Source organism: Pseudomonas sp., from assembly GCF_017744435.1.
GTDB lineage: Bacteria > Pseudomonadota > Gammaproteobacteria > Pseudomonadales > Pseudomonadaceae > Aquipseudomonas.
The window spans coordinates 134,653-187,490 of record NZ_JAGIBG010000012.1; the positions used below are offsets into that span (position 1 = coordinate 134,653).

A 52,838-nucleotide genomic window follows, 5' to 3' on the forward strand; every position below is an offset into this window, starting at 1 on the left:
GCCGCTGCCGCCGCCAAGCAGCACCGGGTGGAACGCTGGCGGCAGGATCATCTGCCAGCGCCCGGCGCGCTTGCGCCGGTGCCACAGCTTGAACAGCAGCCAGCCGAGCAAGGGCACGACCAGCAGCCAGAGCGGGCGCAGCCATTGTGGCCAGAGATCGATCATCGGCGTTTCCTCAGGCGCAGGCGTTTCAGGCGCTGGCGCCATTCCGGATGGGGCTGCAGGAAACGCGGTTTGCGCAGCACCTTGTGCAGCAGGTTGTCGGGCCATTGCACCGCCACCACCAGCAACACGCTGAGCAGCAGGGCCAAGGCCAGCGGCCAGGCATACAGGGCTTTGGCCGTGCGCGCCTGGGTCGGTTGCTGGGCCACCGGCTCCAGCTGGTCGAGGGTATCGCCGATGGCGTTCAGCTCGTTGCCGTCATGGGCGCGGAAGTAGGCACCGTGGGTGATGTCGGCAATTTCCTTGAGCGACGCTTCGTCGAGGTCCAGGCTCGGGTTCAGGCCGAGCAGGCCGGGCGTGCCGCTGGCCTCGGGGTTGGCGCCGATGCCGATGGTGTAGATGCGCACGCCTTCCTGGGCGGCCAGGCGGGCGGCGGTCAGCGGGTGGATCTGCCCGCCGTTGTTGGCGCCATCGGTGACCAGCACCAATACCCGGCTTTGTGCCGGGCGCTGGCGCAGGCGCTTGACCGCCAGGCCGATGGCGTCACCGATGGCGGTATTCTTGCCGGCGATGCCGATCTGCGCTTCGTCGAGGAAGGTGCGCACGGTGCGCCGGTCGAACGTCAGCGGGGCTTGCAGGTAGGCCTGGCTGCCAAACAGGATCAGGCCGACACGGTCGCCTTCGCGGTCTTGCAGGAAGTCGCCGAGCAGTGCCTTGACCAGGTCGAGGCGGCTGATGTCTTCGTCCTTCCACTGCATGTCGGGGAAGTCCATCGAGCCCGACACATCCACCGCCACCAGCAGGTCGCGGCCGCTGGCGGCCACCGGCACCGGTTCACCGAGCCACTGCGGGCGCGCCGCGGCCAGCAGCAGCAGCAGCCAGATCAGTACATACGGCGCCTGCTGGCGCAGGGTCGGCAGGTTAAGGCGTGCGCGGCGCCCGGCCAGGCCTTCCAGTTCGTCGAGGAAACCGACCTTGAGCACCGGCTCGCCGCTGTCGGCGGCGGGCAGCAGCAGGCGCGCCAGCCAGGGCAGCGGCAGCAGCACGAAAATCCACGGCCAGGCCAGTTCAAACATGTTTGCGAATCCAGGTTTCGACCGCCTGGCTGAGCCCGACGATGGCCTTGTCGTCGAGCTTGCACTCGGGCTTGTAGGCGCCTTCGACCAGCACCATCCAGCGGGTCAGGCCGGCGGCCGGGCAGCGGTTGTCGAGAAAGGCCAGCCACTGGCGGCCATTCAAGGTATGACTGTTGGCACCGGGGTAGTGGTTGCGGCACAGGCGCTTGAGCAGAGCGTTGATTTGCTGCAGCCAGGCGCCGGCCGGGGCGCCGTCATAGGGGCGTGGCAGGCGGGCGAGTTCGGCCAGGGCTTCCAGGCGCACGGGGTCGAGCGGCAGCTCGGCGCGCACCACCGGGCGTTTGCCCGGGCGCCAGCGGCGCAACCGCCATAGGCCCCAGACCAGCAGCGGCAGCAGCGCGAGCAGCAGCCACCAGCCCGGTGCTGGCGGCCACAGGCCAATTGCCGGCGGTGCGATCAGCGGTTGCAGCTGGTCCAGCGGGTTCATTGAGCACTCCCAGGTCGCTGGGCATTCAGGTACTCGCGCAGTTGTTCGATCATCTCGCTTTGGGTGCTCAGTGGCATCAGTAGCACGCGCAGCTTCTGCGCCATCAGCTCCCAGCGCTCGATGCGCGCTTCGGCCTGTTGACGGTAGGCCTGGCGCAGGTTGGCGTCCAGGGTGTCGAGCTCCAGCTGCGAGCCGCGCTGGGCGAAGCGCAGCAGGCCGGCGGCGGGCAGGGCGTGGTCGAGCGGGTCGGACACCGGCATCAGCAACAGGTCGCAATGACGCGAGAGCATGGCCAGGTGTTGCTCGGCCTGGGCGCTGAGCGAGCGTTCGTCGCAGATGACGATGGCCAGGCTGCCGGGGCGCAGCACTTCACGGGCGCGGCGCAGGGCCAGGCCGAGGCTGTCGGTTTGCGGCGCGGCTTCGGTGTGCAGGGCCTGGTTGACCTTGGCCAGGCGGTTGAGCAGCTGCAGCAGGCTCTGCTTGCTGCGCCGTGGCTTGATCTCGTGGTGCTCGTTGTCGCCGAACACCAGACCGCCGATGCGGTCGTTGTGGCCCAGTGCGGCCCAGCCGAACAGCGCGGCAGCCTCGGCTGCGAGCACCGACTTGAACATCAGCCCCGAGCCGAAGAACAGGCGCTGGCTCTGTTCGACGAGAATGAAGATCGGCCGTTCGCGTTCCTCGTGGAACAGCTTGGTGTGCGGCTCCTGGGTGCGTGCGGTGACGCGCCAGTCGATGTTGCGCACATCGTCACCGGCCTGGTACACGCGCACCTGGTCGAAGTCCACGCCACGCCCGCGCAGCTTGGAATGGTGCAGGCCGACCAGCGGGCTGCGCTGGCCGGGGCGGGAAAACAGCTGGATCTCGCGTACGCGGTGGCGCATGTCGATCAGCTCGGCGAGGCCGATGCGGATGCCGGGTTCGGCCTGCGGCGCGGTGGGCATGGGTCAGGCGACGGCCACAACGTCGAGGATGCGCTGGACCACGCGGTCCTGGTCGATCCCCGCCGCTTCGGCTTCGAACGACAGGATGATGCGGTGGCGCAGCACATCGAACAGCACCGCCTGGATGTCTTCGGGGCTGACGAAGTCGCGCCCGGCCAGCCAGGCATGGGCGCGTGCGCAGCGGTCGAGGGCGATCGAACCGCGCGGGCTGGCGCCATAGGCGATCCAGTCGGCCAGCTCGGCGTCGAATTTGGCCGGGGTGCGGGTGGCCATCACCAGCTGCACCAGGTATTCCTCCACGGCGTCGGCCATGTACAGGCCGAGGATTTCCTTGCGCGCGGCAAAGATCGCCTGCTGGCTGACCCGGCGCTCGGGCTTCACTTCGCCGCCCAGTGCTTCGCCACGGGCCTGGGCGAGGATGCGGCGCTCCACGGCGGCATCGGGGAAGCCGATCTTCACGTGCATCAGGAAGCGGTCGAGCTGGGCTTCGGGCAGCGGGTAGGTGCCTTCCTGCTCGATCGGGTTCTGCGTGGCCATGACCAGGAACAGCGGCGACAGGTCGTAGGTGCTGCGGCCCACGCTGACCTGGCGCTCGGCCATGGCTTCAAGCAGCGCCGACTGCACTTTGGCCGGGGCGCGGTTGATTTCGTCGGCCAGCACCAGGTTGTGGAAGATCGGCCCCTGCTGGAACACGAAGCTGCCGGTTTCCGGGCGATAGATCTCGGTGCCGGTGATGTCGGCCGGAAGCAGGTCGGGGGTGAACTGGATTCGATGGAACTGGGCCTCGATGCCTTCGGCCAGCTCTTTGATGGCCTTGGTCTTGGCCAGGCCCGGCGCACCTTCGACCAGCATGTGGCCGTCGGCCAGCAACACGATCAACAGCCGCTCGACCAGCTTCTCCTGGCCTAGGATCTGGGAGGAAAGAAAGGTGCGTAGCGCGATCAGCGCTTCACGGTGTTCCATCGGCGGCGGTTCCTGGGTTTGCGCCAGGTCGCGGGCGACCTGGCAGGGGGTGATACTTTAATCTATCCAGGGGTGTGCCGACCAATGCAGGCCGCGATTTTTATCGCTGCCATGGTCGCTGCAGGGCGCGCCCGCAGGCTTTTCGGGTCAGTTCTTCGCGGTGGAATGCTTGCGCCCCTGGTCGCACAGGGCGAACACCACCACCAGCACCCCGGCAATCGCCAGGATCAGCGCCACGCCATCGGTGGAGTGGGTCGCCGATCCGGCCACCAGGGCCAGGCCGCCCAGCGGTGCCAGGCCACCGGCTACCGCGGTACCAATCTCACGGCCGGTACCAAAGCCCGACGAGCGTGTCTGGGTCGGGAACTGGCGGCTGAGGAACGACCCCTGCGGGGCGAACATCATCGGCGCGAGGATGCCGGTGCCGATTGCGATGGCGATGTAGATCTGGGTGGGCTCGCCGGTGCTCAACAGCTGCAGGAACGGGTAGGCGAACAGTGCCGACAGGACCCCGCCGAGCATCAGCACGGTCTTGCTGCTCCAGCGGTCGCACAGCCAGCCGAAGAACGGCACGGCGAAGATCGCCACCAGGCTGGCGATGGTTACCGACAGCGAGGTGACATGCGCTTCCACGCCCTTGAACTGGGTCAGGTAGGCCAGCGAGAAGGTCTTGAAGATGTAGCTCAGGGCGTTGTAGCCGATGGCCACGAAGAACACCACGGCCAGGCCCTTGAGGTCGTTCTTGAACAGCAGCTTCAGCGGCGACACCTGTGGCTTGCTGCTGTCGGCCTTGTCGAGTTCCTTGAAGTCTGGCGTCTCGGGGATGCTCTTGCGCACCCACAGGCCGACCGCCACCAGGGCGATGCTGGCAATGAACGGGATGCGCCAGCCGCCGGCCAGGAGGAATTCGTTGCCATTCATGGTCAGCAGGTAAACCGTCAGCGATGACAGCAGCAGCCCCAGGTTCAGCCCCAGCGCCGGCCAGGCGCCCTGGCTGCCGCGCTTGCCTTCACTGGCATGTTCGTAGGAGGTCACCGCCGCGCCGGACAGCTCGGCCCCCGCGCCCAGGCCCTGGATGATGCGGATCACCACCAGCAGGATCGGGGCCCAGATGCCGATGCTGGCGTAGCTGGGAATCAGCCCGATCAGCGCCGTGCACACGCCCATCATGCAAAAAGTGATCACCAGCACATGCTTGCGCCCGAAACGGTCGCCCAGGTAGCCGAACAGGATGCCGCCGAAAGGGCGGGCGATGAAGCCGATGGCGAAGGTGGAGAAGGCCAGCAGCGAGGCCACCGCCGGGTTGCTGGCATCGAAGAAGATCTTCGAGAACACGATCGCTGCCATGGTCGCGTAGAGGTAGAAGTCGTACCACTCCAGCATCGAGCCGAAGATGGTCGCCGCCGCCACCTTGCGCAGGCGCTTGCGTTGCTGTTGCGGGGTCTCGTGCGCGGCCGGGGCCGCCTCATGTACCGACATGGGGGTTCCTTATTGTCTTTGTAGTTGTAGAGGTGCAGCAGGTTTCAGCGGGTCTTGAGGATCTTCTCGGCGATCATCTGGCCGATGGGAATGGCCGAGGTGGCCGCCGGCGACGGGGCATTGCAGACATGCACCATGCGCGGGGTCTCGGCGAACAGGAAGTCATGCACCAGGGTGCCGTCGCGCATCACGGCCTGGGCGCGAATGCCCGCTTCGTAAGGCAGCAGGTCCGCCACCTCCAGCGATGGGCAGTACTTGCGGCACTGTTCCAGGTAACCGCGCTTGAACAGCGAGTTCTTCATCTCGGTGGTGCCGGAACCGAGGTTGTTCCATATGGTTTTCCAGAACCCCGGGAAGCTGGCGTACTCGGCCACGTCGCGCCAGTTGACCGATAACTTGCGGTAGTTCTCGCGGCCGAAACCGAGCACGGCGTTCGGGCCGACAGTGACGCTGCCGTCGATCATGCGTGTCAGGTGCACGCCGAGGAATGGCAGCTCCGGGTCGGGGATCGGGTAGATCAGGTGGTTGACGATCTGGTTCTTGCTGGCCGGCAAGCGGTAGTACTCGCCGCGGAAGGGGATGATCTGGTGGTCGATCTTCACCCCGGCCAGGCGCGCCAGGCGGTCGGATTGCAGGCCGGCGCAGGCCACCAGCTGGCGCGCGCGCCAGGTGTGGCTGTCGGTGCCGACGGCGACATGGTCGGCGTGTTCCTGGATGGCGTGCACGCGGGTGGACAAGTGCACCTCGCCGCCGGCCTGGCGGATCACCTTGGCCATGGCGTTGCACACCTGGGTGTAGTCGACGATGCCGGTGGCATCGAGGAACAGCGCGCCCTTGCCGACGATGTTCGGTTCACGCTCAGCCAGCGCGGCGGCGTCCAGGCGCTCGACCTTCAGGCCGTTCTGCTGCGAGCGCTCGTACAGGGCCTGCATGCGTTGCACTTCCAGGTCGTTGGAGGCCACCAGCAGTTTGCCGCAGACCTCGAAGGCGATGCCGTGCTCGCTGCAGAAGTCCTTGGTCGCCTGGGCGCCGCGCTTGCACAGTTCGGCCTTGAGGCTGCCCGGTGCGTAATAGATGCCCGCATGGATCACGCCACTGTTGTGGCCAGTCTGGTGGCGACCGAGGCTGGCTTCCTTTTCCAGGATCAGCAGGGATGCGCCCGGGCGCTGCTCGAGCAGCGCCATCGCAGTGGCGAGGCCGACGATGCCGCCGCCGATGATGCAGTAGTCGTAAGTCATGCAGGGGTACCTTGGTGTTCTTGTCGGTGGATCTGCTTATCAGGTTGTCAGACTAAGTAATGCGTAAAAGGGCCCTCGTCAGGCCGCGTCGGTTTCTCCGGGGTCAGTCGAGGGCGGGGAGGTCGATCTTCAGGCGCTTGGCCGAGGCGCGCAGGTGCGCTTCGGCGCAGGCTGCGGCCGCCTGGCGGTCGCCATCGGCGATGGCCTGGTACAGCGCCTGGTGCTCGCGATTGGCATCGGCCGAGCCACCCACCGAGTGGGCCGCGGAGTTTTCCCAGGCGGTGCGCCGGGCGCTCGCCAGCTGGCCGCCGAGGAAGTCGTGGAAGGCCACGAAGTAATCGTTCTTGCTGGCTTCGGCAATCGCCCGGTGGAAGGCCACATCGGCGGCCGAGGCGGTGGCGAAGTCGCTGCGCTTGTCGAGCATTTCCTGCAGGGCCTTGGCCATGTGGGCCAGGTCCTGCTCGTCGCGGCGGCGGGCGGCGATGGCGGCGGCCTGGGTCTCGATCCACAGGCGCATTTCGAACATCTGCACCAGGTCTGGCTTGCGGCCATTGTTGCCGGGGAAGCGGAACACGGTACCGGCGGGGGTTTGCGAGATGTAGGAACCGAGCCCGCGGCGGGCGATCAGCACGCCGTCGGCCTTGAGCTGCGCCACCGCCTCGCGCACCACCGAGCGGCTGACGTTCAGCTGTTCGGCCAGTTGCTGTTCGGTGGGCAGGCGCGATTCGGCGGCCAGGCGGCCGGAATCGATCTCGGCGCGGATGGCGCTGACGACCCGGTCTACCAGGGTGTCGGGGCGCTGGAGCTCTAGCATGGAATCGGTTGCCTAGTTATCAGGTTGTCAGACAATGCCTGTGGTGGGGCAGGGTTGTCAATGCCTTCTGGGGGGAAGCGGTAAGCAGGTCCGGCCCTTTCGCGGGCACGCCCGCTCCCACAGGTACGGCGCAGGTTTCAGAATTTGCACAATCCCTGTGGGAGCGGGCGTGCCCGCGAAGAGGCCGGAACAGGAAGACTCAGAGCTCGCTGACGAAGGTGCCGGTGCCATCGAGGATGTTCTTCAGGGTCAGCGCCACTTCCTCAAGGTCGGTCCCCGCCGAAGTCAGCACGATCTCCAGCGCCTCATCCCCTTTCAGCGCATCACGATCCCCAGCCGCCACCTCGATCAGCAGGCGTTGTGCACTCAAGGTCACCTTCAGCCCATCCAGGGTCGACGGCTCGTCATCCAGGGTCAGGTCGACGGTGTCTTCGTCCGGGTAACGGGTCAGCAGAAACATCTGCCCCTTGTCGCTGTGGCAGCACAGGGTCGCCATGTTGTCTTCCTCGTCATCGCAAGGGGTGGCGAACAGCACGGCGGTTTGGATTTGCATGACTACGACTCGGGTCAAGGGAATTGAGAGGGAATTCTGACAGCCTTGCACACATCCATAAACGTAAAGTTGCCAGCCCTTGACCGAAATTGTCGCAGCCTCGCAAGCGGCAATGACCGCTCAGTCGTTAAGCTTCGGCGAGCCCTGAACGTGCCTGTCGCGTTCTACGTCTGGTTTTTACCGTCCGGCTTGCCATGGGTTGGCTATTGTTGATCCGTACATGGCGGACGTGCGCGACGCTTCAACTATTACAAAGCCCAAGCGGAGTACCACAGATGGCGTTCTTCACCGCAGCCAGCAAAGCCGACTTCCAGCATCAACTGCAAGCGGCCCTGGCGCAGCACATCAGCGAACAGTCCCTGCCACAAGTGGCGCTATTCGCCGAGCAGTTCTTCGGCATCATCTCTCTGGACGAACTCACCCAGCGCCGGCTTTCGGACCTGGCCGGCTGTACCCTGTCGGCGTGGCGCATCATCGAGCGCTTCGACCCCGAATACCCGCAAGTGCGGGTGTACAACCCCGATTACGAACGCAATGGCTGGCAATCGACCCACACCGTGGTCGAAGTGCTGCACCACGACCTGCCGTTCCTGGTCGACTCGGTACGCACCGAGCTCAACCGCCGCGGCTACAGCATCCACACCTTGCAGACCACGGTGCTGAGCGTGCGCCGGGGCGCCAAGGGCGAACTGCTCGAACTGCTGCCCAAGGGCACCCAGGGCGAGGGCGTGCGCCACGAGTCGCTGATGTACCTGGAGATCGACCGCTGCGCCAATGCCGCCGAGCTGACCGTGCTCGCCCGCGAGATCGAGCAGGTACTGGCTGAAGTGCGCGTGGCGGTGGCTGATTTCGAGCCGATGAAAGCCAAGCTGCGTGAAGTCGTCGCCGAAGTGGAGAACACCGCCTATGGCCCGGCCCAGCACGAAAAGGGCGAGGTCAAGGCCTTCCTCGAATGGCTGCTGGACAACCATTTCACCTTCCTCGGCTATGAAGAATTCACCGTCCAGGCCGACAGCGACGGTGGCCAGATGGTCTACGACGAACAGTCGTTCCTCGGCCTGCCGCGCCGCCTGCGGGTGGGCCTGACGGCGGAAGAACTGCGCATCGAAGACTACGCCGTGGCCTACCTCAACGAGCCGCTGCTGCTGTCGTTCGCCAAGGCCGCGCTACCCAGCCGCGTGCATCGCCCGGCCTACCCGGACTATGTGTCGATCCGCCAGCTGGATGCCGATGGCAAGGTCATCAAGGAGCACCGCTTCATGGGCTTGTACACCTCGTCGGTGTACGGCGAGAGCGTGCATGCCATCCCTTACATCCGGGTGAAGGTCGCCGAGGTCGAGCGCCGTTCCGGCTTCGACCCGAAAGCGCACCTGGGCAAGGAACTGGCCCAGGTGCTCGAAGTGCTGCCGCGCGACGACCTGTTCCAGACCCCGATCGACGAGCTGTTCAACACCGTGATGTCGATCGTGCAGATCCAGGAACGCAACAAGATTCGCGTGTTCCTGCGCAAGGACCCGTACGGGCGCTTCTGCTACGGCCTGGCCTACGTGCCGCGTGAGATCTATTCCACCGAAGTGCGGCAGAAGATCCAGCAGGTGCTGATGGAGCGCCTGAAGGCCAGCGACTGTGAATTCTGGACCTTCTTCTCCGAATCGGTGCTGGCCCGTGTGCAGCTGATCCTGCGGGTCGACCCGAAGAACCGCATCGACATCGACCCGCAGCAGCTGGAAAACGAAGTGATCCAGGCCTGCCGCTCGTGGCAGGACGACTACTCGGCGCTGGTCATCGAGAACTTCGGCGAAGCCCAGGGCACCAACATCCTCGGCGACTTCCCCAAGGGCTTCCCGGCCGGCTACCGCGAGCGCTTCCCGGCGCATTCGGCCGTGGTCGACCTGCAGCACGTGGTGGCGTTGTCCGAGAGCAAGCCGCTGGCGATGAGTTTCTACCAGCCCCTGACCCGCCTGGGCGAGCGCCTGCTGCACTGCAAGCTGTACCACGCCGACACCCCGCTGGCGCTGTCGGATGTGCTGCCGATCCTGGAAAACCTTGGCCTGCGCGTGCTCGGCGAGTTCCCTTACCGCCTGCGCCACGCCAGCGGGCGTGAGTTCTGGATCCACGACTTCGCCTTTACCTACAGCGAAGGCCTGAACCTGGACATCCAGCAGCTCAACGACACGCTGCAGGACGCCTTCATCCACATCGTCAAGGGCGACGCCGAGAACGATGCCTTCAACCGCCTGGTGCTCACTGCCGGCCTGCCATGGCGTGACGTGGCGCTGCTGCGTGCCTATGCCCGCTACCTCAAGCAGATCCGCCTGGGCTTCGACCTCGGCTACATCGCCAGCACCCTGAACAACCACACCGACATCGCCCGCGAACTGACCCGGTTGTTCAAGACCCGCTTCTACCTGGCGCGCAAGCTCACCAATGAAGACCTGGACGACAAGCAGCTGCGCCTGGAGCAGGCGATCCTCACGGCCCTGGACGAAGTCCAGGTGCTCAACGAGGACCGCATCCTGCGGCGCTACCTGGACCTGATCAAGGCGACCCTGCGCACCAACTTCTACCAGCCGGACGCCAACGGCCAGAACAAGTCGTACTTCAGCTTCAAGTTCAACCCCAAGCTGATTCCCGAGCTGCCCAAGCCGGTGCCGAAGTTCGAGATCTTCGTCTATTCGCCTCGGGTCGAGGGCGTGCACCTGCGCTTCGGCAACGTCGCCCGCGGCGGCCTGCGCTGGTCGGACCGCGAGGAAGACTTCCGCACCGAAGTGCTGGGCCTGGTCAAAGCCCAACAAGTGAAGAACTCGGTGATCGTGCCGGTTGGCGCCAAGGGCGGCTTCCTGCCGCGCCGGCTGCCGTTGGGCGGCACCCGCGACGAGATCGCCGCCGAGGGCGTGGCCTGCTACCGCATCTTCATCTCCGGCCTGCTCGACATCACCGACAACCTCAAGGACGGTGGTGTCGTGCCGCCGGCCAACGTGGTGCGTCACGATGACGACGACCCCTACCTGGTGGTGGCGGCCGACAAGGGTACCGCGACCTTCTCCGACATCGCCAACGGCATCGCCATCGACTACGGCTTCTGGCTCGGCGATGCGTTCGCCTCGGGTGGCTCGGCCGGTTACGACCACAAGAAGATGGGCATCACCGCCCGTGGCGCCTGGGTTGGCGTGCAGCGTCACTTCCGCGAGCGTGGCATCAACGTGCAGCAGGACCCGATCACCGTGATCGGCGTCGGCGACATGGCCGGCGACGTGTTCGGCAACGGCCTGCTGATGTCCGACAAGCTGCAACTGGTGGCGGCGTTCAACCACCTGCACATCTTCATCGACCCGAGCCCGGACCCGGCCACCAGCTTCGTCGAGCGCAAGCGCCTGTTCGACCTGCCGCGTTCGGCCTGGAGCGACTACGACACCAGCATCATGTCCGAAGGCGGCGGGATCTTCCCGCGCAGTGCCAAGAGCATCGCCATCAGCCCGCAGATGAAAGAGCGCTTTGCCATCGAGGCCGATCGCCTGACCCCGACCGAGCTGCTGCACGCACTGCTCAAGGCGCCGGTCGACCTGCTGTGGAACGGCGGTATCGGCACCTACGTCAAGGCCAGCAGCGAAAGCCACGCCGATGTCGGCGACAAGGCCAACGATGCACTGCGGGTCAACGGCAACGAGCTGCGCTGCAAGGTGGTGGGCGAGGGCGGCAACCTCGGCATGACCCAGCTCGGCCGTGTCGAGTTCGGCCTGCACGGCGGCGCCACCAACACCGACTTCATCGACAACGCCGGTGGCGTGGACTGCTCCGACCACGAGGTCAATATCAAGATCCTGCTCAATGAAGTGGTGCAGGGTGGCGACATGACCGAGAAGCAGCGTAACCAGCTGCTTGGCAGCATGACCGACGAAGTCGCCGGCCTGGTGCTGGGCAACAACTACAAGCAGACCCAGGCGCTGTCGCTGGCCGCCCGCCGCGCCCGCGAGCGGATCGCCGAGTACAAGCGCCTGATGGCTGACCTCGAAGGCCGTGGCAAGCTGGACCGGGCCATCGAGTTCCTGCCGTCCGAGGAACAGCTGGCCGAGCGCCTGGCCGCTGGCCAGGGCCTGACCCGCGCCGAGCTGTCGGTGCTGATCTCGTACAGCAAGATCGACCTCAAGGAGCAACTGCTCAAGTCGCTGGTGCCGGACGACGACTACCTGACCCGTGACATGGAAACCGCCTTCCCGCCGTCGCTGGTCAGCAAGTTCGCCGACGCCATGCGCCGTCACCGCCTGAAGCGCGAAATTGTCAGCACCCAGATCGCCAACGACCTGGTCAACAACATGGGCATCACCTTTGTCCAGCGCCTGAAGGAGTCGACCGGCATGAGCCCGGCCAACGTCGCCGGGGCCTATGTGATCGTGCGCGACATCTTCCACCTGCCGCACTGGTTCCGCCAGATCGAGGCGCTGGACTACCAGGTGTCGGCGGAAATCCAGCTGACCCTGATGGACGAGTTGATGCGCCTGGGCCGCCGCGCCACCCGCTGGTTCCTGCGCAGCCGGCGCAACGAGCAGGATGCCGGGCGTGACAGCGCGCACTTCGGGCCGAAGATCGCCCAGCTGGGGCTCAAGCTCGACGAGCTGCTGGAAGGCCCGACCCGTGAGCGCTGGATGGTGCGTTACCAGAGCTTCGTCGACGCTGGCGTACCGGAATTGCTGGCGCGCATGGTTGCCGGCACCACTCACCTGTACACCCTGTTGCCGATCATCGAGGCCTCGGACGTGACCGGTCATGACCCGGCGCAGGTGGCCAAGGCGTTCTTCGCCGTGGGCAGCGCGCTGGACCTGACCTGGTACCTGCAGGAAATCAGCAACCTGCCGGTGGAAAACAACTGGCAGGCCCTGGCTCGCGAGGCGTTCCGCGACGACATCGACCTGCAGCAGCGGGCCATCACCATCTCGGTTCTGCAGATGGCCGATGCCCCGGACGACATGGACGCCCGTGTGGCGCTGTGGGCCGAGCAGCACCGGGTGATGGTCGAGCGCTGGCGCGCCATGCTCGACGACCTGCGCAATGCCACCGGCACCGACTATGCGATGTACGCGGTGGCCAACCGCGAGCTGGTCGACCTGGCGCTGAGTGGGCAGGCGGCGGTGGTGCCGTCCTGAAGCCTTGAGCTGAAATGAAAAGCCCCGGCAGCGATGCCGGGGCTTTTTTATACGCCTGTCCCGGCCCTTTCGCGGCGGTTCGACGCCGCGAAAGGGCCGGATCAGGCTTACTTGAATCTGCGCTCCACGCCTTTCTCGACCAGGATCTTCGCCGAAATCTCTTCCACCGAGAAATGCGTGGAATTGATGTTGGGAATGTTCTCGCGGCGGAACAGGTTCTCCACCTCGCGCACCTCGAATTCGCACTGGGCAAAGCTCGAATAGCGGCTGTTGGGCTTGCGCTCGTGGCGAATGGCGGTCAGGCGGTCGGGGTCGATGGTCAGGCCGAACAGCTTGCTATGGTGCTTTTTCAGCACCGCCGGCAACTGCAGGCGCTCCATGTCGTCCTCGGTCAGTGGGTAGTTGGCGGCGCGGATACCGAACTGCATGGCCATGTACAGGCAGGTCGGGGTCTTGCCGCAGCGCGACACGCCGACCAGGATCAGGTCGGCCTTGTCGTAGTAGTGGGTGCGCGCGCCGTCATCGTTGTCCAGGGCGAAGTTCACCGCCTCGATGCGTTCCATGTAGTTGGAATTGCCACCAATCGAGTGCGATTTACCCACTGAATACGACGAATGGGCAGTCAGTTCCTGCTCAAGCGGGGATAAAAACGAAGAAAAGATGTCGATCATGAAGCCGTTCGACGTCGCCAGGATCTCACGGATGTCCTGATTGACGATGGTGTCGAAGATGATCGGGCGCATGCCGTCGCGCTCTGCGGCAGCATTGATCTGCTGCACCATGATCCGCGCTTTTTCCGGGCTGTCGATGTACGGGCGGGTGAATTTATTGAACGGAATGCTTTCGAATTGAGCGAGCAGGCTCTGGCCCAGGGTTTCGGCGGTGATGCCGGTGCCATCGGAGATGAAGAACGCGGTTCGTTTCATTTGCGATCTGGGCCTTAAGCTGATGACGTTTCTTGGATATGATAAGTTCGGTTTGCCGAATGCGGCTGTCAGCATTCTGCCATATTTTGCGAACCTATTTTCCAGGTACAGGCCACAAGCGTCCGGCCCAGTCAACGAAGGCAGGCGGGCGCCCTTGAGTTTTTCCAATACAGTTAGTGGAGAGATCACCTTGGTAGAGTACGTAGTTTCCCTCGATAAGCTCGGCGTCCACGATGTGGAGCATGTGGGGGGCAAGAACGCATCCCTGGGCGAGATGATCAGTAACCTCGCTGGTGCCGGCGTGTCGGTGCCGGGCGGCTTTGCCACTACGGCTCAGGCGTACCGTGACTTTCTCGAGCAGAGTGGCCTGAACAACCAGATCCATGCGGCCCTCGACGCCCTCGACGTGGATGACGTCAACGCCCTGGCCAAGACCGGTGCGCAGATCCGTCAGTGGGTGATGGAGGCCGAATTCCCGGCTCGCCTGGATGCGGAAATCCGCACCGCCTTCGCCGAAATGTCCAAGGGCAACGACAACATGGCCGTGGCCGTGCGTTCCTCGGCCACCGCCGAAGACCTGCCGGATGCCTCGTTCGCTGGTCAGCAGGAAACCTTCCTCAACATCCGTGGCGTCGACAACGTGATCCGCGCGGCCAAGGAAGTGTTCGCATCGCTGTTCAACGACCGCGCCATCGCCTACCGCGTGCACCAGGGCTTCGACCACAAGCTGGTGGCCCTGTCCGCTGGCGTGCAGCGCATGGTCCGTTCGGAAACCGGCACCGCCGGTGTGATGTTCACCCTCGACACCGAGTCGGGCTTCCGTGACGTGGTATTCATCACCGGCGCCTACGGCCTGGGTGAAACCGTGGTGCAGGGTGCGGTCAACCCTGACGAATTCTATGTGCACAAACAAACCCTGGAGGCTGGCCGCCCGGCCATCCTGCGCCGCAACCTGGGCAGCAAGGCGATCAAGATGGTCTATGGCGACGAAGCCAAGGCCGGCCGCTCGGTCAAGACCGTCGAGGTCGACCGCGCCGATCGCGCCCGCTTCTGCCTGAGCGACGACGAAGTCAATGAACTGGCCAAGCAGGCGATGATCATCGAGCAGCACTACCAGCGCCCGATGGACATCGAATGGGCCAAGGACGGTGACGACGGCAAGCTGTACATCGTCCAGGCCCGCCCTGAGACCGTGAAGAGCCGCGCCAGCGCCAACGTCATGGAGCGTTACCTGCTGAAAGAGAAGGGCACCGTGCTGGTCGAAGGCCGCGCCATCGGCCAGCGCATCGGCGCCGGCAAGGTCCGCGTGATCAACGACGTGTCCGAGATGGACAAGGTGCAGCCGGGCGACGTGCTGGTCTCCGACATGACCGACCCGGACTGGGAACCGGTGATGAAGCGCGCCAGCGCCATCGTCACCAACCGCGGCGGGCGTACCTGCCACGCGGCGATCATTGCCCGTGAGCTGGGCATCCCGGCCGTGGTCGGTTGCGGCAACGCCACCCAGGTGCTGAAAGACGGCCAGGGCGTGACCGTATCCTGCGCCGAAGGCGATACCGGCTTCATCTTCGAAGGCGAGCTGGGCTTCGACGTCAAGCAGAACTCGGTGGACGCCATGCCGGAGCTGCCGTTCAAGATCATGATGAACGTCGGTAACCCGGACCGCGCCTTCGACTTCGCCCAGCTGCCTAACGCAGGTGTGGGCCTGGCGCGTCTGGAATTCATCATCAACCGCATGATCGGCGTGCACCCCAAGGCGCTGTTGAACTACGCCGGCCTGCCAGCCGACCTGAAAGAAAGCGTCGACAAGCGCATCGCCGGCTACAACGACCCGGTCGGCTTCTATGTCGAGAAGCTGGTCGAGGGCATCAGCACCCTGGCGGCAGCCTTCTACCCGAAAAAGGTCATCGTGCGCCTGTCGGACTTCAAGTCCAACGAGTACGCCAACCTGATCGGCGGCAAACTGTACGAGCCGGAAGAAGAAAACCCGATGCTGGGCTTCCGCGGCGCCTCGCGCTACATCAGCGAGTCGTTCCGTGACTGCTTCGAGCTCGAGTGCCGTGCGCTGAAGCGTGTGCGCAACGACATGGGCCTGACCAACGTCGAGATCATGGTGCCGTTCGTGCGCACCCTGGGCGAAGCCAGCCAGGTCGTCGACCTGCTCGCCGAAAACGGTCTGGCCCGTGGCGACAACGGCCTGCGCGTGATCATGATGTGCGAGCTGCCGTCCAACGCGATCCTCGCCGAAGAGTTCCTCGAGTACTTCGACGGCTTCTCGATCGGTTCCAACGACCTGACTCAGCTGACCCTGGGCCTGGACCGCGACTCGGGCATCATCGCCCACCTGTTCGACGAGCGTAACCCGGCCGTGAAGAAGCTGCTGGCCAACGCCATCCAGGCGTGCAACAAGGCCGGCAAGTACATCGGCATCTGCGGCCAAGGCCCATCGGACCACCCGGACCTGGCCAAGTGGCTGATGGAGCAAGGCATCGAAAGCGTGTCGCTGAACCCGGACTCGGTCCTGGAGACCTGGTTCTTCCTGGCCGAAGGCCAGGGCGCGGCCTGATGCGGTAAATTGCGGGGGCGCGTCTGGCGTGCCCCCGCCTGGTTTTTTCCAGGGCGAGTTCCAGTGATGGATCACGCCCTTTTTTGTGCACCAAGCAACCTTATGCAAAGCAGCAGCAACCTTTTTCCCGTGGCCCTGCTCAGTGCCGAGCGCCGCGGCGACCTCAGCGAAGACGTGTACCGGATCAAGGCCGGCAACGGCCCTGACCCCAGCGTCGAGCTGGCCGTGACCCGCCTGGGGCTGGCTGATCAAGGCCGGCCCCAAGGTGTGCCGGTGATTCTGCTGCATGGCAGTTTCTCCAATCGGCGCTTCTGGTATTCACCCAAGGGCATAGGCCTTGGTGCCTATCTGGCGCGGGCCGGGTTCGATGTGTGGATCCCGGAAATGCGCGGCCACGGCCTGTCACCGCGTAATCGCAACTGGAAGCACAACAGCGTGGCCGACTACGCCCGCGACGACTTGCCGCTGATTGCGGCATTCGTCCGAGAGCAGTCTGGCCAGGCGCCGCACTGGGTCGGCCATTCCCTGGGTGGAACCACCTTGGTGGCCGCCTTGGGTGGCGGCTTTCTCAAGGCCGGGCAGGTGGCCAGCGTGGCGCTTTTCGGTACCCAGATCAGCCGTGTCTACTGGCCGCTCAAGGTGCCACCGCTGACCTGGGGGGCGAAAATGCTGCTCAAGCGCTGGGGGCAGATTTCTGGGCCGCGGTTCAAGCGCGGCCCGGAAGACGAGCCGATCGGCCTGGCGCTCGAGAGCATGCGCTGGCATGGCCTGTTCGGGCGCTTTGGCGACAAGCAGAACGACTGGTGGGCGGGGTTGGCCGACGTGGATGTGCCGTTGCTGGCGGTGGCTGGCGCGGGTGACTTCCAGGACCCGGTGTGGGCTTGCCGCAAGCTGTTCGATCAATTGGGTGGCGAGCGCAAGCAGTTCCTGCGCCTGGGCCGTGAAGAGGGCTTCGAGGCCTTTGGGCATGTCGACATGCTGGTGAGCAAGGCGGCGCAGGCTCAGGTCTGGCCGTTGGTGGAGCGCTGGTTGCGTGATCCGCTGTTGCCGGTGCATGAGTCGACGGTGGCGGCCGAGCCTGTGCCTGTTGGCTGAATCAACTTCGCCTGTGCCGGCCTCTTCGCGGGTAAACCCGCTCCCACAGGAATACCATGGGCTTGAGGAGTGTGGTGATCCAGTGGGAGCGGGTTTGCCCGCGAAGAGGCCGGTACAGGCAAAACTTGACCGCTCAGTCCCGGATGACTGCGACGGCTTCTACGGTGTAGCCTTGGCCGATACCCGCTTTCGTTGTGACTGACAGGAGCTTCCCATGCAGCATTACGTAACGCCCGACCTGTGTGACGCCTACCCGGACCTGGTACAGGTGCTGGAACCGATGTTCAGCAATTTCGGTGGCCGCGATTCCTTCGGTGGCCAGATCGTCACCATCAAGTGCTTCGAAGACAACTCGCTGGTCAAGGATCAGGTCGAGCTCGATGGCAAGGGCAAGGTCCTGGTAGTTGATGGGGGCGGCTCGCTGCGCCGTGCGCTGCTCGGTGACATGCTCGCCGAAAAGGCCGCCAAGAACGGCTGGGAAGGCCTGGTGATCTACGGCTGCGTGCGAGACGTCGACGTGCTGATCCAGACCGACGTCGGTGTGCAGGCGCTGGCCAGCCACCCGATGAAAACCGACAAGCGCGGCATTGGCGATCTCAACGTGGCCGTGACCTTTGCCGGTGTCACCTTCCGCCCGGGCGAGTACCTCTATGCCGACAACAATGGCGTGATCATTTCGCCAAGCCCGCTGAAAATGCCGGAGTGACGCGCCGTACGCGCTGATGGAGCTTTGATGTTCGAGGAAGACAACGCGCAGTGGGGGCTGGTGCATGCCCTGGTGCTCGATGGTGAAGGCGGCGCGCGTCCGATCGCCCGGACCGAGCTGGACGACCTGCAGTTGCAGCCACACGAAAGCCTGTGGCTGCACTGGGATCGTAGTCATCCGCAAACCCGCACCTGGCTGCTGCAGGACAGTGGCCTGAGCGAGTTCGCCTGCGACCTGCTGCTGGAGGAGAACACCCGGCCACGGCTGTTGCCGCAAGCCGGTGAGCAGATGCTGCTGTTCCTGCGCGGGGTCAACCTCAACCCGGGCGCCGAGCCCGAGGACATGGTTTCGGTGCGCATCCATGCCCAGGCGCAGCGGGTCATTTCGCTGCGTTTGCGGCCGTTGCGTGCCAGCGATGAAATCCTTCAGCAGCTTGAGGAGGGCAGGGGGCCGAAATCGGCTTCCGAACTGTTGCTGTTGATGGGCGAGTTACTGACCGAAAAGGTCCAGAGCCTGGTCAGCGACCTCTCGGAACTGGTCGACGACGAAGAAGAAAAGGTCGAATCCGACGAACGGTACTCTCCAGAGCATGGCAGCCTGCAGCAAATCCGTCGCCGCGCTGCGGGTTTGCGCCGGTTCCTGGCGCCACAGCGGGAGATCTATGCCCAGCTGTCGCGCAGCAAGTGGAGCTGGTTCTGTGATGCCGACGCCGATTACTGGAACGAGCTGAACAACAGCCTGATCCGCTACCTCGAAGAGCTCGAGCTGACCCGCGAGCGGGCAGCGCTGGTGCTGGAAAGCGAAGACCGTCGGCGCAGCGAGCGGATGAACCGGACCATGTACCGCTTTGGCATCATCACCTGCATCTTCCTGCCCATGAGCTTCATCACCGGGCTGCTCGGCATCAACGTCGGCGGCATTCCGGGGTCGAGCAACCCTTATGGCTTCCTGCTGGCCTGCATCGTCGTGCTGGGCCTGGCGGTAGGGCAGTGGTGGTTGTTCCGGCGGTTGCGCTGGGTATGAATATGCCGAGTCATCTTGAAACATTCGTTCCACTGCGATGTGTGACCCATCGCCCGGCCACCTCGTCTCTGAGTGACACTGCGCGAGGTGCATATGCACGATCCGTTTGAAGAATCCCTGCGTGACCTGCTCAAGGCATCGCCCTCCGGTGAGGAGCGAGACGATGCCGCGTGCCTGGGTCGCGTGCTCAAAACCGCCAACCGCCAGGTCGGTGCCGGTGATCTGTTCAGCCTGCTTGGCCGCTGGAGCCAGGCGCTGCTGATCGCCGTGAACAATGGCTCGGCGCACGTTGCGCCGGTGCGTCGACACTCTACCCGCAACGCTGCCACTGGCAGCAAAGCAGATAAGGCCGATTGAATATGGAACTCGATCTCTGGACCCAGAGCCTGGTTACTGCGATGACCGCCCTATGGACCAAGGTAGCGAACTTCATCCCCAACCTGTTCGGCGCGCTGGTCGTGGTGCTGCTCGGTTTTGTGGTGGCCAAGCTGCTCGACACGCTGCTTTCCAAACTCCTGGCCAAGTTCGGCCTCGACCGCCTGATGGCCGGCACCGGGGCAACCAAGATGCTTGGCCGGGTTGGCATCCAGGTGCCGATCTCGACCTTGATCGGCAAGGTCGTCTACTGGTTCGTATTGCTGATATTCCTCGTCTCGGCCGCTGAGTCGCTGGGCCTGGAGCGGGTTTCGGCAACCCTCGACATGCTCGCCCTGTACCTGCCCAAGGTGTTTGGCGCAGCCCTGGTACTGCTGGCCGGCGTGTTGCTGGCGCAGGTGGCCAACGGCCTGGTGCGCGGCGCGGCCGAAGGTATCGGTCTGGAATACTCCGCGGGCCTGGGGCGCATCACCCAGGGCCTGGTGATCATCATCAGCATCTCGGTGGCCATCAGCCAGCTGGAGGTCAAGACCGACCTGCTCAACCACGTGATCGTCATTGGCCTGATTACCGTTGGTCTGGCCGTTGCGCTTGCCATGGGCCTTGGCAGCCGCGAAATTGCCGGGCAGATCCTGGCCGGAATCTATGTTCGCGAACTCTACCAGGTCGGCCAGCAGGTGCGGATTGGAGAGGTTGAAGGAATGATCGAAGAGATCGGCACGGTCAAGACGACGCTGTTGACCGATGATGGCGAACTGGTGTCGCTGTCCAATCGCGTGCTCCTCGAGCAGCGAGTCAATAGCCGCTAACCGCACAAAAGCTGTTAATGTATGCCGCCGCGAAATCAGCCCAGGGGGCTGAGCGGCGACATTGACCTGACTGTCGGCCAGATCCGTTTTGAATAAAGTTCATTCGCCGCCCATGCGTTATGACCCCCGCGAACTCACCGACGAAGAGTTGGTGGCGCGTTCGCATGAGGAGCTGTATCACGTAACCCGCGCCTATGAGGAACTCATGCGGCGCTACCAGCGGACCCTGTTCAACGTCTGTGCGCGTTACCTGGGGAACGACCGCGACGCTGACGATGTCTGTCAGGAAGTGATGCTGAAGGTGCTCTACGGTCTGAAGAACTTCGAGGGCAAGTCCAAGTTCAAGACCTGGCTCTACAGCATTACCTACAACGAATGCATTACCCAGTACCGCAAGGAGCGTCGTAAACGCCGGTTGATGGATGCCTTGAGTCTGGACCCTGTAGAAGAGGCGTCCGAAGAGAAGGCTCCGAAACCGGAAGAGAAAGGCGGGCTGGACAAGTGGCTGGTGCATGTGAACCCGATCGATCGGGAAATTCTGGTGCTGCGTTTTGTCGCAGAGCTGGAGTTTCAGGAAATCGCCGATATCATGCACATGGGCTTGAGCGCAACGAAAATGCGCTACAAGCGCGCGCTAGACAAGCTTCGTGAGAAATTTGCAGGGCTGGATGAAACTTAGTCCCTTGTAAATATCTCTAACGGATCGGCGAGTTCTGCTAGACTTGCCGTCGAGTTGTCCCCCGGATGTTGGTGGGACTGCTTAACTATCACCAGATGGGGATTTAACGGATGAAATTGAAAAACACCTTGGGCTTGGCCATTGGCTCGCTCGTCGCAGCTACTTCGTTCGGCGTTATGGCTCAAGGCCAGGGCGCAGTCGAGATCGAAGGTAACGTTACCAAGCAGTACTACGACAGCGAACGTAACTTCAAGAACGACGGCACCAATCCTGGCGTTCGTCTGGGCTACTTCCTGACTGACGACGTATCCCTGGACCTGGGCTACAACGAGACTCACAACGCTCGTGGCGATGACGGCAACAAAGACATCAAAGGTTCCAAGGCCAAGCTGGACGCTACCTACCACTTCGGTACCGTCGGCGACGCTCTGCGTCCATACGTTTCCGCCGGCTTCGCTCACGAGAGCCTGGGCCAGGCCACTCGTAGCGGCCGCGACCACTCCACCTTCGCCAACGTTGGCGCTGGCGCCAAGTGGTACATCACCGACATGTTCTTCGCCCGTGCCGGCGTTGAAGCCAACTACAACATCGACGGCGGCTACACCGAGTGGGGCCCAAGCGTTGGTGTTGGTCTGAACTTCGGTGGCAGCGGTGGCAAGGTTGCTGCTGCTCCGGCTCCAGTGGCTGAAGTCTGCTCCGACTCCGACAACGACGGCGTTTGCGACAACGTCGACAAGTGCCCAGACACCCCAGCCAACGTTACCGTTGACGCTGATGGCTGCCCGGCTGTTGCCGAAGTCGTTCGCGTTGAGCTGGACGTCAAGTTCGACTTCGACAAGTCGGTCGTCAAGCCAAACAGCTACGGCGACATCAAGAACCTGGCTGACTTCATGAAGCAGTACCCACAGACCACCACCGTGGTTGAAGGTCACACTGACTCCGTCGGTCCAGACGCTTACAACCAGAAGCTGTCCGAGCGTCGTGCCAATGCTGTGAAGCAGGTTCTGACCCAGCAGTACGGTGTTGAGTCCAGCCGCGTTCAGTCGGTTGGCTACGGCGAAACCCGTCCGGTTGCCGACAACGCCACCGAAGAAGGCCGCGCTATCAACCGTCGCGTTGAAGCTCAGGTAGAAGCCCAGGCCAAGTAATTGGTTTGAAGCTTCAATGAAAAACCCGGCCTCGGCCGGGTTTTTCTTTGCCTGCAGTTTGTGGTTTCAGGGCGCGTCAGCCCTTGAGCAGGGCGAGCAGCAGTATCAGGTTGAGCAGCAGGGACAGCAGGGCCAAGGTGCGCCAGACCTTCAACGGCTCACGCTCAAGCAATGGGCGGGGGCGGTTTGGCAGCTCCTGGCGGTCACCGCGTTCGAGCAACAGCAACCATTGTTCGGCGGTTTCGAAGCGTTGCGCCGGGTCCACGGCAACGGCTTGCTGCAGGTTGTGCTGGAGCCATTCGGGCAGGTCGGGGCGATAACGGGAAGGGTTTACGGCCTGACCAAAGCGCGGGCGCTGGAAGGCCTCGATTTCCCCGTATGGATAATGCCCGGTCAACAACCGATAGAGCGTAACGCCGACGGCGTACAAGTCCTGGCGCGGGCTCGGTGGCTGGTCGTCGAAGGCTTCCGGCGCGAGGTACGAGGGTGTGCCGGGCAGTTCGTGCGTCGGCTCCTGGGACAGGCCTGGGCAGTACGCCAGGCCAAAGTCCAGCAGACGTACCTGGCCATCATCCCCCAGGTGCAGGTTTTCCGGTTTGATGTCGCGGTGCAGCAGGTTGCGCCGGTGCAGCACGCCAACGGCCTGCAGTAGCTGGCGGGCGATTTCCAGCCACTGTGCCAGTGCCAGCGGACCCTGTTCGGCAAGCTGGGTGGCGAGGGTCTTGCCGCTGTGTTCGCGCATCACGTAGTACAGGTGCTGGCGCTGGCTTGCGGCATGCAGTTCGGGGAAGTGACGGCCAGCTACGCGGCGCAGGAACCACTCTTCCAGCAGCAGGCCCTGGGCGGCGCCGGGTTCCTGTTCGCGCTCGCCGGGCAGGGTTTTCAGCAGCCAGGGTTGGCCCTGGGTATCGCGCACACGGTAAAGCAGCGACTGGCGACTGTGTGCCAGGCGCGTCTCGACCAGCCAGCCATCGAGCGCCTGGCCCTCGCGCAGCGGGCCAGGCAATGGCCATTGCTGCAGTTGCGCCAGGGTGTCGCCGAGGTTGGCCGTGCCCAGCTGCTCGATCCGCACCAGCAAGGCGCTGGCGTTGTCCTGGCTGCCGTTGTGATGGGCGCTGGCAACCAGGGTGTCGGCGGCCGACTGCAGGTCGGGCTGCTCGCGCAATACGGCCTGGATGTGCTGGTCGCCGAGGCTGGCCCAGACGCCGTCGCTGAGCAGCAGGTAGCATTCGCCGGCCTGCAGTTCGCCTTCCAGATAGTCGACCAGCAAGTGCTGGTCCAGGCCCAGTGCGCGCTTGAGTACATGCTGCATGCCGGGCTGGTCCCAGACGTGGTCTTCGCTCAGGCATTGCAGGCGGCCAGCGTGCCAGCGGTAGGCCCGGCAATCACCCACGTGCGCCAGGGTGAAGCGGCGCCCGCGCAGCACCAGGGCGCTCAGTGTGGTCAGCAGCGGCTGGCTGCCCTGGGCGCGCAACCAACGGTTCTGCGCCAGTAGCAGGCGGTCCAGGGCCTGGGCCACGCCCCAGGTGGCAGGCGTGGCGTAATAGTCCATGGCCAGCGCCTGCAGACTGGCGCGGGCTGCCAGGCCACCGTCGGCGCACTGGCTGACGCCATCGGCGAGGGCGAACAGGTAGCCCTTGCTGGCGGCCAGTTCCGGTGCCGGCGTGACCAGGCGCAGGGCGTCCTGGTTCTCCGTGCGTGGCCCGGTGGCGCTGGCCTGGGCGAAGCTGAGCTGCAGGCTCATCGTCGTGCCTCAGACCCGCGCAGCGGTAACCGCTGCCGAGCCCCAGGTGGTGCGCCAGCGTTGCTTGACCCCGTGCAGGCCGAACCAGGCGAGCAGGCCAAGGCTGGCGAACAGCCACAGGCCCAGCTGATAGTCGCCGGTGTGCTGCTTGATGGCACCGAGCCCTGCCGCCAGCAGGAAGCCGCCGATGCCACCGGCCATGCCGATCAGTCCGGTCATCACGCCGATCTCCTGGCGGAAGCGTTGAGGTACCAACTGGAACACCGCGCCATTGCCAGCGCCGAGGCCAAGCATCGCGCTGACGAACAGCGCCAGGGCGGCTGCGGCACTTGGCAGGTTGAAGCCCACTGCCGCGATGCAGATGGCAGCCACGCTGTACATGCCGAGCAGCGTGCGGATGCCGCCGAAGCGGTCGGCCAGGGCGCCACCCAACGGGCGCATCAAGCTGCCGGCGAACACGCAGGCGGCGGTGTAGTAGCCGGCGGTAACCGGGCTCAGGGCATACTGGTCGCTGAAGTAGCCGGGCAGGGCGCTGGCCAGGCCGATGAAGCCGCCGAAGGTGACGCTGTAGAAGAACATGAACCACCAGCTGTCACGGTCGCCCAAGGCCTTGAGGTAGTCGGCTGCTGCCTTGGGCTTGGGCCGCTGCGGGGCATTGCGGGCAAGCAGGGCGAACAGCGCCAGGGTCAGCAGCAGCGGGAGCACGGCAAAGCCGAACACATTGTTCCAGCCAAACCCGGCGGCCAGCACCGGAGCCAGCAGGGCGGCGAACACGGTGCCGGAGTTGCCCGCACCCGCGATACCCATGGCCTTGCCCTGATGCTGCGGTGGATACCACTGCGAGGCGAGCGGCAACGACACGGCGAACGAAGCACCGGCAACACCGAGGAATACACCCAGCAACAGCGCTTGCTCATAGGTGTGCACGCCCAGGTACCAGGCGCCGGCCAGGGCGACGATGACGATCACCTGGCCGATCAGGCCGGCGGTTTTCGGCGACAGTCGATCGACCAGCACACCCATGACGAAGCGCAGCACCGCACCGGCAAGGATCGGCGTAGCCACCATCAGGCCGCGCTGCTGGGCACTCAGTTGCAGGTCGGCGGCGATCTGCACCGCCAGTGGGCCAAGCAGGTACCAGACCATGAAGCTCAGGTCGAAATACAGGAACGCGGCGAACAGCGTGGGCACATGCCCGGATTTCCAGAAGCTGGTACTCATCGAACACCTCACTCGGCAATGCAGCGGAAACGAAAAAGACGCCGCTTCCCGGTCCACTGGCGTGGAAGGGAGGGCGACGTCTTTGTCGGGAGTTTTATGAGGCAACCGCCGTTGGCTACCGGTGAAATGTCTTCAGCAAGAGCTGGGCCAACTCGGTTAACCGAGCATTTCATGCATGGCGATGATCTGCTCGGCCACTTGGATGAGCTTCTGCTGCCGGCTCATGGCCTGCCGACGCATCAGGGTGTAGGCCTGTTCCTCGTTGCAGTCTTTCATCTTCATCAGCAGCCCCTTGGCCTGCTCGATGCGCTTGCGCTCGGCCAGTTGCTGGTCGCGGGCCAACAGCTGGGCCTTGAGCGCCTGGTCGCTCTCGAAGCGTGCCATGGCGACATCGAGAATGGGCTGCAGCCGCGCCGCATGGATGCCTTCGACGATGTAGGCGCTGACGCCGGCCTGGATCGCCTGGCGCATCACCGCCGGGTCATGCTCGTCGGTGAACAGCACGATCGGCCGTGGCTGGTCGCGGCTGACCAGCACCACCTGTTCCATCACGTCACGGTCGGGCGAGTCGGTATCGATCAGCACCACGTCCGGACGCACCGTTTCGACGCAGGCAGGCAGGTCGATGGTCAGGTCTGGAGCCTCGATCACTTCGAATCCGGCTTCGCGCAGTGCGGCCTTGAGGCGGCCAACCTTCTTCTGGGTGTCGTCGATCAGCAGGATGCGCAGCATGGTGATGGCCCTCACAGACCGACTTGGGCATCGGGCGCATGGCCCAGGGCGTGCAGGCGGAAGCTGCGGGCGTAGGCATATGGGTCCGTGCCGTCCCAGCGCGTGCCGTCGATCAGCAGGCTGCTGCGCATGGCTGACTCGGGGCAGGGTACGCCGAGTGCGTCGGCGGCCTCGCGGTACAACGTCAATTGCTGCACCTGGCGGGCAACGCCGAGGTAGTCGGGGTCGTCACGCAGCAGGCCCCAGCGGCGGAACTGGGTCATGAACCACATGCCGTCCGACAGGTAAGGCAGGTTGGCGCGGCCCTGGTCGAACAGGCGCAGGGCGTGCCGGTCGTGCCAGGCGTTGCCCAGGCCGTCCTGATAGTTGCCCAGCAGGCGCGGCTCGACGTTCTCGAGCGGTGTGTCGAGGTAGGCGCTGCCGCTGAGCAGTTGCGCGGTGCTGCGCAGGTTCTCCGGGCTCTGTTCGATGAACCGGCTGGCAGCGAGTACCGCCTTGACCAGTGCGCGTGCGCTATTGGGGTTGTGCTCGGCGAAGGCGCGGGTGCAGGCCAGTACCTTCTCCGGGTGGTCGGGCCAGATCGACTGGCTGGTGGCCAGGGTGAAACCCTGGCCCTGGCTGATGGCGGCAGCGGCCCAAGGCTCGCCGACGCAGAAACCGTCGATGCGCCCGGCCTGGATATGCGCCGCCATCTGTGCCGGCGGCACCACCACGCTGGTGACGTCATGCAGCGGGTGGATGCCCTGGCTGGCCAGCCAATAATACAGCCACATGGCATGGGTGCCGGTGGGGAAGGTCTGGGCGAAGGTCAGCCGTGCGCCATGCTGGTGCACCTGTTGCGCCAGTGCCTCAGGGCTGGTCACGCCCTTGCGCTGCAGGGCTGGCGACAGGTTGATGGCCTGGGCATTCTGGTTCAGCCCCATGAGCACCGCCAGGTCGCTCGCCGGCACGCCGCCGATCCCCAGGTGCACGGCGTAGACCAGGCCGTAGAGGCAATGGGCGGCGTCCAGCTCGCCGCTGGCCAGCTTGTCGCGCAGGCCGGCCCAGGAACCCTGGCGTTTGAGGTTGAGGGTCAGGCCGTGCTGCTGGGCGAAACCCTGGGTGGCGGCGACCACCACCGAGGCGCAATCGGTCAGGGCCATGTAGCCGATGTTGAGGCTGGGTTTCTCCGGCGCGTCGCTGCCGTTTACCCAGGCTAGAGGTGCTGTATTCACGAAGGTCCTCGGCCGAACTGAACAGGCTGTAGGCAAGGGAAGTAGCAACCCATGTGCCAAGCCCCTGTCATGCCGGGCGCGCGCTGGCTATAATCGCTGCCTCACTCACCCCGAGCCTTGCCCGCCCATGTATACCCTGGCCCGCCAGCTGCTGTTCAAGCTTTCCCCGGAAACCTCCCATGACCTGTCCCTGGACCTGATCGGCGCCGGTGGCCGGCTTGGGCTCAACGGTGTGCTGTGCAAGCAGCCGGCCGCGTTGCCAGTGACCGTGATGGGCTTGAACTTCGCCAACCCGGTGGGGCTGGCGGCGGGCCTGGACAAGAACGGCGCGGCCATCGACGGCTTTGCCCAGCTGGGCTTCGGCTTTGTCGAGATCGGTACCGTGACCCCGCGTCCGCAGCCGGGCAACCCCAAGCCACGCTTGTTCCGCCTGCCGCAGGCGACGGCGATCATCAACCGCATGGGCTTCAACAACCTGGGCGTCGATCACCTGCTCGAGCGCGTGCGTGCTTCGCGCTACGACGGTGTGCTGGGCATCAACATCGGCAAGAACTTCGATACCCCGGTCGAGCGTGCGGTCGACGACTACCTGATCTGCCTGAACAAGGTTTATGGCGAAGCCAGCTATATCACCGTCAACGTCAGCTCGCCGAACACTCCGGGCCTGCGCAGCCTGCAGTTCGGCGACTCGCTCAAGCAGCTGCTCGATGCCCTTGCCGAGCGCCGTGAGCAGCTGGCCGCCGAGCAAGGCAAGCGCGTACCGCTGGCGATCAAGATCGCGCCGGACATGAGCGACGAGGAAACCGCACTGGTGGCCTCGGCACTGATGGAATCGGGAATGGATGCGGTGATTGCCACCAACACCACCCTGGGTCGCGAGGGTGTCGAAGGGCTGGAGCACGGTGGCGAGGCCGGTGGCCTGTCGGGCGCGCCAGTGCTGGAGAAGAGCACACATATAGTGAAGGTGCTGGCGGGCGAGCTGGGTGGCAAGCTGCCAATCATCGCCGCCGGTGGCATTACCGAAGGCCGTCATGCGGCAGAGAAAATCGCCGCTGGGGCGAGCCTGGTGCAGATCTACTCGGGCTTCATCTACAAGGGCCCGGCACTGATTCGCGAAGCGGTGGATGCGATCGCGGCAATGCCCAAGGCCTGAAGGCGGGCATAAAAAAGGGCCCCGTCAAGGGGCCCCTGGGCCGAAGCCCGCCGCCCGGATAGGGCGCGCATGGTAACTCGAATTCAGTGTCCTCGTTCAGCCAACGGCGTGATTTTCGTTGAGTCTATGGATGCCAGCGGTGCCAGTCATTCCGTCCCAGTTATCACCGCGACCTTCGCGCCAGCCGTTGATCCAGGCTTGGCGAACTGAAGGAAGAGTAAAGGGGCAAAGTTCGCGGGATTTGCCGGTGACCCCGTATTGGTAGCCACGTGAATATGCTCTTTCCAACGGATCACGCTTAAGTCTTCTCATAGGGTGTTGCCCTCACTTGTTGACTGTAATGTCCCGTCGGCCTCTCCGAGGCCGGGCAGAGTCTTTCTGCCGGTTTTGCGCTCGCTGCCGGCGTGGCGAGCTGAAGGTGCCGCCTCGTTGCGAAGCGGCCTGAGACCAGTTCTATCGAATGCAGGTCACCGTGTGAATGATCGATTTGTCATAAGCACGTAACCTTTCCAAGGGTGAAGGGATAAGTAAATAAATGCGACTCAACCTTGTTTGACGTTGAGCCTGCTGTGATCAGGGTTTGCCGAACCTTGACGTCATTTCGCCAGCGTTGCTGCGGGATGACAGAAATATTTGGTAATGCGACGAAGGGTCACACCGGCCCCGAAGTCGACGGAAATTATTGGTACTGCCTGATGATCTAAGCTGTTTTTGCCACCTGGCGAGCAGCGGATCGATCAGGCGGCCCGGCCCCTCGGCTGCGCTGATGCAGCGGGGAAGGCCACTCGGACGCTTGCTGGAAGGGTGTTCGGGCAAACATCGGCCAGGCGATGCGTCGCCTCGTCACTTACATAGCCCAAGGCGCTGGAATACTCATGTCGGACCGTTTCGAACTCTATCTCACCTGCCCCAAAGGCCTGGAAGGCCTGCTTGCCGAAGAGGCCCGAGGCCTCGGCCTCGATGATGTGCGTGAGCACACCTCGGCCATTCGCGGCGCCGCCGACATGGAAACCGCCTACCGCCTGTGCCTCTGGTCGCGCCTGGCCAACCGCGTGTTGCTGGTGCTCAAGCGCTTCTCGATGAAGAACGCCGACGACCTTTACGATGGCGTGCATGCTGTCGACTGGGCCGACCACCTGGCTGCCGACGGTACCCTGGCGGTGGAGTTCAGCGGCCATGGCTCGGGCATCGACAACACCCATTTCGGTGCGCTCAAGGTCAAGGATGCGATCGTCGACAAGCTGCGCAACCGTGAGGGCCTGCGCCCGTCGGTGGAAAAGGTCGACCCGGATGTGCGCGTGCACCTGCGTCTGGACCGTGGCGAGGCGATCCTCTCGCTCGACCTGTCCGGCCACAGCCTGCACCAGCGTGGCTACCGCCTGCAGCAAGGCGCCGCGCCACTGAAGGAAAACCTCGCGGCTGCGGTGCTGATCCGCGCCGGCTGGCCGCGCATTGCTGCCGAGGGCGGCGCCCTGGCCGACCCGATGTGCGGTGTGGGTACCTTCCTGGTGGAGGCAGCGATGATCGCCGCCGATATCGCGCCCAACCTCAAGCGTGAACGCTGGGGCTTCAGTGCCTGGCTCGGCCATGTGCCGGCCACCTGGCGCAAGGTCCACGAAGAGGGCCTGGCCCGCGCGCAGGCCGGCCTGGCCAAGCCGCCACTGTGGATTCGCGGTTATGAAGCCGACCCGCGGTTGATCCAGCCGGGGCGCAACAACGTCGAGCGTGCAGGCCTGGGCGACTGGGTGAAGATCTACCAGGGCGAAGTCAGCACCTTCGAGCCACGCCCGGACCAGAACCAGAAAGGCCTGGTCATCAGCAACCCGCCGTACGGCGAGCGCCTGGGTGACGAGGCCAGCCTGTTGTACCTCTACCAGAACTTTGGCGAACGCCTGCGTCAGGCCTGCATGGGCTGGGAAGCGGCGGTGTTCACCGGCGCACCGGAGCTGGGCAAGCGCATGGGCATCCGCAGCCACAAGCAATATGCCTTCTGGAACGGTGCGTTGCCGTGCAAGCTGCTGCTGTTCAAGGTCCAGCCTGACCAGTTCGTCACCGGCGAGCGCCGCGAGGCTCAGGCCGACAATGGTGAGGTCCGCCGCCCTGCGGCGGTTGCCAGCGAGCCGGCACGCCTGTCGGAAGGCGCACAGATGTTCGCCAACCGCCTGCAGAAGAACCTCAAGCAGCTCGGCAAGTGGGCCCGCCGTGAGCAGGTCAACTGCTACCGCCTGTACGATGCCGACATGCCTGAGTACGCCCTGGCAGTCGACCTCTACCAGGACTGGGTGCACGTGCAGGAGTACGCCGCCCCCCGCTCGATCGACCCGGACAAGGCCCAGGCACGCCTGCTCGATGCCCTGGCGGCGATCCCCCAGGCACTGAACATCGACCCGCAGCGTGTGGTGCTCAAGCGTCGCGAGCGCCAGAGCGGCACTCGCCAGTACGAGCGCCAGGCTACCGAAGGTCGCTTCCAGGAAGTGAACGAAGGCGGTGTCAAGCTGTTGGTCAACCTGACCGACTACCTCGACACCGGGCTGTTCCTCGACCACCGCCCGATGCGCATGCGCATCCAGCGCGAGGCCAACGGCAAGCGCTTCCTCAACCTGTTCTGCTACACCGCCACGGCCACCGTGCACGCGGCCAAGGGCGGTGCACGCAGCACCACCAGTGTCGACCTGTCGAAAACCTACCTGGACTGGGCGCGGCGCAACCTGTCGCTGAACGGCTTCTCCGAGCGTAACCGCCTGGAGCAGGGTGATGTCATGGCCTGGCTGGAAGCCAACCGCGACAGCTACGACCTGATCTTCATCGACCCGCCGACCTTCTCCAACTCCAAACGCATGGAAGGGGTGTTCGACGTCCAGCGCGACCATGTGCAACTGCTCGACCTGGCCATGGCCCGCCTGGCACCGGGTGGCGTGCTGTATTTCTCCAACAACTTCCGCAAGTTCCAGCTCGACGAGCATGTGAGCACGCGCTATGCCGTGGAAGAAATCAGCGCCCAGACCCTGGACCCGGACTTCGCCCGCAATAACCGCATTCACCGCGCCTGGCGCCTGCAATTGCGTTAATTCGACGAGGCGCATTGCGTGCCTAATGGCCAATAGCTATAACTCAGCACAGGGCCAGAGAATTCGCAGGACGCTGACGTGATGAGATCGATCTATGTCGAAGTGGGGCGTGCGTGCGAAGGTGCTGGGCCTGTGCAGCGAGGCGATGGCTGCCTGGGCGGTGGCGCTAGTGGCGTTGGTCGCCGGCGTCCTGCTGTCGGTCGGCCTGGCGCTGGCCGCGCAGGCCTTCTACAAACAGCAGTTGCGCCAGCGCTTCGAGCTGCTGGCCAGCGAGCGCCATAGCCGCATCGCCGAGCGTTTCGACGACCAGGAGCAACGCCTGGACGGCTTGCGGCGCTTCTTCACCTACTCCAACGAAGTCACCCCGAGCGAGTTCGATGGCTACGCCCGGCCCTTGCTGCAGCGGACCCAGGCCTATTCCTGGGCGCCACGGGTCGAGGCAGGGCAGCGGCGCGAGTTCGAGCGCCAGGCGAGCATCTGGTTGGGGCAGGATTACCTGATCCGCGAGGTGGATGGCGCAGGCAACTGGCACCCCTCGCCACGGCGCGACCATTACTACCCGGTGCTCTACACCCAGGCCGACCATTTGCAGGGGCAACCCTACGGGCTCGACCTGCGCAGCCAGCCGGCCCGCGAGCAGACCTTGGCGCGGGCATTGCAGCCCGGCAGCATGGCGGTTTCCGAGCCGCTGGACATGCTCAACGTCGCCCCCGGCTTTACCCGTGGGCTGCTGATGGTAGCCCCGGTGTTCTCCGATGCACGGCCTGAGGACCCGCCAGCGGGTTATGTCATGGCCTTGCTGAACATGCGTCAGTTGATCACCGAAGGCCTGCCGGTCGCTGCGAATGACAATCTGGTGGTCCGCATCATCGACCCGAGCGGGCGCGATGGCCATGAAGTGCTGTTCGATTCACAGAACCCGGTGGCGGCACTGGCCTTGGTCAGCACACAGTTGCTGCACCTGGCCGACCACCATTTCCAGCTCGACATTCGCCCGAGCCAGGCATTCATGCAGGCCAACCAGTCCGCCGCCGTCCTGGCCGTGGGGCTGCTCGGCGGTTTGCTGAGCCTGTTGCTGAGCGCGCTGCTCTACAGCCTGTTCAGCCAGCGCCAGCGTGCCTTGACCCTGGTCGAGCAGCGCACGGCAGAGCTGCGGGTCAGCGAGCAATCGTTGCGCGATACCCACAACCAGTTGCGCAGCGTACTGGATGCCGCAACCCAGGTGGCCATCATCGCGACCAGCCTCAAGGGCGAGGTCAGCACCTTCAACGCCGGTGCTGAACGCATGCTGGGCTATTCGGCCGGTGAAGCCGTCGGGCATCTGCAGCTGGAAGACCTGGTGATGCCTGAAGAGCTCAGCCAGCGCGCCCATGCCTTGAGCTTGCGCTATGGGCGGCACATCGCCGGTGGTCAGGCGATGTTCGCCGAGACCATCCAGGACAGTGGTGGCGAACCGGGCGAGTGGACGCTGGTGCGCAAGGATGGCAGCCACTTGCTGGCCAACATGCTGGTGACCGCCGTGCTCGACGAGCAAGGGCTGTGGGTCGGCTACCTGGCCATCTGCATCGATGTCACCGAGCGGCGCCGTGTGCACGAGGCGTTGGCCCTGCGTGATCGCTTGCTGGAGAAACTCAGCGCGGAAGTTCCTGGCGGGATCTATCAGTACCAGCTGGATGCCGATGGTCACTCTTGCTTCCCCTATGCCAGCCAGGGGCTGTTCGACATCTACGAGGTCGACCTGCAGTTGCTGCGCGAGGATGCCACGGCGGTATTCGAACGCATTCATCCCGATGACCTGGAGCGCGTGCGCCGTTCGGTGCGCTACTCCGCAGAACACCTTTCACCGTGGCGCGAAGAGTACCGGGTGCGCCTGCCGCGTGCCGGGTTGCGCTGGGTGCGCGGCGAAGCGACGCCGGAGCCCGGCGAGAATGGTTGCACGTTGTGGCATGGCTACCTCACCGATATCTCCGACCTCAAGGGGGTCGAGGAGGAGTTGCGTGCACTGTCGGTGACCGACGCGCTGACCGGTATCCACAACCGCCGTTATTTCCAAGAGCGGCTCAAGGTCGAGCTGGACCGCGCCCAGCGTGATGAGCTGGACCTGGCCGTGATCATGCTCGACATTGATCATTTCAAACGGATCAACGATCAGTACGGCCATGCCGTGGGTGACCATGTGTTACGCAGCTTGTGCCAACGGATTGGTCAGCGCTTGCGCCGCACCGATGTGTTCTGTCGCTTGGGTGGGGAGGAGTTCATGGTGCTGTGCCCGGGCAGCAATGCCGAACAGGCGCGGATGCTGGCCACGGAACTCTGGCAAGGCGTGCGCGGTGTGCCGGTCGAAGGGGTGGGCAAGGTGACTGCGAGCTTCGGCGTGGCCGGGTGGCGGCTGGGGGAGGGGGCTGATGCATTGCTGTTGCGGGCGGATGCCGGGGTGTATGCGGCCAAGCAGGCCGGCCGGGACCGGGTTGAAGCAGAGCTGACCTGAGATTGCTTTTTGCCTGTACCGGCCTCTTCGCGGGTAAACCCGCTCCCACAGAGATGCCACAAGGCCTGGAGCCTGTGGTGCACCTGTGGGAGCGGGTTTACCCGCGAAAAGGCCGGTGCAGGTTATCGACGCATCATTGCGCGGCAGCAGTCGCGCTGTTGTTCAGCTTCGGCTGGCGATACAGGTCCAGCAGCACCTGGTCGAGCACCTGCGAGGCACCCCACGGCTTCGGATCGTTGAGGATCGCCGCCACCGCCCAGGTATTGCCATTGCTGTCGCGGCTGAAGCCGGCAATCGCCCGCACGGTGTTCAGGGTGCCGGTCTTGATGTGCCCTTCACCGGTCATGGCGGTGCGCTTGAGGCGTTTGCGCATGGTGCCGTCCATGCCCACCAGCGGCATCGAGCTGATGAACTCGGCCGAGTAAGGGCTGTTCCATGCCGCCTGCAGCAGCGCCGCCATCTCGCGGGTGCTGACCCGCTCGGCACGTGACAGCCCGGAGCCGTTCTCCATCACCAGGTGCGGCGCGGTGATGCCCTTCTTCGCCAGCCACTGGCGCACCACGCGCTGGGCGGCACGGGCGTCGTCGCCATCGGCGTCGGTGCGGAACTGTGCGCCCAGGCTCAGGAACAGCTGCTGGGCCATGGTGTTGTTGCTGTACTTGTTGATGTCGCGGATCACTTCCACCAGGTCGGGCGAGAAGGCCCGGGCCAGCAGGCGCGCGCTCTTTGGCACGTTTTCGACGCGGTCTCGGCCCTGGATGCTGCCACCCAGCTCGTTCCAGATGGCCCTCACGGCGCCAGCAGCGTAGGTCGGGTGGTCAAGCAGCGACAGGTAGGTCTGCGAGTTGCAGCCATCGCCCAGCTGGCCGGTGACGGTCACGCTGATGCCGTCGGGTTGCGGCACCGGGTTATAGCGCACGTCGCCGCTGCACTGCTTGGAGGCCACGGCCTTGACCTGGTTGTCGATGCGGATGCTGGCGATCGGTGGCTCGACCGCGACGGTGACCTTGCCGCCGTCGTTGCGGGTCACGAAGCGCAGGGCCTTGAGGTTGATCATCAGCGAGTCGGGCTTGACCAGGAACGGCTTGTTGACGTCGCCACCGTCATCGTCGAACTGCGGCAGGTTGGGTTGCACGAAGTGGCTGCGGTCCAGCACCAGGTCGCCGGTAACGGTGCGTACGCCATTGGCGCGCAGGTCACGCATCAACAGCCAGAGCTTTTCCATGTTCAGCTTGGGGTCGCCGCCGCCCTTGAGGTACAGGTTGCCATTGAGCACACCGTTGCTCAGGGTGCCATCGGTGTAGAACTCGGTTTTCCACTGGAAGGTCGGGCCGAGCAGTTCAAGGGCGGCGTAGGTGGTGACCAGCTTCATGGTCGAAGCCGGGTTGACCGATACATCGGCGTTGAACACGGTGGCCGAGCCTGGGCCGTTCAGCGGCAGCATGACCAGCGACAGTGCACTGTCCTGCAGCTTGTTGGCCTTGAGCGCCTGCTGGACTTTCGGCGGCAGGGAGGTGTTGACGGCAGCTGCCTGGCTGGGCAGGGCAAGCGGCAGCAGCAGGCCAGCGAGAACGAGGGGACGGAGCTTTTTGATCATATGGATTAAATACCCTGCGGACGAGGGGAAAAGACAATGGGGCTGTAAGAGATGATCACCCCAGGATGAAATATAGAGCGCATTATGCCCCAAGCGCAGCGTTCATGCGCCACGTTCGACGGAAAAGCGCCTTTGTAGCGCGGAAACTGGTAAAGTGCCGCGCGTTAATACTCAAGAGGATTGTTTCATGGCTACCAACCGTTCCCGTCGTCTGCGCAAGAAGCTGTGCGTTGATGAATTCCAGGAGCTGGGTTTCGAACTGAACCTGGGTTTCAAGGAAGACCTGTCCGACGAAGCCATCGATGCCTTCCTCGACGCGTTCCTGGCAGAAGCCATGGATGCCAACGGCCTGGACTACGTCGGCGGCGATGACTTCGGCCTGGTCTGCCTGGCCAACCGCGGTTCGGTCAGCGAAGAGCAGCGCGCCACTGTCGAAGCCTGGCTCAAAGGCCGCAGCGAACTGACCAACATCGAAGTCAGCCCGCTGCTGGACGCCTGGTATCCGGAAAAGCCGATCAACCCGGCTTCCTGATGCGTGCTTGAGCGGCGCCCCGCACGGGCGTCGCTCAGTCAAGCACTGGTCAGTTCCCTGGCCAGCGCTTTCTCCACTCGGCGCATATGCCGTGCCAATCCCTGCCGCTGCAGTTTGATGCAGGCTGCAGACGAATGTTCTTCCTCCAGGGCCTCGCAGGCCTTCATCATGCCCTTGGCTTCCAGCAGCCGTGCCGCGCTGAGGATCTTGTGCGCCTGCTCGCGAATCTCGGCGGCTTGCTGGTGGGGATCAAGGTCCATGAGCAGTGCCAGGTCTTCCTTTAGGCTTGTGTGCACGGCAGTGAGAAATCGGGTACGGTTTCTGGCGTTGTTGCCGACGATGCCGGCCAGGCCCGCCAGGTTGAACAGTGGCGCAATCACTGGCCGGCGATGGGGCGCAATCTTGGCCAGGCGTTGGCTGAGGGTACGCAGACTGATGGGCTTGAGCAGGCAATCGTCCATGCCGGCGCTGAGGCACTTTTGCCTGACTTCGGGTTGTGCGTTCGCCGTATAGCCCAGGATGACGCAACGCGGGCGCCCGCTCTGGAGTTCCTCGCTGCGAACGGCGGTGGCTAACTGGTAGCCGTTCATGTGTGGCATGTTGCAATCGAGTACCAGTACGTCGAACGGCGCGTGTCGCCATTTGTCCAGGCCTTCGCGGCCATTGCTGGCGCTGGCATGGCTGAGCCCCAGATAGCCCAGTTGCTGCGCCATCAACAGCAGGTTGGCAGGGTGATCATCGATGACCAGTACCTTGAGGTCGGGGGCGGGGGGTTCGACCTCTTCGACTTCGGAAACGGGGGACGCCGGGGCGTCGATAAGCTCCAGCGGCATCATCAGGCGAACCTGTGTGCCCAACCCCGGAAGGCTCTTGATGCTCAGGTTGCCACCCATCATCTCGCACAGGCTACGGCAGATGGCCAAGCCCAGCCCGGTACCCGCACGAGCACCCTGGCTGTGTGGGTTGGCCTGGACGAACGGGCTGAACAGCCGCAGCAGGTCATCGTCATGAATGCCGATGCCGCTGTCACGTACCTCGAGCTCCAGCGTTGGGGGGGCGTCAGGGCCTTCTTCGCGCAAGCCGAGCGTGACATGGACTTGCCCTCGCTCGGTGAACTTGATGGCATTGCTGACAAGGTTGGACAAGACCTGCTTGAAGCGCAGTGGGTCGAGCAACCCGTGGCAGCGGGCATTGGGGCTGATGCTGATGTCCAGAGCCAGGCCTTTCTGCCGGGCCTGGCCATCGAATACGCGGCCAACCGACTCGACCAGTACGGCGGGGTCGACCGCTTCCGGGCTGAGGGACAGGTGGCCTGACTCGATACGCACGATGTCCAGGATATCGCCGATCAGGCCTAGCAGGTCCCTGGCCGAGTGATGGGCGACTTCCAGTGAGGTCGGATCCACCTGCCCCTGGCGGGCGCGCCTCAATGCCAGTTCGAGCATGCCGATGACCGCATTCATCGGTGTGCGGATCTCGTGGCTGATGGTGGCAAGGAAGGTGCTCTTGGCGCGGTTGGCGTCGTCGGCCAGGCGCTTGGCCTCGCGTAGTTCCTGAACCAGTTTGCGGCGCTCGCTGATGTCGATCCAGCCGCCAATGATCCCTTGCACTTCACCCAGCGAATCGCGATAGGGCAGGATCCAGTGGTAGATGGTGATTTCCCGATCCCTCAAGCGCAAAGGGCGGTCGATGATCAGTGGCACACCGGCAGCCATCACCTGCTGGTAGTCGGCCTGGATCTGGGGTGTGTTTTCGGCACCCGCGAATTGGCCCTCATCCAGGCGCCTGCCAATCACGTCTTCAAGGCGGGACTGGACGGCTTCGAGGTAGCTGGCATTGCAGCTTTGCAGGTGGCCTTCCCGGTCGCGCACGTACATGGGGTGCGGAGTGCCGTTGAGCAGCGCCCCCATGAACTCCAGCTGATCGTTCAGTGCGCGTTCGGCGCGTTGGCGCTGTTTGATCTGCCCCCGCAGACGGGCATTCCAGATCAGTGCCAGCAACAGTAACACGCCAGTGCCCAGCAGCACTTTCAGGATCAGGCGTCGCAAGCTTGGCCAACTGGCATCTTCATGCACGTCGTAGCCGCGCCAACGGTTGTTTATGACCCCCAGTTCCTCCGGTGAAATACTCAGCAGGGCCTTGTCGAGGATCGAGGCAAGCGGCATGTCCTGATTGTTGGTGGCCATGGAAAAGACGGCCGGCTCGCTGCCCACCGTGCTGCGAATGGTCAGGTTGGTGTTGCCGGCCACGGCGTGGTTGGCATCGATCAAGGGGGTGATCACGGCGTCGACGGCGCCACTGTTGAGTAGCGCCACGGAATAAAAGGGGCTCTCGGTCTCGATCCATCCAACCTGTGGAAAATGGGTTGTCAGCAAGTCGTCCAGGTTGCTGTAGCGGGAAATGGCAACCCGGTGCCCGTTCAGTTCTTCCAGTGAACCGTACTGTTCATCCTGGGCGCGGGTGACCAGCACGTGTGGGCTTTCGAGGTATGGCCGGCTCAGGTGCAGGCGTTTGTCGGTTGTACCGTCGCTGGCAAGGGCGGCGATCATGTTCACGCGCCCTTTTTCCAGCCGGGCGAGCAAATCGGCGATGCCATTGGCCCGCTGTACCTCAAAGCGCAGGCCGGTACGCAGGCGTATCAGGTCAAGCAGGTCGGCGGTTATCCCGCGAAAATGGCCATTGCCATCGAAATAGGACAGTGGTGCTGCCGTTTCGTCGATGGCGACTTGCATGATCGGGTGGCTCAGCAGCCACTGTTCCTCCTCGGGCGTCAGCTGAAGTTTGCGATCGCTCAGCAGCAGTTCACCGCCGGCACTCCAACGTTTGAAAAGGCTGGCCCGCACGGGGCTGGACTGGCGGTCGAGCGTCGCATTCACCAATGCCTTGAGGTGCACGTCCTGAGCGCGCATGGCAAAGCTGAAACCGACGTTTTCGTGCTGGCCGAAACTGGCCATGCGCAGGCGCGGCAGGTGGCCGCGATTGAGCAGGTAGTGTGTGGAAAGGGTGTCGCCGATGTACACGTCGGCCTGGCCAAATGCCACGGCGTTGAGGGCCTGGGTTGAAGAACCGAACGCCAGCACTTCGGCCTTGGGGTAGGCCGCATGGATTTTCTCCGGGGGCAGGTAGTGGTCGAGCATGCCCAGGCGCATGCCCGCCAGGCCACCGTTGAGGGTTCGTCTTTCATCTTCCCGCGTGACCAGCACGGGTTGGTCGATAGCATAGGGGTGCGAAAGCGCCAGTCCCTTGGTTGCCGCTTCGTAACCATTGGCACTGCCGAGCAGGTCGATGTCCCCCCGTTTGAGCGCCTCGACCGCCGCTTGCCGGTTGGGGTAGCGCATGACCTGGACCGGCAGGTTCAGTGCCTCGCCGATCAGGTTGGCGTATTCGGCGGTGAGGCCCTGATAGACCTGCCCGCCACCGGTGATGTCGAAGGGTGGATAGTCGGGCGCCGAGGTGCCGAGGATGAGGACATGTCGGCCCTGCAGCCATTGCCGTTGCGGTTCTGTCAGTGGCGGGCTCAGTGGCATGGTTGAAGAGCGTGCCAGCAGCGTAAAGGGCACGACTTCATGTGATGAAGCCTGTGCCAGGTTGCAGGCCAGCGTCAGGACAAGCCCAAGGCAGGCGATCAATTGCACCATTGACGACCTCAGACCAGCGCGTTGCGTTTGGCCATTTCGATCAGATCGACCAACGAGTCAACCTGCAGTTTCTGCATGAGTCGCTTCTTGTAGGTGCTGACGGTCTTGTTGCTGAGAAACATCCCTTTGGCGATCTCCTGGTTACTGCGGCCTTGGGCGAAAAGTTGCAGGACCATAAGTTCCCTGTCGTTAACGAGTCGGAAAAGCCGCAAATCGGAGTCCGCTGTTTCGTGATTGTTGTGAATGGCCTGGCTGGGGAAGTAATTGTATCCGGCGAGTACGGCCTTGATTGCACTGAGCAGTTCGTTCAAGTCTTCCTGCTTGCATACATAACCTGCCGCGCCTGATTGCATGCAGCGCACGGCGAACAGCGCCGGAGACTGTGCGGTGAGGATCAGGACTTTCAGCGGCAGGGCCATGGCCTGGAAGCGCGAAAGGACCTCAAGGCCGTCAAGCTTGGGGATGCTGATGTCCAGAATGACCAGCTCAGGTTGGGTTTCACGAATCATCTGCATGGCTTCCACGCCGTTGTCCGACTCGCCCACTACCTTGTAGTTCTGGTTTTTCTGGTTTTCAAGCAACATGCGGACAGCCAGGCGGATGACAGGATGGTCATCGACAATAAATACAGTATTCATGTTCAGGTTTCCTGCGGCGGATGACGGAGGCAGGAGGCACCTTACCCCAGTTGCAAGTCGGCAGGGGTACGCAGCAGGGAGATTAGGTATATATGGGAAACGGCTTACAGCTGAGTTCAAAATCGGCTACGAAGTGTAAGGATATGCTTCGCTTTCAGCCGTGTTTTGGCAACTTTTCATTGGCCTGTTTGGTTGGTGTTTAATGAGCGAGCAGTACTTGTAGGAAGTTTCTTATCGTTAAGCGTCGCTCGGTACTGCACCGGGCGACGCTGCCGTGACCTCAGGTCGGGCTTGAGCGCCCGGTCATTTCCCGGGCCATCTCGCTGGCATAGCTGTCGGTCATGCCGGCGATGAAATCGATCATGCGCAGGAAAGCCTTGTACAGCGAGTCTTGCGGGGTGGGGGCATTGTTACCGATCAGATCGAGCACGCGGCGGCTCTTGAACGAAGGGGTGCGTCCGCCATGCTGTTCCAGGGCGGCACCGCAAAACGTGTTGAGGAGGATTTCCAACGTGGTGTAGGCGCCAATCTCATGCAGTGTCTTGCGCTTGTCCTGGAAAATCTTGTTGCGTGCCATGTCCTTGGCCTGCAGCACGCAGCGCTTGGCCGGGCCGTGCATGTGCTCGACCAGGTCGCCGCTCAGGTGCCCGCTCAGCAGGGCCTGCTGCTGCTCGACGAAGGCACTGGCAGCGGCGTTGGTCAGGTGCTCGATCGCCTTGCCACGCAGGATTGCCAGTTTGCGTCGCCGGGAGTCGGCAGGGCCAAGCTGGCGATAGGTTTCCGGCAAATCGTCACCGACCAGGTCGAGCAACAGCGCCTCGACTTCGGCGTAGTCCAGCAACTCCATCTCCAGGCCGTCTTCCAGGTCGATCAGGGCGTAGCAGATGTCATCTGCCGCTTCCATCAGATAGACCAGCGGGTGGCGCGCCCAGCGCTGTTCTTCGAGCAGCGGCAGGCCGAGCTTGCGGGCGATCTGTTCGAGCAGAGGCAGCTCGCTCTGGTAGCAGCCGAACTTGTGCTTCTTGTAGCCGAGGGCATCGGCATGTCGGGCAGTCCAAGGGTACTTGAGGTAGGTGCCAAGGGTGGCGTAGGTGAGCCGGGTGCCACCATCGAACTGGTGGTACTCCAGCTGGGTGAGCACACGAAAGCCTTGGGCGTTGCCCTCGAAGTTGAGGAAGTCGGCTCGCTCGTTGTCGCTCATGTCGTCCAGCCAGCCACGCCCGGCGGCTTGCTGGAACCAGTGGCGAATGGCGTCCTCACCGGAGTGGCCGAACGGTGGGTTGCCAATGTCGTGGGCCAGGCAGGCCGACTGCACGATCATGCCCAGGTCGCTGGGCTCGCACCACTCGGGCAGGCTGGCGCGCAGCGTTTCGCCGACGCGCATGCCCAGTGAACGGCCCACGCAGCTGACCTCCAGGGAATGGGTCAGGCGCGTATGGATATGGTCGTTGCTGGAAACGGGATGGACCTGGGTCTTGCGACCGAGGCGGCGAAAGGCCCCTGAGAAGATGATCCGGTCATGGTCTTTGTGGAAAGGGCTGCGGCCCAGTTCTTCGGCGCTGTAGAGGGCTTTGCCGAGGCGCTCGCGGGTGAGCAGGGTGTGCCAGTCCAAGGCGCGGTCTCCTGTCGATCGAAGGGTATAGCTTCCGGTGTCGTGAGCAGACGTGCAAGGGGCAGAACGAGACCGGCCCTGTGGGATCAGGGCCGGTAGACGCTCAAGGGCGACGGTTGCCCTGCAGGTAGAGGCGCACCAGCGGCAGCAAGCTGGTCCCCAAGCGGACCAGGCGGCTCAGGTTACCGCTGCGTACCCCTTTGCCGGTCAGAAAGCCCAGCGCCACGACGGCGCCGATGCCCCACAACGGCGCATGCTTGATACCCAGCCCGTCATGCAGCGAGCTGCCCATGCCGCGCAGGCGCTGCAAGGGTTGCAGCAACTGCCCGGACTCATGGCGAATCTCCTGGCGGTGCATTTCCAGGCGCAGGCGCAGCAGCGCCTTGCGCAGTTCCCGTGGGTTACGGGTGTTCGGTAGTTCAGGCAGGCTCATGGCAACAGGCGCTCCCGGTCCTTGGCCAGTTCGTCGAGGGTCGCACCAAAGGGGGACGACTCATCGAACACAGCGGCTTTCAGGCGCAGGCCGCAATACAGCGCCGCAACACCATAGAAGACGCACAGGCCGATGATGCCCGCCAGGCGATAGCTGTCCCACAGCAGCACCAGCAGCAAGCCGGACAAGGCCGTCAGCAGCAGCAGCGCGAACACCAGCGCCAGGCCGGCGAACAGCAGCAGGCTCAGGGTGCGTGCTTTCTGTTCCTGCAGTTCGATGCCGAACAGTTCGATGTGGCTGTGCAGCAGCCCCAGCAGCGCCGCGCCCAGGCGTTTGCCCGAGGCGCTGGTGCCAATGCTGTCATTCTCCATGGGGGCTCCTCAGCGCCGATTGGCCAGCAGGCCGATCAGCAGGCCGACGCCTGCGGCAATCCCGATGGCTTGCCAGGGGTTTTCCTGGACGTATTGTTCGGCGCTGCCGAGGGCTGCCTGGCCGCGCTCACGCACCGAGTCCTGGGTCAGTTGCAAGGTTTCGCGGGCCTGGGTCAGGCGGTCGTGGATCTGCTCGCGCAGCTCGTCGGCCTGGTCGCCTGCCAGGTTGGCGGTATCGGCGAGCAATCGTTCGGTATCGCGAACCAAGGCCTGGAAGTCAGCCATCAATATCTCTTGTGCAGTCTTTGCCGATTTGCTGGCCATGGGGCTCTCCCTATGCAGGTGTGCAGGTGTGTAGGTCTTTCGAGTGACCGGGTGTGTGGAAGGTTCACTGGCGGCGCTGGTATGGGCCTTGCTAATGAGATTTGCCACAACGCGGGGCGTCACCCGGTGCGGTGCGCCGAACCAGGGCGTCGACCCTGACGGATACCGATAAACCTTAACCCAATCCACGACAAACCCAAGAAAAAACCACGCAGGCTGCGCCCGCTTCGGCAAAACAGGGCAAAAGCTGGCACCGATTCGGTGCAGGGATGCAGGTTCTTGAACTGTCCTGGTGCTTTTTCAGCAGGTCTGCCACTTTCATGGAAAACATGCACAGCGCGATGGACTCCCTGGTCCACGGCTCCAACACCCTGTTCATCCTCATGGGCGCCATTCTGGTGCTTGCCATGCACGCCGGCTTCGCCTTTCTCGAAGTGGGCACCGTGCGCCACAAGAACCAGGTCAACGCGCTGTCGAAGATCCTCAGCGATTTCGCCATCTCCGCGTTGGTGTATTTCTTCATCGGCTACTGGATCGCCTATGGCGTGAACTTTCTGCAGCCAGCATCGCAACTGGCTGCAGACCACGGCTATGCGCTGGTCAAATGCTTCTTCCTGCTGACCTTCGCCGCCGCGATTCCCGCGATCATCTCGGGGGGGATCGCCGAACGTGCGCGCTTCGCGCCGCAGCTGTGTGCCACGGCGTTGATCGTGGCGTTCATCTACCCCTTCTTCGAGGGTGTGGTGTGGAATGGCAACTTGGGTGTGCAGGCCTGGCTGCAGGCCCGTTTCGGTGCGCCGTTCCATGACTTTGCCGGCTCGGTGGTGGTGCATGCCATGGGCGGCTGGCTGGCGCTGGCGGCGGTGCTGTTGCTGGGTGCGCGGCGCGGGCGTTATCGCGACGGTCGGCTGGTGGCCTTCGCACCGTCGAGCATTCCGTTCCTGGCGCTGGGCTCGTGGATCCTGATCATCGGCTGGTTCGGCTTCAACGTGATGAGTGCCCAGACCTTGCAGGGCGTCAGCGGCCTGGTGGCGATCAATTCGCTGATGGCCATGGTCGGCGGCACCCTGGCGGCCTTGCTGGCCGGGCGCAATGACCCGGGCTTCCTGCACAACGGGCCGCTGGCGGGTCTGGTGGCGATCTGTGCCGGCTCTGACCTCATGCACCCCATCGGTGCGCTGGCCACCGGTCTGGTGGCGGGGGTGCTGTTCGTCTGGAGTTTCACGGCTGCGCAGAACCGCTGGAAGATCGACGATGTGCTCGGGGTCTGGCCGCTGCACGGCTTGTGCGGCCTGTGGGGAGGGATTGCCTGCGGTGTGTTTGGCCAGGCGGTGCTGGGTGGTATGGGTGGGGTGAGCCTGATCAGCCAGCTGCTGGGCAGCCTGGCGGGCGTGCTGGTCGCACTGATCGGTGGTTTTGCCGTGTACGGCCTGATTCGCCGACTGCATGGCCTGCGTTTGAGCCATGAGCAGGAGTTCCAGGGCGCAGACCTGTCGCTGCACCGGATCGGTGCCACCAGCCAGGATTGAGCCAGGTCAGGTGCAGAGGGGGCAGGACAGACTTAGAATAAGTCTCTTCCTACAGCCAAATCGGGTCTCGCCCTCCATGCTGCCTGAATGCCAACTCTTCGGTACCGTCGGGTGCCACTTGTGCGAAGTGGCCGAAGCCGTGCTGATGCCCTTTGTTGAACACGGCTTGCTGATCGAGTTGGTCGACATCGCCGATGACCAGGCGTTGTTCGAGCGGTACGGATTGATCATTCCGGTGTTGCGGCGCAGCGACACGTCGGCAGAGCTGCACTGGCCATTCGATGCCGAACAGGTAGTGGCCTTTCTCGCCCAGTAACGGGCAGAGGGAATGCTTGCCCTTGTGCATGGCCTGCAGGCCAGAAATGAAGATGACGAACCGTTGAATGGTCATCGGTACTTTTGCATCTTCATCGAGAGCCCCGTCATGCAGATCACGCCACATTTCACCTTGGAAGAACTGATAGCTTCGCAAATGGCTGCGAGGGAAGGGTTGGACAACACTCCTACGGCTGAGGTCTTGAGTAATCTGCACCTGCTTTGCCAAGTGCTCGAGCAGGTCCGGATGTTGTTCGGGTGCCCCATCGTCGTCAGCAGCGGATACCGCAGCGCGGCGGTCAATGCGCGCGTTGGCGGGGCGCGAGGCAGCCAGCATGTGAAAGGCCTGGCGGCGGATTTTACGGTGAAGGGTGTCGACAACCGGGACGTGGTCAGGCAGATCAGCGAGAGTGATGTGGCGTTCGACCAGTTGATCCTGGAGTTCGACCGCTGGGTTCACCTGTCGGTGTCAACAGCCGCACCGCGCCGCGAGGTGCTGACCATTCGCAAGGGCACGGGCTACCTGCCAGGTTTGCAGTAGCGTTCAAGCCGATTGACGCAGCGGTGTCGCTCTTCGTATGCTGTATATAAATACAGTATCGAGGTGGACCCATGCTCAACGTCGAGCAACTCAAGTACAGCGTCAACCGCATGCCGGTGGAGCGGGTGTGCGACGCCGTACTGGAATTGCGCCTCGAAGGCCTGGTCACCGACGACCGCACGCCATTCGGCAAGGTGCATTTCAACACGTGTTTTGCCGAGATCGAGGCCTTGTTCCAGCGTGCCGGTTACCACCGGGGGCTGGATGTCGTGGGGTACCAGGGCCTGGTCTATGCACTCTATGATCCCGGGCGTTGGGAAGCCGTGCAGGTATTGCGCTGGTTGAAGGCGCACAGCGAGGGGATGGTCGAGGCTGGTTGAGGCGCCGGGCTTGGGGGATAATGCTGGGCTTTGATTGCTCGAGCCCTGCCATGATCACGCCTTTCGACCCCGCCCACCAGCAAGCCAGCACGGTCTGCCTGCCGCCCGGCAACTGGGCGACGGTACTCGATTGCCTGTGCGACCATTTCAAGGCCATCGAGCGCGCGCAGTGGCTTGACCGCTTCGCCCGTGGCCGGGTGCTCGATGCCGAGGGCAGGGCGATTGCTGCCGACTTGCCCTACCGTCGCGGCATGCGCCTTCACTATTTTCGCGAGGTGCCCAACGAGCGGCCGATTCCGGTGCAGGAAACCATCCTGCATGTGGATGAGCACCTGGTGGTGGCCGACAAGCCGCATTTTCTGCCGGTAACGCCAACCGGTGAATACGTCGAGCACACCCTGTTGCGCCGCCTGATCCGACGCCTGGACAACCCGCACCTGGTGCCGTTGCACCGCATCGACCGGCACACTGCCGGGCTGGTGCTTTTCTCTGCCAATCCGCAGACGCGCAGCGCGTATCAACGGTTGTTCCCGGAGCGGCGGATCGACAAGCGCTATCAGGCCATCGCGGCTGCCTTGCCACAGCATGCGTTCCCCCTGGTGCACAAGAGTCGCCTGGTGCATGGCGAGCCATTCTTCCGCATGCATGAAGTGGCAGGGGAGGCCAACAGCGAGACCTTTGCAGAAGTGCTGGAGAAGCATGGCGAGTGGTGGCGCTACGGGCTGTCGCCGGTAACGGGCAAGACGCATCAGTTGCGTGTGCACATGGCGGCGTTGGGGGCGGGGATCTGCAATGACCCGTTCTATCCCGAGTTGCTCAAGGAACAGGACGACTATCAGCGGCCGTTGAAGCTGCTGGCGCAGAGCTTGCGATTTGCCGACCCGTTGACCGGCGAGGAGCGCTACTTCGAGAGCCGGCTGACGCTGGACTGGTGAGGCGCCTGTGCGCGATCTGTGTAGGAGCGGCCTTGCGTCGCGAAAGGGCTGCAAAGCAGCCCCAAATATTTGCCCTACTGCAAGATCGCTGGGGCTGCTTCGCAGCCCTTTCGCGACCTACAGTAACCGCGCAGGCGTCGGCCTTTAGCGGTTGAACCGCTCCACCAGCGAATACTGGCTGCCGGCAGTGCTGGTCAGCTCTTCGCTGAGCAGTGCCGAATGTTGCGCCTGTTCGGCTGTCTGGTCGGCCAGCTGGGCGATGGTGCTGATGTTGCGGCTGATCTCGTCGGCTACTGCCGTCTGCTCTTCAGTAGCGGCGGCAATCTGGGTCGCCATGTCAGTGATATTGGCCACGGCTTCGCTGATTCCGACCAGTGCCTGGTCGGCCTGCATGACGCGGTCAACACCTTCCTGGGCCTGGCGGTGACCGGTTTCCATGGTCAGCACGGCATTGTTGGCCGTCTGTTGCAGCTTGGCAATCAGGCCGTGGATCTGCCCGGTCGATTCGGCGGTGCGCTGGGCCAGCTGGCGTACTTCGTCGGCGACCACGGCGAAACCACGGCCCATCTCGCCGGCACGGGCCGCTTCGATGGCGGCGTTGAGCGCCAGCAGGTTGGTCTGGTCGGCGATGCCCTTGATCACATCGACCACGCCACCGATCTCGTCACTGTCCTTGGCCAGTTGGGTCACGGTCTGGCCGGTTTCGCCCACGGCGGTCGACAGGCGCTCGATGGCCTCACGGGTTTCTCCGGCGATCTGCCGGCCCTGGCTGGTCAGGCGGTTGGCTTCCTGGGTGGCGTCAGCGGTGCGTTGCACGTGGTTGGCCACTTCCTGGGTGGTGGCGGCCATCTGGTTGACGGCGGCGGCGACCTGTTCGGTCTCCACGCGCTGCCGCTCCAGGCCCGAGGAGCTCTTGTGCGCCAAGGCATCGGACTGGCGGGCCTGGTCGCTGAGGTGCTCGGCGCTGTCCTGCAGGCGGGTCAGGCAGGTCTTCATGCGCGCGTCCTGGCTGAGCATGGCCATCTCCAGGCGTGCCTGCACGCCACGGCTGTCGGTGTACATCTGCGCGATCAGCGGGTCGGAGGTGGTTTGCTCGGCCAGGCGCAGCAGGCGTTTAAGGCCTCGTTGCTGCCAGCCCAGGCCGAGCAGGCCGAGCGGTACCGACAGGCCGGCGGCCAGTGCGAAGCCCCAGGAGTGGCCGAGCCAGTCGCCAATCAGGAAACCGACCTGGCTGATCAGGATGAACGGCAGCCAGTCCTGCAGCACCGGCAGCCAGCGATCACGGCGCGGGATGGCGGTCTTGCCATCGTTGATGCGCTGGTACAGGGCCTCGGCACGGCGGATCTGCTCGGCGGTCGGTTTGACGCGTACCGACTCGAAACCGACGACCTGATTGTTGTCGAAAATCGGTGTGACGTAGGCGTTGACCCAGTAGTGGTCGCCGGATTTGCAACGGTTCTTGACGATGCCCATCCACGGCAAGCCTTGCTTGAGGGTTTGCCACATATGGGCGAACACCGCAGTCGGCACATCGGGGTGGCGCACCAGGTTGTGGGGTGCGCCAATCAGCTCTTCGCGGGTGAAACCGCTGATCTCGACGAACGCATCGTTGCAGTAGGTGATCACACCCTTGGCGTTGGTGGTGGAGATCAACCGTTGTTGGGCAGGGAAAGTCCGTTCCCTTTGGGTAATCGGCTGGTTGTTGCGCATGAGCTGAATAGTCCGTAAGGCTTTCGACAGGTATCGGCAAGCCACTGGTTTTATTGAATGGATATTTAAATTACTTGATCTGGGGCAATTGGCCATCACCGCGATTGCAGTAAAGGCAACCGCCGTTCAGTGCTGAGAAAGTGGCTTGTTTGCCCGCGTTCATGACCGTTAGATGACTGTTCGGGCCAATGATGACCGACCGGCCATCAAAGTGCTACTGGCAAATGGCAGACTTTTCTTGTGGGCATGAACCTCCAGCGCCGCAGGCGCGGCGCTGGAGGCAAAAGGGTACTGAACGGGTACAGGGGGTCAGTTGCGAATCATCTGCCGCAGCACATAATGCAGAATCCCTCCGGACTTGAAGTACTCCACTTCGTTGAGGGTATCGATCCGGCATAGCACTTCGATCTGCTGCTGTTGCCCATCCTCGCGGGTGATCCGCAGCGGCAGGCTCATGCCGGGTTTGATCTGCGCGCCACTGAGGCCCAGCAGGTCGATCTGCTCCTTGCCGGTCAGGCCCAGTTGCTTGCGGTCCTGCCCGGCCTTGAACTGCAGTGGCAGCACGCCCATGCCCACCAGGTTGGAGCGGTGAATGCGTTCGAAACTCTCCGCCAGCACGGCCTTGACCCCCAGCAGGTTGGTGCCCTTGGCCGCCCAGTCACGGCTGGAACCGGTGCCGTATTCCTGACCGGCGATCACCACCAGCGGCGTGCCCTCGGCCTGGTAGCGCATGGCGGCGTCATAGATCGACAGCTTCTCGCCGCTGGGCACATGCACCGTATTGCCACCTTCTTCGCCCGCCAGCATCTCGTTGCGAATACGGATGTTGGCGAAGGTGCCGCGCATCATCACCTCGTGGTTGCCGCGCCGCGAGCCGTAAGAGTTGAAGTCTCGCGGTTCCACGCCCTTGCTGCGCAAGTAGCGCCCGGCCGGGCTGTCGGCCTTGATGTTGCCGGCCGGGGAGATGTGGTCGGTGGTCACTGAGTCGCCGAGCAGGGCGAGGATACGCGCACCCTGGATGTCCTTGATCTTGGGCAGCGGCCCGCCGATGTCATCGAAGAACGGTGGGTGCTGGATATAGGTGGAGTTGTCCTGCCAGACATAAGTCGCCGCCTGCGGCACCTCGATGGCCTGCCATTGCGCATCGCCAGTGAATACTTCGGCGTACTCCTTGTGGAACATCCTGGTATCGACCTTGGCCACGGCGTCGGCGATTTCCTGCTGGCTTGGCCAGATGTCGCGCAGGTAGACGGGCTTGCCGTCCTTGCCCGTCCCCAGTGCGTCCTGGGTCAGGTCCATGCGCACGCTGCCGGCCAGCGCGTAGGCCACCACCAGCGGTGGTGAGGCCAGCCAGTTGGTCTTGACCAGCGGGTGCACGCGGCCTTCGAAGTTGCGGTTGCCCGAGAGGACCGAGGCGACCGTGAGGTCGGCACTGCCGATGGCTTTTTCGATGGCATCGTCCAGTGGCCCGGAGTTGCCGATGCAAGTGGTGCAGCCATAGCCGACCAGGTCGAAGCCCAGCTGGTCAAGGTAAGGGGTAAGCCCCGCGGCCTTGTAATAGTCGGTCACCACCTTGGAGCCGGGGGCCAGCGAACTCTTGACCCAGGGTTTGCGCTGCAGGCCCTTTTCCAGGGCCTTCTTCGCCACCAGGCCGGCCGCCATCATCACGCTGGGGTTGGAGGTGTTGGTGCATGAGGTGATCGCGGCGATCACCACGGCGCCGTCGCGCAGGGTGTAGGTCTGCCCGCCATGGCTGTAGTCGATTTCGCCGGCCTGATCGGCGTTGCCGACCGCCACGCCGCCACCGCCTTCACTTTCCAGGCGGCCGACCTCCTTGGCCAGCGGCTTGGGCTGCAGTTCGATGAAGTGGTCGAAGGCCTGGCGGACCTGGCCCAGGGCGACCCGGTCCTGTGGCCGCTTGGGCCCGGCCAGGCTGGCCTCGACGTCTTGCATGTCCAGGGCCAGCGTGTCGCTGAACAACGGTTCCTGACCGGGCAGGCGCCACAGGCCCTGGGCCTTGCAATACTGCTCGACCAGTTGCACCGTTTCGCTTGGGCGACCGGAAAGGCGCAGGTAGTCGAGGGTGACCTCGTCGACTGGGAAGAACCCGCAGGTGGCACCGTACTCGGGTGCCATGTTGGCGATGGTCGCGCGGTCAGCCAACGGCAGGTCAGCCAGGCCGTCGCCGTAGAACTCGACGAATTTGCCCACGACGCCTTTCTTGCGCAGCATTTGCGTCACGGTCAGCACCAGGTCGGTGGCGGTGATGCCTTCGCGCAGCTTGCCGGTGAGCTTGAAACCGATTACTTCGGGGATCAGCATCGATACTGGCTGGCCGAGCATGGCCGCTTCCGCCTCGATGCCGCCCACGCCCCAGCCGAGTACGCCAAGGCCGTTGATCATGGTGGTGTGCGAGTCGGTGCCGACCAGGGTGTCGGGGAAGGCGTAGGTGCGGCCATCTTCGTCGCGGGTCCATACCGTGCGCCCGAGGTATTCCAGGTTGACCTGGTGGCAGATACCGGTGCCCGGCGGAACCACGCGGAAGTTGTCGAATGCGCTCTGGCCCCAGCGCAGGAAGGCGTAGCGCTCGCCATTGCGTTGCATTTCGATGTCGACGTTCTGGGTGAAGGCCTCTGGCGTGGCATAGCGGTCGACCATCACCGAGTGGTCGATTACCAGGTCAACCGGCGACAGCGGGTTGATCCGCTGCGGGTCGCCGCCGGCCTTGGCCATGGCGGCGCGCATGGCGGCCAGGTCGACCACCGCCGGCACGCCGGTGAAGTCCTGCATCAGCACCCGCGCCGGGCGGTACTGGATTTCACGGTCGGAGCGGCGTTCCTGCAGCCAGCCGGCGAGGGCGCGCAGGTCATCGGTGGTTACGGTCTCGCCGTCCTCCCAGCGCAGCAGGTTTTCCAGCAACACCTTGAGCGACATGGGCAGGCGCTGCAGGTCGCCCAACTGCCGGCCGGCTTCGGCGAGGCTGTAAAAGTGATAGGTGCGGTCAGCCACCTGGAGGGTCTTGAGGGTTTTCAGGCTATCGAGCGAGGGCATTGCCAACTCCTTGTGCGGCGGGGCCCGGCACGGCGGGTTGTGGCCGGTGCCACCGCGCTGTTTCGGCCCGCACGGCACGGACCTGGCTGAATGGTCAGGTTAGCTCCGTTTGGGGCCCCTGACTCTTTTCTGGACCGGCGGGGCATGTCGCAGGTTCCGATCTTCCTTTATCATCGCCGCCCTGCCGGCGCCCGTGGTGCGCCAGCCGTAGTGGAGTGAGAGATGAATACCCTGTTCATGCATTGCCGGCCCGGCTTCGAGGGTGAGGTCTGCGCCGAGATCAGCGAACATGCCGCCCAGCTGGGTGTGGCCGGTTATGCCAAGGGCAAGCCGCAGAGCGCTTGTGCCGAGTTCGTCTGTGCCGAGGCCGAAGGTGCCGAACGCCTGATGGCCCAGCTGCGCTTCGCGCAACTGATCTTCCCGCGCCAGTGGGCGCGAGGCACGTATATCGAGCTGCCGGAAACCGACCGCATCAGCGTGCTGCTGGCGCATCTGGCCGAGCACCCGGTGTTCGGCAGCCTGTGGCTGGAGGTACTGGACAGCAACGAAGGCAAGGAGCTGTCGACCTTCTGCCGCAAGTTCGAAGTGCCGCTGCGCAAGGCCCTGGAAAAGGCCGGCCGCCTGGTCGACAACGCCAGCCTGCCGCGCCTGCTGCTGACTTTCATCAGCGGCCGTCGGGTATTCGTTGGCGTGGCCGAGGCGAACAACAGCGCGCTGTGGCCGATGGGCATCCCGCGCCTGAAGTTCCCACGTGAGGCACCCAGCCGTTCGACCCTCAAGCTGGAGGAAGCCTGGCACCAGTTCATCCCGCGTGAACAGTGGGAGCAGCGCCTGAATGACGACATGACCGGGGTCGACCTGGGTGCTTCGCCGGGTGGCTGGACTTATCAGCTGGTGCGCCGGGGCATGTTGGTGACCGCCATCGACAACGGGCCGATGGCTGAAAGCCTGATGGACACCGGGCTGGTACAACACCTGATGGCGGACGGTTTCACCTGGCAGCCGAAGCAGCCGGTGGACTGGATGGTCTGCGATATCGTCGAGAAGCCGGCGCGTACCACCTCGCTGATTGAGACCTGGCTGGGTGAGGGGTTGTGCCGTGAAGCAGTGGTCAACCTGAAGTTGCCGATGAAGCAGCGCTATGCGGAGGTGCGTCGGTTGCTGGACCGTATGGAGGCGACGTTCAAGGCACGTAAAGTCAAGGTATCGATTGCCTGCAAGCAGCTGTATCACGACCGTGAGGAAGTGACATGTCATCTGCGCAGGTTGGACCTCAAACCACGCTGACATCCGCCTTGCTCTTGCTCTTGCTCTTGCTCTTGCTCTTGCTCTGCTTTTGCTTTTAAGCGCGCGGTAGTTCAGACGACGCAAATTGCGACTTCAGGAGGCCGAACGGAGGTCTTGCGGAGGGAGGTGACGGGCATGGATGCC

43 protein-coding genes (1 of these 43 running past the window's edge) are annotated in these 52,838 nt (G+C 63.8%); 19 read left to right on the forward strand and 24 right to left on the reverse strand.

Going from position 1 to position 52,838, the window contains the following annotated elements:
- The 9 genes from J7573_RS10835 to J7573_RS10875 all read right to left on the reverse strand — a co-directional run.
- Positions 1–165, reverse strand: partial view of a tetratricopeptide repeat protein gene (locus J7573_RS10835; RefSeq protein ID WP_294334508.1) — the beginning only. Its footprint begins 1,554 nt before the window's first position; 165 of the gene's 1,719 nt are visible here — the first part of the coding sequence; it begins with the start codon at positions 163–165; its stop codon lies beyond the left edge, outside the window.
- The gene (locus tag J7573_RS10840; RefSeq protein ID WP_294334509.1) at positions 162–1,238 is read right to left on the reverse strand and encodes a VWA domain-containing protein; all 1,077 of its coding nucleotides are present in this window, start codon (positions 1,236–1,238) and stop codon (positions 162–164) included. The genes J7573_RS10835 and J7573_RS10840 overlap by 4 nt, the downstream gene beginning before the upstream one ends.
- Positions 1,231–1,725: a DUF4381 domain-containing protein gene (locus J7573_RS10845; protein WP_027919336.1), complete on the reverse strand. Its 495-nt coding sequence runs from the start codon at positions 1,723–1,725 to the stop codon at positions 1,231–1,233. Before J7573_RS10845 ends, J7573_RS10840 begins: the two co-directional genes overlap by 8 nt.
- Positions 1,722–2,666, reverse strand: coding sequence for a DUF58 domain-containing protein (locus J7573_RS10850; protein ID WP_294334514.1), 945 nt, complete (start codon positions 2,664–2,666; stop codon positions 1,722–1,724). Before J7573_RS10850 ends, J7573_RS10845 begins: the two co-directional genes overlap by 4 nt.
- A 3-nt stretch (positions 2,667–2,669) precedes the next feature.
- The gene (locus J7573_RS10855; RefSeq protein WP_027919334.1) at positions 2,670–3,629 is read right to left on the reverse strand and encodes a MoxR family ATPase; all 960 of its coding nucleotides are present in this window, start codon (positions 3,627–3,629) and stop codon (positions 2,670–2,672) included.
- A 147-nt stretch (positions 3,630–3,776) separates the two neighbouring features.
- Positions 3,777–5,108, reverse strand: a complete 1,332-nt coding sequence (locus tag J7573_RS10860) for an MFS transporter (protein ID WP_294334517.1) — start codon at positions 5,106–5,108, stop codon at positions 3,777–3,779.
- Between the two features lie 44 nt (positions 5,109–5,152).
- Positions 5,153–6,346 (reverse strand): L-2-hydroxyglutarate oxidase, encoded by a 1,194-nt coding sequence (lhgO, locus tag J7573_RS10865; RefSeq protein WP_294334519.1) that lies wholly within the window; start codon positions 6,344–6,346, stop codon positions 5,153–5,155.
- Between the two features lie 103 nt (positions 6,347–6,449).
- Positions 6,450–7,160: a FadR/GntR family transcriptional regulator gene (locus J7573_RS10870; protein ID WP_294334521.1), complete on the reverse strand. Its 711-nt coding sequence runs from the start codon at positions 7,158–7,160 to the stop codon at positions 6,450–6,452.
- A gap of 199 nt (positions 7,161–7,359) precedes the next feature.
- Positions 7,360–7,713, reverse strand: a complete 354-nt coding sequence (locus J7573_RS10875; RefSeq protein ID WP_294334522.1) for a hypothetical protein — start codon at positions 7,711–7,713, stop codon at positions 7,360–7,362.
- A gap of 275 nt (positions 7,714–7,988) precedes the next feature.
- On the opposite strand from J7573_RS10875, the gene J7573_RS10880 reads away from it, so the two are divergent.
- A complete protein-coding gene (locus tag J7573_RS10880) occupies positions 7,989–12,854 on the forward strand; it encodes an NAD-glutamate dehydrogenase (RefSeq protein ID WP_294334523.1) in 4,866 nt (1,621 codons plus the stop codon).
- 107 nt (positions 12,855–12,961) lie between these two features.
- On the opposite strand, the gene J7573_RS10885 is transcribed toward J7573_RS10880, so the two are convergent.
- Positions 12,962–13,780: a pyruvate, water dikinase regulatory protein gene (locus J7573_RS10885; protein WP_294334524.1), complete on the reverse strand. Its 819-nt coding sequence runs from the start codon at positions 13,778–13,780 to the stop codon at positions 12,962–12,964.
- A 190-nt stretch (positions 13,781–13,970) separates the two neighbouring features.
- Between J7573_RS10885 and ppsA the strand changes: the two genes are divergently transcribed.
- The 8 genes from ppsA to J7573_RS10925 all read left to right on the forward strand — a co-directional run bounded on the left by ppsA (position 13,971) and on the right by J7573_RS10925 (position 22,181).
- Positions 13,971–16,346, forward strand: coding sequence for a phosphoenolpyruvate synthase (ppsA, locus tag J7573_RS10890; RefSeq protein WP_294334526.1), 2,376 nt, complete (start codon positions 13,971–13,973; stop codon positions 16,344–16,346).
- 102 nt (positions 16,347–16,448) lie between these two features.
- Positions 16,449–17,441, forward strand: a complete 993-nt coding sequence (locus J7573_RS10895; protein WP_294334528.1) for an alpha/beta fold hydrolase — start codon at positions 16,449–16,451, stop codon at positions 17,439–17,441.
- A 214-nt stretch (positions 17,442–17,655) separates the two neighbouring features.
- Positions 17,656–18,147 carry a ribonuclease E activity regulator RraA gene (gene rraA, locus J7573_RS10900; RefSeq protein ID WP_085674904.1) on the forward strand — a complete coding sequence of 164 codons (492 nt, stop codon included), beginning with the start codon at positions 17,656–17,658 and terminating at the stop codon, positions 18,145–18,147.
- Between the two features lie 27 nt (positions 18,148–18,174).
- A complete protein-coding gene (locus tag J7573_RS10905) occupies positions 18,175–19,170 on the forward strand; it encodes a zinc transporter ZntB (protein ID WP_294334531.1) in 996 nt (331 codons plus the stop codon).
- Between the two features lie 93 nt (positions 19,171–19,263).
- The gene (locus J7573_RS10910; RefSeq protein ID WP_294334533.1) at positions 19,264–19,527 is read left to right on the forward strand and encodes a CrfX protein; all 264 of its coding nucleotides are present in this window, start codon (positions 19,264–19,266) and stop codon (positions 19,525–19,527) included.
- A gap of 2 nt (positions 19,528–19,529) precedes the next feature.
- Positions 19,530–20,354: a mechanosensitive ion channel domain-containing protein gene (locus tag J7573_RS10915; protein ID WP_159409471.1), complete on the forward strand. Its 825-nt coding sequence runs from the start codon at positions 19,530–19,532 to the stop codon at positions 20,352–20,354.
- Positions 20,355–20,466: 112 nt separating this feature from the next.
- On the forward strand, positions 20,467–21,033 hold the full coding sequence (sigX, locus tag J7573_RS10920) for an RNA polymerase sigma factor SigX (protein ID WP_033696348.1): 567 nt from the start codon (positions 20,467–20,469) through the stop codon (positions 21,031–21,033).
- 110 nt (positions 21,034–21,143) lie between these two features.
- On the forward strand, positions 21,144–22,181 hold the full coding sequence (locus J7573_RS10925) for an OmpA family protein (protein WP_294334543.1): 1,038 nt from the start codon (positions 21,144–21,146) through the stop codon (positions 22,179–22,181).
- Positions 22,182–22,257: 76 nt separating this feature from the next.
- Here J7573_RS10925 and J7573_RS10930 read toward each other — a convergent pair whose 3' ends face one another.
- The 4 genes from J7573_RS10930 to J7573_RS10945 form a co-directional block, all read right to left on the reverse strand.
- Positions 22,258–23,925, reverse strand: a complete 1,668-nt coding sequence (locus J7573_RS10930) for a bifunctional protein-serine/threonine kinase/phosphatase (RefSeq protein WP_294334545.1) — start codon at positions 23,923–23,925, stop codon at positions 22,258–22,260.
- 9 nt (positions 23,926–23,934) lie between these two features.
- Positions 23,935–25,146, reverse strand: coding sequence for a nitrate/nitrite transporter (locus J7573_RS10935; RefSeq protein WP_294334547.1), 1,212 nt, complete (start codon positions 25,144–25,146; stop codon positions 23,935–23,937).
- A gap of 156 nt (positions 25,147–25,302) precedes the next feature.
- The gene (locus J7573_RS10940) at positions 25,303–25,878 is read right to left on the reverse strand and encodes an ANTAR domain-containing protein (RefSeq protein WP_110632488.1); all 576 of its coding nucleotides are present in this window, start codon (positions 25,876–25,878) and stop codon (positions 25,303–25,305) included.
- Positions 25,879–25,889: 11 nt separating this feature from the next.
- Entirely contained in the window at positions 25,890–27,092 is a 1,203-nt protein-coding gene (locus J7573_RS10945) for a CmpA/NrtA family ABC transporter substrate-binding protein (protein WP_294334550.1), read from the reverse strand.
- A gap of 127 nt (positions 27,093–27,219) precedes the next feature.
- Here J7573_RS10945 and J7573_RS10950 point away from each other — a divergent pair, with 127 nt between their 5' ends.
- Positions 27,220–28,245, forward strand: a complete 1,026-nt coding sequence (locus J7573_RS10950) for a quinone-dependent dihydroorotate dehydrogenase (RefSeq protein ID WP_294334552.1) — start codon at positions 27,220–27,222, stop codon at positions 28,243–28,245.
- Between the two features lie 96 nt (positions 28,246–28,341).
- Here the strand turns inward: J7573_RS10950 and J7573_RS10955 are convergent, their stop codons facing one another.
- Positions 28,342–28,557, reverse strand: a complete 216-nt coding sequence (locus J7573_RS10955; RefSeq protein ID WP_079227119.1) for a ribosome modulation factor — start codon at positions 28,555–28,557, stop codon at positions 28,342–28,344.
- 563 nt (positions 28,558–29,120) lie between these two features.
- Here J7573_RS10955 and rlmKL point away from each other — a divergent pair.
- On the forward strand, positions 29,121–31,313 hold the full coding sequence (rlmKL, locus tag J7573_RS10960) for a bifunctional 23S rRNA (guanine(2069)-N(7))-methyltransferase RlmK/23S rRNA (guanine(2445)-N(2))-methyltransferase RlmL (protein ID WP_294334554.1): 2,193 nt from the start codon (positions 29,121–29,123) through the stop codon (positions 31,311–31,313).
- 94 nt (positions 31,314–31,407) lie between these two features.
- Positions 31,408–33,801 carry a diguanylate cyclase gene (locus tag J7573_RS10965; RefSeq protein WP_294334556.1) on the forward strand — a complete coding sequence of 798 codons (2,394 nt, stop codon included), beginning with the start codon at positions 31,408–31,410 and terminating at the stop codon, positions 33,799–33,801.
- 133 nt (positions 33,802–33,934) lie between these two features.
- Here J7573_RS10965 and dacB read toward each other — a convergent pair whose 3' ends face one another.
- Positions 33,935–35,398, reverse strand: coding sequence for a D-alanyl-D-alanine carboxypeptidase/D-alanyl-D-alanine-endopeptidase (gene dacB, locus J7573_RS10970; protein WP_294334558.1), 1,464 nt, complete (start codon positions 35,396–35,398; stop codon positions 33,935–33,937).
- A gap of 187 nt (positions 35,399–35,585) precedes the next feature.
- Here dacB and J7573_RS10975 point away from each other — a divergent pair, with 187 nt between their 5' ends.
- Entirely contained in the window at positions 35,586–35,930 is a 345-nt protein-coding gene (locus J7573_RS10975) for a YggL family protein (protein WP_085674884.1), read from the forward strand.
- Positions 35,931–35,968: 38 nt separating this feature from the next.
- Here the strand turns inward: J7573_RS10975 and J7573_RS10980 are convergent, their stop codons facing one another.
- The 6 genes from J7573_RS10980 to J7573_RS11005 all read right to left on the reverse strand — a co-directional run bounded on the left by J7573_RS10980 (position 35,969) and on the right by J7573_RS11005 (position 42,946).
- Positions 35,969–39,568: a transporter substrate-binding domain-containing protein gene (locus J7573_RS10980; protein WP_294334562.1), complete on the reverse strand. Its 3,600-nt coding sequence runs from the start codon at positions 39,566–39,568 to the stop codon at positions 35,969–35,971.
- An 8-nt stretch (positions 39,569–39,576) separates the two neighbouring features.
- Positions 39,577–40,206: a response regulator transcription factor gene (locus J7573_RS10985; RefSeq protein WP_294334564.1), complete on the reverse strand. Its 630-nt coding sequence runs from the start codon at positions 40,204–40,206 to the stop codon at positions 39,577–39,579.
- A gap of 280 nt (positions 40,207–40,486) precedes the next feature.
- Positions 40,487–41,818 (reverse strand): deoxyguanosinetriphosphate triphosphohydrolase, encoded by a 1,332-nt coding sequence (locus J7573_RS10990; RefSeq protein ID WP_294334566.1) that lies wholly within the window; start codon positions 41,816–41,818, stop codon positions 40,487–40,489.
- 103 nt (positions 41,819–41,921) lie between these two features.
- The gene (locus J7573_RS10995; protein WP_085674876.1) at positions 41,922–42,251 is read right to left on the reverse strand and encodes a hypothetical protein; all 330 of its coding nucleotides are present in this window, start codon (positions 42,249–42,251) and stop codon (positions 41,922–41,924) included.
- Positions 42,248–42,622 carry a phage holin family protein gene (locus J7573_RS11000; protein WP_103449789.1) on the reverse strand — a complete coding sequence of 125 codons (375 nt, stop codon included), beginning with the start codon at positions 42,620–42,622 and terminating at the stop codon, positions 42,248–42,250. Before J7573_RS11000 ends, J7573_RS10995 begins: the two co-directional genes overlap by 4 nt.
- A 9-nt stretch (positions 42,623–42,631) precedes the next feature.
- The gene (locus J7573_RS11005) at positions 42,632–42,946 is read right to left on the reverse strand and encodes a YqjD family protein (protein WP_016500773.1); all 315 of its coding nucleotides are present in this window, start codon (positions 42,944–42,946) and stop codon (positions 42,632–42,634) included.
- Positions 42,947–43,266: 320 nt separating this feature from the next.
- Here J7573_RS11005 and J7573_RS11010 point away from each other — a divergent pair, with 320 nt between their 5' ends.
- From J7573_RS11010 to J7573_RS11030, 5 genes are all read left to right on the forward strand, one after another.
- Positions 43,267–44,475, forward strand: coding sequence for an ammonium transporter (locus J7573_RS11010; RefSeq protein WP_294334579.1), 1,209 nt, complete (start codon positions 43,267–43,269; stop codon positions 44,473–44,475).
- A 76-nt stretch (positions 44,476–44,551) separates the two neighbouring features.
- Complete coding sequence (locus J7573_RS11015; protein ID WP_159409487.1) at positions 44,552–44,791, forward strand: glutaredoxin family protein; 240 nt, start codon at positions 44,552–44,554, stop codon at positions 44,789–44,791.
- Positions 44,792–44,899: 108 nt separating this feature from the next.
- Positions 44,900–45,331 (forward strand): D-Ala-D-Ala carboxypeptidase family metallohydrolase, encoded by a 432-nt coding sequence (locus J7573_RS11020; RefSeq protein ID WP_294334599.1) that lies wholly within the window; start codon positions 44,900–44,902, stop codon positions 45,329–45,331.
- Between the two features lie 71 nt (positions 45,332–45,402).
- Entirely contained in the window at positions 45,403–45,711 is a 309-nt protein-coding gene (locus tag J7573_RS11025; protein ID WP_294334582.1) for a transcriptional regulator, read from the forward strand.
- Between the two features lie 50 nt (positions 45,712–45,761).
- Complete coding sequence (locus J7573_RS11030; RefSeq protein ID WP_294334583.1) at positions 45,762–46,646, forward strand: pseudouridine synthase; 885 nt, start codon at positions 45,762–45,764, stop codon at positions 46,644–46,646.
- 144 nt (positions 46,647–46,790) lie between these two features.
- Here J7573_RS11030 and J7573_RS11035 read toward each other — a convergent pair whose 3' ends face one another.
- Both J7573_RS11035 and acnA read right to left on the reverse strand, forming a co-directional pair.
- Complete coding sequence (locus J7573_RS11035; protein ID WP_294334585.1) at positions 46,791–48,356, reverse strand: PAS domain-containing methyl-accepting chemotaxis protein; 1,566 nt, start codon at positions 48,354–48,356, stop codon at positions 46,791–46,793.
- A gap of 309 nt (positions 48,357–48,665) precedes the next feature.
- Entirely contained in the window at positions 48,666–51,407 is a 2,742-nt protein-coding gene (gene acnA, locus J7573_RS11040) for an aconitate hydratase AcnA (RefSeq protein WP_294334586.1), read from the reverse strand.
- 222 nt (positions 51,408–51,629) lie between these two features.
- On the opposite strand from acnA, the gene rlmM reads away from it, so the two are divergent.
- Positions 51,630–52,694, forward strand: coding sequence for a 23S rRNA (cytidine(2498)-2'-O)-methyltransferase RlmM (rlmM, locus tag J7573_RS11045; protein ID WP_294334588.1), 1,065 nt, complete (start codon positions 51,630–51,632; stop codon positions 52,692–52,694).
- The last annotated feature ends 144 nt before the right edge of the window (positions 52,695–52,838 follow it).

Coding starts and splice junctions, on each gene's coding strand:
- J7573_RS11025 (WP_294334582.1), top strand. CDS start 45,403: ATGCTCAACGTCGAGCAACTCAAGTACAGCGTCAACCGCATGCCGGTG.
- J7573_RS10995 (WP_085674876.1), bottom strand. CDS start 42,251: ATGAGCCTGCCTGAACTACCGAACACCCGTAACCCACGGGAACTGCGC.
- J7573_RS11035 (WP_294334585.1), bottom strand. CDS start 48,356: ATGCGCAACAACCAGCCGATTACCCAAAGGGAACGGACTTTCCCTGCC.
- J7573_RS10930 (WP_294334545.1), bottom strand. CDS start 23,925: ATGAGCCTGCAGCTCAGCTTCGCCCAGGCCAGCGCCACCGGGCCACGC.
- J7573_RS10875 (WP_294334522.1), bottom strand. CDS start 7,713: ATGCAAATCCAAACCGCCGTGCTGTTCGCCACCCCTTGCGATGACGAG.
- J7573_RS10880 (WP_294334523.1), top strand. CDS start 7,989: ATGGCGTTCTTCACCGCAGCCAGCAAAGCCGACTTCCAGCATCAACTG.
- lhgO (WP_294334519.1), bottom strand. CDS start 6,346: ATGACTTACGACTACTGCATCATCGGCGGCGGCATCGTCGGCCTCGCC.
- J7573_RS10950 (WP_294334552.1), top strand. CDS start 27,220: ATGTATACCCTGGCCCGCCAGCTGCTGTTCAAGCTTTCCCCGGAAACC.
- J7573_RS10955 (WP_079227119.1), bottom strand. CDS start 28,557: ATGAGAAGACTTAAGCGTGATCCGTTGGAAAGAGCATATTCACGTGGC.
- J7573_RS10850 (WP_294334514.1), bottom strand. CDS start 2,666: ATGCCCACCGCGCCGCAGGCCGAACCCGGCATCCGCATCGGCCTCGCC.
- rlmM (WP_294334588.1), top strand. CDS start 51,630: ATGAATACCCTGTTCATGCATTGCCGGCCCGGCTTCGAGGGTGAGGTC.
- J7573_RS10915 (WP_159409471.1), top strand. CDS start 19,530: ATGGAACTCGATCTCTGGACCCAGAGCCTGGTTACTGCGATGACCGCC.
- dacB (WP_294334558.1), bottom strand. CDS start 35,398: ATGATCAAAAAGCTCCGTCCCCTCGTTCTCGCTGGCCTGCTGCTGCCG.
- J7573_RS10855 (WP_027919334.1), bottom strand. CDS start 3,629: ATGGAACACCGTGAAGCGCTGATCGCGCTACGCACCTTTCTTTCCTCC.
- J7573_RS11020 (WP_294334599.1), top strand. CDS start 44,900: ATGCAGATCACGCCACATTTCACCTTGGAAGAACTGATAGCTTCGCAA.
- J7573_RS10980 (WP_294334562.1), bottom strand. CDS start 39,568: ATGGTGCAATTGATCGCCTGCCTTGGGCTTGTCCTGACGCTGGCCTGC.
- J7573_RS10940 (WP_110632488.1), bottom strand. CDS start 25,878: ATGCTGCGCATCCTGCTGATCGACGACACCCAGAAGAAGGTTGGCCGC.
- J7573_RS11005 (WP_016500773.1), bottom strand. CDS start 42,946: ATGGCCAGCAAATCGGCAAAGACTGCACAAGAGATATTGATGGCTGAC.
- J7573_RS10965 (WP_294334556.1), top strand. CDS start 31,408: ATGTCGAAGTGGGGCGTGCGTGCGAAGGTGCTGGGCCTGTGCAGCGAG.
- J7573_RS10975 (WP_085674884.1), top strand. CDS start 35,586: ATGGCTACCAACCGTTCCCGTCGTCTGCGCAAGAAGCTGTGCGTTGAT.
- rlmKL (WP_294334554.1), top strand. CDS start 29,121: ATGTCGGACCGTTTCGAACTCTATCTCACCTGCCCCAAAGGCCTGGAA.
- J7573_RS11015 (WP_159409487.1), top strand. CDS start 44,552: ATGCTGCCTGAATGCCAACTCTTCGGTACCGTCGGGTGCCACTTGTGC.
- J7573_RS10885 (WP_294334524.1), bottom strand. CDS start 13,780: ATGAAACGAACCGCGTTCTTCATCTCCGATGGCACCGGCATCACCGCC.
- J7573_RS10845 (WP_027919336.1), bottom strand. CDS start 1,725: ATGAACCCGCTGGACCAGCTGCAACCGCTGATCGCACCGCCGGCAATT.
- J7573_RS10910 (WP_294334533.1), top strand. CDS start 19,264: ATGCACGATCCGTTTGAAGAATCCCTGCGTGACCTGCTCAAGGCATCG.
- J7573_RS11030 (WP_294334583.1), top strand. CDS start 45,762: ATGATCACGCCTTTCGACCCCGCCCACCAGCAAGCCAGCACGGTCTGC.
- J7573_RS10870 (WP_294334521.1), bottom strand. CDS start 7,160: ATGCTAGAGCTCCAGCGCCCCGACACCCTGGTAGACCGGGTCGTCAGC.
- J7573_RS10895 (WP_294334528.1), top strand. CDS start 16,449: ATGCAAAGCAGCAGCAACCTTTTTCCCGTGGCCCTGCTCAGTGCCGAG.
- J7573_RS10905 (WP_294334531.1), top strand. CDS start 18,175: ATGTTCGAGGAAGACAACGCGCAGTGGGGGCTGGTGCATGCCCTGGTG.
- J7573_RS10935 (WP_294334547.1), bottom strand. CDS start 25,146: ATGAGTACCAGCTTCTGGAAATCCGGGCATGTGCCCACGCTGTTCGCC.
- rraA (WP_085674904.1), top strand. CDS start 17,656: ATGCAGCATTACGTAACGCCCGACCTGTGTGACGCCTACCCGGACCTG.
- J7573_RS10925 (WP_294334543.1), top strand. CDS start 21,144: ATGAAATTGAAAAACACCTTGGGCTTGGCCATTGGCTCGCTCGTCGCA.
- J7573_RS10985 (WP_294334564.1), bottom strand. CDS start 40,206: ATGAATACTGTATTTATTGTCGATGACCATCCTGTCATCCGCCTGGCT.
- J7573_RS11010 (WP_294334579.1), top strand. CDS start 43,267: ATGGAAAACATGCACAGCGCGATGGACTCCCTGGTCCACGGCTCCAAC.
- J7573_RS11000 (WP_103449789.1), bottom strand. CDS start 42,622: ATGGAGAATGACAGCATTGGCACCAGCGCCTCGGGCAAACGCCTGGGC.
- J7573_RS10860 (WP_294334517.1), bottom strand. CDS start 5,108: ATGTCGGTACATGAGGCGGCCCCGGCCGCGCACGAGACCCCGCAACAG.
- J7573_RS10840 (WP_294334509.1), bottom strand. CDS start 1,238: ATGTTTGAACTGGCCTGGCCGTGGATTTTCGTGCTGCTGCCGCTGCCC.
- acnA (WP_294334586.1), bottom strand. CDS start 51,407: ATGCCCTCGCTCGATAGCCTGAAAACCCTCAAGACCCTCCAGGTGGCT.
- sigX (WP_033696348.1), top strand. CDS start 20,467: ATGCGTTATGACCCCCGCGAACTCACCGACGAAGAGTTGGTGGCGCGT.